General features: G+C 66.6%; 64 protein-coding genes (2 of these 64 running past the window's edge). 29 read left to right on the forward strand and 35 right to left on the reverse strand.

Annotated elements, in window-relative coordinates; all coding sequences use genetic code 11:
- The 6 genes in view from zwf to ACM61V_RS12620 are tightly spaced (at most 44 nt apart) and all read left to right on the forward strand, a layout consistent with a single transcriptional unit that may run on beyond the window.
- Positions 1 to 345, forward strand: partial view of a glucose-6-phosphate dehydrogenase gene (zwf, locus tag ACM61V_RS12595; RefSeq protein ID WP_419714039.1) — the end only. It extends 1,119 nt beyond the left edge of the window; only the last 345 of its 1,464 coding nucleotides appear in the window; its start codon lies off the left edge, out of view; its stop codon occupies positions 343 to 345.
- Between the two features lie 33 nt (positions 346 to 378).
- Entirely contained in the window at positions 379 to 1,086 is a 708-nt protein-coding gene (pgl, locus tag ACM61V_RS12600) for a 6-phosphogluconolactonase (RefSeq protein ID WP_137786628.1), read from the forward strand.
- Positions 1,087 to 1,130: 44 nt separating this feature from the next.
- Positions 1,131 to 2,942, forward strand: a complete 1,812-nt coding sequence (edd, locus tag ACM61V_RS12605; protein ID WP_137786629.1) for a phosphogluconate dehydratase — start codon at positions 1,131 to 1,133, stop codon at positions 2,940 to 2,942.
- 3 nt (positions 2,943 to 2,945) lie between these two features.
- Complete coding sequence (gene glk / locus ACM61V_RS12610; protein WP_137786630.1) at positions 2,946 to 3,911, forward strand: glucokinase; 966 nt, start codon at positions 2,946 to 2,948, stop codon at positions 3,909 to 3,911.
- Entirely contained in the window at positions 3,911 to 4,531 is a 621-nt protein-coding gene (gene eda, locus ACM61V_RS12615) for a bifunctional 4-hydroxy-2-oxoglutarate aldolase/2-dehydro-3-deoxy-phosphogluconate aldolase (RefSeq protein ID WP_419714040.1), read from the forward strand. The genes glk and eda overlap by 1 nt, the downstream gene beginning before the upstream one ends.
- Positions 4,532 to 4,563: 32 nt before the next feature.
- Positions 4,564 to 4,884, forward strand: coding sequence for a YnfA family protein (locus ACM61V_RS12620; protein ID WP_137786632.1), 321 nt, complete (start codon positions 4,564 to 4,566; stop codon positions 4,882 to 4,884).
- 6 nt (positions 4,885 to 4,890) lie between these two features.
- On the opposite strand, the gene ACM61V_RS12625 is transcribed toward ACM61V_RS12620, so the two are convergent.
- The 4 genes from ACM61V_RS12625 to purF form a co-directional block, all read right to left on the reverse strand.
- A complete protein-coding gene (locus ACM61V_RS12625; RefSeq protein WP_137786633.1) occupies positions 4,891 to 5,796 on the reverse strand; it encodes an NAD-dependent epimerase/dehydratase family protein in 906 nt (301 codons plus the stop codon).
- Positions 5,793 to 6,893 carry a glutamate 5-kinase gene (proB, locus tag ACM61V_RS12630; protein ID WP_137786634.1) on the reverse strand — a complete coding sequence of 367 codons (1,101 nt, stop codon included), beginning with the start codon at positions 6,891 to 6,893 and terminating at the stop codon, positions 5,793 to 5,795. Before proB ends, ACM61V_RS12625 begins: the two co-directional genes overlap by 4 nt.
- 62 nt (positions 6,894 to 6,955) lie before the next feature.
- Positions 6,956 to 7,675: an SDR family NAD(P)-dependent oxidoreductase gene (locus tag ACM61V_RS12635; protein WP_137786635.1), complete on the reverse strand. Its 720-nt coding sequence runs from the start codon at positions 7,673 to 7,675 to the stop codon at positions 6,956 to 6,958.
- Between the two features lie 7 nt (positions 7,676 to 7,682).
- Positions 7,683 to 9,140, reverse strand: a complete 1,458-nt coding sequence (gene purF, locus ACM61V_RS12640; protein WP_419714041.1) for an amidophosphoribosyltransferase — start codon at positions 9,138 to 9,140, stop codon at positions 7,683 to 7,685.
- Positions 9,141 to 9,263: 123 nt separating this feature from the next.
- On the opposite strand from purF, the gene ACM61V_RS12645 reads away from it, so the two are divergent.
- A complete protein-coding gene (locus ACM61V_RS12645; RefSeq protein WP_137786637.1) occupies positions 9,264 to 9,515 on the forward strand; it encodes a DUF7218 family protein in 252 nt (83 codons plus the stop codon).
- Between the two features lie 14 nt (positions 9,516 to 9,529).
- Here the strand turns inward: ACM61V_RS12645 and mltG are convergent, their stop codons facing one another.
- The 6 genes from mltG to ACM61V_RS12675 all read right to left on the reverse strand — a co-directional run bounded on the left by mltG (position 9,530) and on the right by ACM61V_RS12675 (position 15,463).
- A complete protein-coding gene (gene mltG, locus ACM61V_RS12650; protein ID WP_137786638.1) occupies positions 9,530 to 10,498 on the reverse strand; it encodes an endolytic transglycosylase MltG in 969 nt (322 codons plus the stop codon).
- 28 nt (positions 10,499 to 10,526) lie between these two features.
- Positions 10,527 to 11,783 carry a beta-ketoacyl-ACP synthase II gene (fabF, locus tag ACM61V_RS12655; protein WP_137786639.1) on the reverse strand — a complete coding sequence of 419 codons (1,257 nt, stop codon included), beginning with the start codon at positions 11,781 to 11,783 and terminating at the stop codon, positions 10,527 to 10,529.
- A gap of 152 nt (positions 11,784 to 11,935) precedes the next feature.
- On the reverse strand, positions 11,936 to 12,172 hold the full coding sequence (locus tag ACM61V_RS12660) for an acyl carrier protein (RefSeq protein WP_019515010.1): 237 nt from the start codon (positions 12,170 to 12,172) through the stop codon (positions 11,936 to 11,938).
- Between the two features lie 117 nt (positions 12,173 to 12,289).
- Complete coding sequence (gene fabG, locus ACM61V_RS12665; RefSeq protein ID WP_137786640.1) at positions 12,290 to 13,030, reverse strand: 3-oxoacyl-[acyl-carrier-protein] reductase; 741 nt, start codon at positions 13,028 to 13,030, stop codon at positions 12,290 to 12,292.
- 16 nt (positions 13,031 to 13,046) lie between these two features.
- The gene (gene fabD / locus ACM61V_RS12670; protein WP_137786641.1) at positions 13,047 to 13,982 is read right to left on the reverse strand and encodes an ACP S-malonyltransferase; all 936 of its coding nucleotides are present in this window, start codon (positions 13,980 to 13,982) and stop codon (positions 13,047 to 13,049) included.
- 50 nt (positions 13,983 to 14,032) lie between these two features.
- Complete coding sequence (locus ACM61V_RS12675; RefSeq protein ID WP_419714042.1) at positions 14,033 to 15,463, reverse strand: glycosyltransferase family 39 protein; 1,431 nt, start codon at positions 15,461 to 15,463, stop codon at positions 14,033 to 14,035.
- A gap of 184 nt (positions 15,464 to 15,647) precedes the next feature.
- On the opposite strand from ACM61V_RS12675, the gene rpsF reads away from it, so the two are divergent.
- Genes rpsF through rplI form a run of 3 tightly spaced genes read left to right on the forward strand, consistent with a single transcriptional unit; the run spans position 15,648 to position 16,887 of the window.
- Positions 15,648 to 16,058 carry a 30S ribosomal protein S6 gene (gene rpsF, locus ACM61V_RS12680; RefSeq protein WP_137788092.1) on the forward strand — a complete coding sequence of 137 codons (411 nt, stop codon included), beginning with the start codon at positions 15,648 to 15,650 and terminating at the stop codon, positions 16,056 to 16,058.
- Positions 16,058 to 16,282, forward strand: a complete 225-nt coding sequence (gene rpsR, locus ACM61V_RS12685; RefSeq protein ID WP_137788093.1) for a 30S ribosomal protein S18 — start codon at positions 16,058 to 16,060, stop codon at positions 16,280 to 16,282. The genes rpsF and rpsR overlap by 1 nt, the downstream gene beginning before the upstream one ends.
- Before the next feature lie 11 nt (positions 16,283 to 16,293).
- Positions 16,294 to 16,887 carry a 50S ribosomal protein L9 gene (gene rplI / locus ACM61V_RS12690; protein ID WP_137788094.1) on the forward strand — a complete coding sequence of 198 codons (594 nt, stop codon included), beginning with the start codon at positions 16,294 to 16,296 and terminating at the stop codon, positions 16,885 to 16,887.
- 98 nt (positions 16,888 to 16,985) lie between these two features.
- Here the strand turns inward: rplI and ACM61V_RS12695 are convergent, their stop codons facing one another.
- The 3 genes from ACM61V_RS12695 to glmU form a co-directional block, all read right to left on the reverse strand.
- Positions 16,986 to 17,330, reverse strand: a complete 345-nt coding sequence (locus ACM61V_RS12695; protein ID WP_419714043.1) for a hypothetical protein — start codon at positions 17,328 to 17,330, stop codon at positions 16,986 to 16,988.
- A gap of 188 nt (positions 17,331 to 17,518) precedes the next feature.
- Positions 17,519 to 19,342 (reverse strand): glutamine--fructose-6-phosphate transaminase (isomerizing), encoded by a 1,824-nt coding sequence (gene glmS, locus ACM61V_RS12700; protein ID WP_419714044.1) that lies wholly within the window; start codon positions 19,340 to 19,342, stop codon positions 17,519 to 17,521.
- Positions 19,343 to 19,390: 48 nt separating this feature from the next.
- A complete protein-coding gene (gene glmU / locus ACM61V_RS12705) occupies positions 19,391 to 20,749 on the reverse strand; it encodes a bifunctional UDP-N-acetylglucosamine diphosphorylase/glucosamine-1-phosphate N-acetyltransferase GlmU (protein WP_137788097.1) in 1,359 nt (452 codons plus the stop codon).
- Positions 20,750 to 20,769: 20 nt separating this feature from the next.
- On the opposite strand from glmU, the gene ACM61V_RS12710 reads away from it, so the two are divergent.
- Both ACM61V_RS12710 and ACM61V_RS12715 read left to right on the forward strand, forming a co-directional pair.
- Positions 20,770 to 21,459, forward strand: a complete 690-nt coding sequence (locus ACM61V_RS12710; protein WP_419714045.1) for an HAD family hydrolase — start codon at positions 20,770 to 20,772, stop codon at positions 21,457 to 21,459.
- Positions 21,456 to 21,824 carry a hypothetical protein gene (locus ACM61V_RS12715; RefSeq protein ID WP_137788098.1) on the forward strand — a complete coding sequence of 123 codons (369 nt, stop codon included), beginning with the start codon at positions 21,456 to 21,458 and terminating at the stop codon, positions 21,822 to 21,824. The genes ACM61V_RS12710 and ACM61V_RS12715 overlap by 4 nt, the downstream gene beginning before the upstream one ends.
- On the opposite strand, the gene ACM61V_RS12720 is transcribed toward ACM61V_RS12715, so the two are convergent.
- From ACM61V_RS12720 to ACM61V_RS12735, 4 genes are read right to left on the reverse strand one after another with little or no spacing between them, the layout of a single operon-like run.
- Positions 21,787 to 22,824 carry a nucleotidyltransferase family protein gene (locus ACM61V_RS12720; protein ID WP_419714266.1) on the reverse strand — a complete coding sequence of 346 codons (1,038 nt, stop codon included), beginning with the start codon at positions 22,822 to 22,824 and terminating at the stop codon, positions 21,787 to 21,789. The genes ACM61V_RS12715 and ACM61V_RS12720 overlap by 38 nt on opposite strands.
- Positions 22,815 to 23,666, reverse strand: coding sequence for an HprK-related kinase A (locus tag ACM61V_RS12725; protein WP_137788099.1), 852 nt, complete (start codon positions 23,664 to 23,666; stop codon positions 22,815 to 22,817). The genes ACM61V_RS12720 and ACM61V_RS12725 overlap by 10 nt, the downstream gene beginning before the upstream one ends.
- A complete protein-coding gene (locus ACM61V_RS12730; protein WP_137788100.1) occupies positions 23,663 to 23,926 on the reverse strand; it encodes an HPr-rel-A system PqqD family peptide chaperone in 264 nt (87 codons plus the stop codon). The genes ACM61V_RS12725 and ACM61V_RS12730 overlap by 4 nt, the downstream gene beginning before the upstream one ends.
- A gap of 7 nt (positions 23,927 to 23,933) precedes the next feature.
- Complete coding sequence (locus ACM61V_RS12735) at positions 23,934 to 24,344, reverse strand: hypothetical protein (RefSeq protein WP_419714046.1); 411 nt, start codon at positions 24,342 to 24,344, stop codon at positions 23,934 to 23,936.
- A 151-nt stretch (positions 24,345 to 24,495) separates the two neighbouring features.
- Between ACM61V_RS12735 and ACM61V_RS12740 the strand changes: the two genes are divergently transcribed.
- From ACM61V_RS12740 to ACM61V_RS12780, 9 genes are all read left to right on the forward strand, one after another.
- Positions 24,496 to 25,722: an ATP-binding protein gene (locus tag ACM61V_RS12740; protein ID WP_249341712.1), complete on the forward strand. Its 1,227-nt coding sequence runs from the start codon at positions 24,496 to 24,498 to the stop codon at positions 25,720 to 25,722.
- 61 nt (positions 25,723 to 25,783) lie between these two features.
- A complete protein-coding gene (locus ACM61V_RS12745) occupies positions 25,784 to 26,833 on the forward strand; it encodes a substrate-binding domain-containing protein (protein WP_419714047.1) in 1,050 nt (349 codons plus the stop codon).
- A 16-nt stretch (positions 26,834 to 26,849) separates the two neighbouring features.
- On the forward strand, positions 26,850 to 28,226 hold the full coding sequence (gene pstC, locus ACM61V_RS12750) for a phosphate ABC transporter permease subunit PstC (RefSeq protein ID WP_137788104.1): 1,377 nt from the start codon (positions 26,850 to 26,852) through the stop codon (positions 28,224 to 28,226).
- Positions 28,219 to 29,478, forward strand: coding sequence for a phosphate ABC transporter permease PstA (pstA, locus tag ACM61V_RS12755; protein ID WP_249341713.1), 1,260 nt, complete (start codon positions 28,219 to 28,221; stop codon positions 29,476 to 29,478). The genes pstC and pstA overlap by 8 nt, the downstream gene beginning before the upstream one ends.
- Positions 29,478 to 30,248 (forward strand): phosphate ABC transporter ATP-binding protein PstB, encoded by a 771-nt coding sequence (gene pstB, locus ACM61V_RS12760; RefSeq protein ID WP_419714267.1) that lies wholly within the window; start codon positions 29,478 to 29,480, stop codon positions 30,246 to 30,248. Before pstA ends, pstB begins: the two co-directional genes overlap by 1 nt.
- Before the next feature lie 11 nt (positions 30,249 to 30,259).
- Positions 30,260 to 30,946: a phosphate signaling complex protein PhoU gene (phoU, locus tag ACM61V_RS12765; protein WP_137788105.1), complete on the forward strand. Its 687-nt coding sequence runs from the start codon at positions 30,260 to 30,262 to the stop codon at positions 30,944 to 30,946.
- Complete coding sequence (gene phoB, locus ACM61V_RS12770; protein WP_137788106.1) at positions 30,946 to 31,638, forward strand: phosphate regulon transcriptional regulator PhoB; 693 nt, start codon at positions 30,946 to 30,948, stop codon at positions 31,636 to 31,638. Before phoU ends, phoB begins: the two co-directional genes overlap by 1 nt.
- A gap of 114 nt (positions 31,639 to 31,752) precedes the next feature.
- Positions 31,753 to 32,205, forward strand: coding sequence for a hypothetical protein (locus tag ACM61V_RS12775; RefSeq protein ID WP_212742229.1), 453 nt, complete (start codon positions 31,753 to 31,755; stop codon positions 32,203 to 32,205).
- 85 nt (positions 32,206 to 32,290) lie between these two features.
- Entirely contained in the window at positions 32,291 to 33,190 is a 900-nt protein-coding gene (locus ACM61V_RS12780; protein ID WP_137788107.1) for an SDR family NAD(P)-dependent oxidoreductase, read from the forward strand.
- 52 nt (positions 33,191 to 33,242) lie between these two features.
- Here the strand turns inward: ACM61V_RS12780 and ACM61V_RS12785 are convergent, their stop codons facing one another.
- Positions 33,243 to 33,593, reverse strand: coding sequence for a DUF2794 domain-containing protein (locus tag ACM61V_RS12785; RefSeq protein ID WP_137788108.1), 351 nt, complete (start codon positions 33,591 to 33,593; stop codon positions 33,243 to 33,245).
- Entirely contained in the window at positions 33,593 to 34,282 is a 690-nt protein-coding gene (epsC, locus tag ACM61V_RS12790; protein WP_137788109.1) for a serine O-acetyltransferase EpsC, read from the reverse strand. The genes ACM61V_RS12785 and epsC overlap by 1 nt, the downstream gene beginning before the upstream one ends.
- A 135-nt stretch (positions 34,283 to 34,417) precedes the next feature.
- On the opposite strand from epsC, the gene ACM61V_RS12795 reads away from it, so the two are divergent.
- Entirely contained in the window at positions 34,418 to 35,191 is a 774-nt protein-coding gene (locus tag ACM61V_RS12795; protein ID WP_137788110.1) for a sulfite exporter TauE/SafE family protein, read from the forward strand.
- Positions 35,192 to 35,225: 34 nt separating this feature from the next.
- On the opposite strand, the gene ACM61V_RS12800 is transcribed toward ACM61V_RS12795, so the two are convergent.
- The gene (locus tag ACM61V_RS12800) at positions 35,226 to 35,747 is read right to left on the reverse strand and encodes a carboxymuconolactone decarboxylase family protein (RefSeq protein WP_419714048.1); all 522 of its coding nucleotides are present in this window, start codon (positions 35,745 to 35,747) and stop codon (positions 35,226 to 35,228) included.
- Positions 35,748 to 35,820: 73 nt separating this feature from the next.
- The gene (locus ACM61V_RS12805; RefSeq protein WP_137788112.1) at positions 35,821 to 36,366 is read right to left on the reverse strand and encodes a peroxiredoxin; all 546 of its coding nucleotides are present in this window, start codon (positions 36,364 to 36,366) and stop codon (positions 35,821 to 35,823) included.
- 160 nt (positions 36,367 to 36,526) lie between these two features.
- Between ACM61V_RS12805 and ACM61V_RS12810 the strand changes: the two genes are divergently transcribed.
- Positions 36,527 to 37,429, forward strand: a complete 903-nt coding sequence (locus tag ACM61V_RS12810) for a hydrogen peroxide-inducible genes activator (RefSeq protein WP_137788113.1) — start codon at positions 36,527 to 36,529, stop codon at positions 37,427 to 37,429.
- Positions 37,430 to 37,446: 17 nt separating this feature from the next.
- Here the strand turns inward: ACM61V_RS12810 and ACM61V_RS12815 are convergent, their stop codons facing one another.
- From ACM61V_RS12815 to pgsA, 3 genes are read right to left on the reverse strand one after another with little or no spacing between them, the layout of a single operon-like run.
- Entirely contained in the window at positions 37,447 to 37,884 is a 438-nt protein-coding gene (locus ACM61V_RS12815) for a molybdenum cofactor biosynthesis protein MoaE (protein ID WP_137788114.1), read from the reverse strand.
- Positions 37,881 to 38,132: a molybdopterin converting factor subunit 1 gene (gene moaD, locus ACM61V_RS12820; protein WP_137788115.1), complete on the reverse strand. Its 252-nt coding sequence runs from the start codon at positions 38,130 to 38,132 to the stop codon at positions 37,881 to 37,883. Before moaD ends, ACM61V_RS12815 begins: the two co-directional genes overlap by 4 nt.
- A complete protein-coding gene (gene pgsA, locus ACM61V_RS12825) occupies positions 38,132 to 38,683 on the reverse strand; it encodes a CDP-diacylglycerol--glycerol-3-phosphate 3-phosphatidyltransferase (RefSeq protein ID WP_137788116.1) in 552 nt (183 codons plus the stop codon). Before pgsA ends, moaD begins: the two co-directional genes overlap by 1 nt.
- A 159-nt stretch (positions 38,684 to 38,842) precedes the next feature.
- On the opposite strand from pgsA, the gene ACM61V_RS12830 reads away from it, so the two are divergent.
- Positions 38,843 to 40,138 carry an MFS transporter gene (locus ACM61V_RS12830; protein ID WP_137788117.1) on the forward strand — a complete coding sequence of 432 codons (1,296 nt, stop codon included), beginning with the start codon at positions 38,843 to 38,845 and terminating at the stop codon, positions 40,136 to 40,138.
- Positions 40,139 to 40,144: 6 nt separating this feature from the next.
- On the opposite strand, the gene xth is transcribed toward ACM61V_RS12830, so the two are convergent.
- The 3 genes from xth to katG form a co-directional block, all read right to left on the reverse strand.
- The gene (gene xth, locus ACM61V_RS12835) at positions 40,145 to 40,915 is read right to left on the reverse strand and encodes an exodeoxyribonuclease III (protein ID WP_137788118.1); all 771 of its coding nucleotides are present in this window, start codon (positions 40,913 to 40,915) and stop codon (positions 40,145 to 40,147) included.
- A 6-nt stretch (positions 40,916 to 40,921) separates the two neighbouring features.
- Positions 40,922 to 41,260 (reverse strand): iron-sulfur cluster insertion protein ErpA, encoded by a 339-nt coding sequence (gene erpA / locus ACM61V_RS12840; protein WP_137788119.1) that lies wholly within the window; start codon positions 41,258 to 41,260, stop codon positions 40,922 to 40,924.
- A 73-nt stretch (positions 41,261 to 41,333) separates the two neighbouring features.
- Positions 41,334 to 43,535 (reverse strand): catalase/peroxidase HPI, encoded by a 2,202-nt coding sequence (gene katG / locus ACM61V_RS12845; protein WP_137788120.1) that lies wholly within the window; start codon positions 43,533 to 43,535, stop codon positions 41,334 to 41,336.
- Positions 43,536 to 43,717: 182 nt separating this feature from the next.
- Between katG and ACM61V_RS12850 the strand changes: the two genes are divergently transcribed.
- Positions 43,718 to 45,220 carry a DUF4403 family protein gene (locus ACM61V_RS12850; RefSeq protein ID WP_137788121.1) on the forward strand — a complete coding sequence of 501 codons (1,503 nt, stop codon included), beginning with the start codon at positions 43,718 to 43,720 and terminating at the stop codon, positions 45,218 to 45,220.
- Here ACM61V_RS12850 and ACM61V_RS12855 read toward each other — a convergent pair.
- The gene (locus ACM61V_RS12855) at positions 45,217 to 45,618 is read right to left on the reverse strand and encodes a DoxX family protein (protein ID WP_419714049.1); all 402 of its coding nucleotides are present in this window, start codon (positions 45,616 to 45,618) and stop codon (positions 45,217 to 45,219) included. The genes ACM61V_RS12850 and ACM61V_RS12855 overlap by 4 nt on opposite strands.
- Positions 45,619 to 45,663: 45 nt before the next feature.
- Positions 45,664 to 45,831: a hypothetical protein gene (locus ACM61V_RS12860; RefSeq protein ID WP_171007668.1), complete on the reverse strand. Its 168-nt coding sequence runs from the start codon at positions 45,829 to 45,831 to the stop codon at positions 45,664 to 45,666.
- A 90-nt stretch (positions 45,832 to 45,921) separates the two neighbouring features.
- Between ACM61V_RS12860 and ACM61V_RS12865 the strand changes: the two genes are divergently transcribed.
- Together ACM61V_RS12865 and ACM61V_RS12870 are read left to right on the forward strand one after the other, a co-directional pair.
- Positions 45,922 to 46,452: a gamma carbonic anhydrase family protein gene (locus tag ACM61V_RS12865; protein WP_137788123.1), complete on the forward strand. Its 531-nt coding sequence runs from the start codon at positions 45,922 to 45,924 to the stop codon at positions 46,450 to 46,452.
- Between the two features lie 51 nt (positions 46,453 to 46,503).
- Complete coding sequence (locus tag ACM61V_RS12870) at positions 46,504 to 47,472, forward strand: NAD(P)H-dependent flavin oxidoreductase (protein ID WP_137788124.1); 969 nt, start codon at positions 46,504 to 46,506, stop codon at positions 47,470 to 47,472.
- A 238-nt stretch (positions 47,473 to 47,710) separates the two neighbouring features.
- Here the strand turns inward: ACM61V_RS12870 and ACM61V_RS12875 are convergent, their stop codons facing one another.
- Together ACM61V_RS12875 and ACM61V_RS12880 are read right to left on the reverse strand one after the other, a co-directional pair.
- Positions 47,711 to 48,172, reverse strand: coding sequence for a DUF1465 family protein (locus tag ACM61V_RS12875; RefSeq protein WP_137788162.1), 462 nt, complete (start codon positions 48,170 to 48,172; stop codon positions 47,711 to 47,713).
- A gap of 88 nt (positions 48,173 to 48,260) precedes the next feature.
- Entirely contained in the window at positions 48,261 to 48,458 is a 198-nt protein-coding gene (locus ACM61V_RS12880; protein WP_137788125.1) for a YdcH family protein, read from the reverse strand.
- A 185-nt stretch (positions 48,459 to 48,643) separates the two neighbouring features.
- Between ACM61V_RS12880 and ACM61V_RS12885 the strand changes: the two genes are divergently transcribed.
- On the forward strand, positions 48,644 to 48,802 hold the full coding sequence (locus ACM61V_RS12885; RefSeq protein ID WP_137788126.1) for a YdcH family protein: 159 nt from the start codon (positions 48,644 to 48,646) through the stop codon (positions 48,800 to 48,802).
- Positions 48,803 to 48,842: 40 nt separating this feature from the next.
- Here ACM61V_RS12885 and ACM61V_RS12890 read toward each other — a convergent pair whose 3' ends face one another.
- The 3 genes from ACM61V_RS12890 to ACM61V_RS12900 are packed head-to-tail and all read right to left on the reverse strand — an operon-like array spanning position 48,843 to position 51,459.
- Positions 48,843 to 50,249 (reverse strand): coniferyl aldehyde dehydrogenase, encoded by a 1,407-nt coding sequence (locus ACM61V_RS12890; protein WP_137788127.1) that lies wholly within the window; start codon positions 50,247 to 50,249, stop codon positions 48,843 to 48,845.
- A 14-nt stretch (positions 50,250 to 50,263) separates the two neighbouring features.
- A complete protein-coding gene (locus ACM61V_RS12895) occupies positions 50,264 to 50,692 on the reverse strand; it encodes a hypothetical protein (protein ID WP_137788128.1) in 429 nt (142 codons plus the stop codon).
- The gene (locus ACM61V_RS12900; protein WP_171007669.1) at positions 50,689 to 51,459 is read right to left on the reverse strand and encodes a prepilin peptidase; all 771 of its coding nucleotides are present in this window, start codon (positions 51,457 to 51,459) and stop codon (positions 50,689 to 50,691) included. The genes ACM61V_RS12895 and ACM61V_RS12900 overlap by 4 nt, the downstream gene beginning before the upstream one ends.
- A 73-nt stretch (positions 51,460 to 51,532) precedes the next feature.
- Between ACM61V_RS12900 and ACM61V_RS12905 the strand changes: the two genes are divergently transcribed.
- Positions 51,533 to 52,720 (forward strand): thiolase family protein, encoded by a 1,188-nt coding sequence (locus ACM61V_RS12905; protein ID WP_137788129.1) that lies wholly within the window; start codon positions 51,533 to 51,535, stop codon positions 52,718 to 52,720.
- Between the two features lie 44 nt (positions 52,721 to 52,764).
- On the opposite strand, the gene ACM61V_RS12910 is transcribed toward ACM61V_RS12905, so the two are convergent.
- Positions 52,765 to 53,232, reverse strand: partial view of a queuosine precursor transporter gene (locus ACM61V_RS12910; RefSeq protein WP_137788130.1) — the 3' portion only. 282 nt of this gene lie beyond the right edge of the window; only the last 468 of its 750 coding nucleotides appear in the window; its start codon lies beyond the right edge, outside the window; its stop codon occupies positions 52,765 to 52,767.

The following is a 53,232-nucleotide window of genomic DNA, read 5'->3' on the forward strand; positions in this document are numbered from 1 at the left end:
CCGGAAGAATATGTCCAGCTGCTCGTCATGGCGAAGGAACCTGGCCTCGATCGTGACGGCATCCGCCTGCGCGAAGTGCCGCTGAACCTCAGCCTTGACGCGGAATTCGCTGGCACGCGCCGTCGCATCGCCTATGAACGGTTGTTGCTGGACCTTATCGAGGGCGATCAGACGCTGTTCGTTCGGCGCGACGAGGTGGAGGCGCAATGGACGTGGATCGATGCGATCCGCGCCGGCTGGGTCGCCAACGACATGAAGCCGAAACATTATCCAGCCGGAACGTGGGGGCCGTCCGCCGCGATCGCGCTGACCGAGCGGGACGGCGTCACCTGGATCGACGATTGATATTTTGCGGCAAATCCCGCGTTTGGAAGGCATATGAGCGAAGAAATCGAATGGTGGGAATATGACGACGCGGCCGAGATGGCCGATGCCGTCGCTGGAGATATCGGCTTCATCATCGAAAGCGCGATCGATGCGCGCGGCGCGGCGGTGATCGCGCTGGCCGGCGGCAAGACGCCGGTGCCGGTGTATGAAAAGCTCGCCGCGACGAAGCTGGACTGGAAGCGCGTAACGATCGTGCCCACCGACGAGCGCATCGTGCCGCTGGGTGATCCGCTCTCGAACGTCACGATGATCGGCAAGACCTTCATTCCAAAGGGGGCGCGGGTTATTCCGATCGTGCCCAAGGCGGTCGACGATTATAAGGCCGCCGGGCGCTCGGCGGATGCGCTCTTGCAGGATCTGCACTGGCCGCTCGACCTTTGCCTGCTGGGTGTGGGCGCGGACGGGCATACCGCGTCGATCTTTCCGGGTGCCGATTATGATGAGGCGCTGAATGGCCCGCGCGAGCGGCGCGCCCTGGGCGTCATGCCCGATCCGCTGCCATCGGACGCGCCGGTCGCACGCGTCAGCATCTCGCGTCAGGGCATCGTCACGGCGCGCGCGCTGATGATTGCCGTGACGGGCGCGGCAAAGAAGAAGGTGATCGAGGATGCCATCGCGGCGGGCGCTGGTTCCCCTTACCCGATCGGCCGGGTGCTTGCGGATGCGGAACTGCCGGTGGATATCCACTGGGCGCCCTGAGCGGCACGCCGCTCTTCGGGCCAGGATCAATCGTGGGAGCCTGAATGAACCCCGTCGTCAGCGCCGTAACCGATCGCATTGTCGAGCGCAGCCGCGATAGCCGCGCCCGCTATCTTGATCTGCTCGATCGCGAGCGGGAGATGTGGATCGGCCGCCCCTCGCTGGGCTGCGCGAATCTGGCGCATGCCTATGCCGGTACGCCGGAGGATCGCGAGGCGATGAAAGCCGGCGCCGGCATGAACATCGGCATCGTCACCGCCTATAACGACATGCTCTCCGCCCATGCGGTATATTATCGCTACCCGGAACTGATGAAGGTCTGGGCGCGCGAAGTGGGCGCGACGGCCCAGGTTGCCGGCGGCGTTCCGGCGATGTGCGACGGGGTGACGCAGGGCTATCCCGGAATGGAGCTGTCGCTGTTCAGCCGCGACACGATCGCGCTCGCGACCGCCATTGCGCTATCGCACGGCACGTTCGAGGGCGCAGTGCTGCTCGGCATCTGCGACAAGATCGTGCCGGGCCTGTTGATGGGGGCGCTGCGCTTCGGGCATCTGCCGATGCTGCTGGTGCCCGGCGGCCCGATGCCCTCCGGCCTCGCCAACAAGGCGAAGGCGGCGGTGCGCGAACGCTACGCCACCGGCGAATGCGGGCGCGAGGAGCTGCTGGAGGCGGAAATCGCCGCCTATCACGATCAGGGCACGTGCACCTTCTTCGGCACCGCCAACACCAATCAGATGATGATGGAGGTGATGGGGCTGCACATCCCCGGCGCCGCCTTCGTCAATCCCGGCACCCGATTGCGGCAGGAACTTACCCGCGCCGCCGTCCACCGTGTTGCCGGCATCGGCTGGCGCGGCGACGATTATCGCCCGCTCGGGCTTTGCGTCGATGAGCGCGCGATCGTCAACGCGGCGGTCGGGCTGCTGGCGACGGGCGGCTCGACCAATCACCTGCTTCACGTTCCTGCGATCGCCCGCGCGGCGGGAATCGTGATCGACTGGGAGGACTTTGACCGGCTTTCCGGCGCGGTGCCGCTGATCGCGCGCGTCTATCCCAATGGCTCCGCCGATGTGAACGCGTTCGAACAGGCTGGCGGCATGGCCTTCGTGATCCGCGAATTGAGTGCGAGCGGGCATCTGCACGATGATATATTGACGGCGGGCGGCGCTTCCCTGGCGGAAGCCGCACGCAAGCCCGCCCTTGAAAACGACACGCTGATATGGCGCGATCCGGGCGTGAGCGGGGACGATACGATCCTGCGCACGCCCGCCGCGCCCTTTTCCCCCGATGGTGGGATGCGGATCCTTCAGGGCAATATCGGCCGTGCGTGCATCAAGGTTTCGGCGGTCGAGCGCGATCGCTGGATCGTCGAGGCCCCGGCCCGCGTGTTCAGCGATCAGGTCGACGTGCTCGACGCGTTCAGGCGCGGCGAGCTGGAGCGCGATGTCGTGGTCGTCGTGCGTTTTCAGGGTCCGCGCGCGAACGGGATGCCCGAATTGCACAAGCTCACCCCGCCGCTCGGCGTGTTGCAGAACAGGGGCTTTCGTGTCGCGCTCGTCACCGATGGCCGCATGTCCGGCGCGAGCGGCAAGGTGCCCTGCGCGATCCACGTGTCGCCCGAGGCGCTGGGCGGCGGCGCGATCGGGCTGATCCGCGACGGCGACCTGATCCGCGTCGATGCGGTGGCGGGCACGATCGACGCGCTGGTCGATCCGGCGGAATGGCTGGTGCGCGATCATGCTGCCGCCCCGGCCGCGGCAGACGGCTTTGGCCGCGAACTGTTCGGCATGTTCCGCGGCCTGGCCGACGAGGCGGAAAAAGGCGCAAGCGCGATGCTGGCCGGTGCGGGGTTGTAAGCGATGGAGGTCGTCGCAGTAGATATCGGCGGCACCCACGCCCGCTTCGCGATCGCCGAAGTCGCGGACGGGCGCGTCCGGCACCTTGCCGAGCCTGTGACGCTGAAAACCGCCGATCATGCGTCGTTACAGACGGCGTGGCAGGCGTTCGCCGCCGCGCAGCCACGCGCCCTGCCCCCGGCCGCGGCGCTGTCGATCGCCTCGCCGATCACGGGCGACATGATCCGATTGACGAACAACCCCTGGGTGATCCGCCCCTCGCTGATCCCGGCACGGCTGGGCGCGGAAACCTATACCGTCATCAACGATTTCGGCGCGGTTGGCCATGCCGTGGCGCAATTGCCGCCCGATCAGTTCGAGCATCTGTGCGGCCCCGACGAGCCGATCGCCGCGAGCGGCGTGACCACGGTCTGCGGGCCCGGCACCGGGCTTGGCGTGGCGCAGGTGCTGCGCACCACCGATCGCTATCACGTGCTGCCGACGGAGGGCGGGCACATCGATTACGCCCCGCTCGACGGGATTGAGGATGCGCTGGTCAAGCGACTTCGGCATATCTTCACCCGCGTGTCCGCCGAGCGCATCTGCGCCGGCCCCGGCATTGTCGCGATTTACGAGACGCTCGCCGCCATGGAGGGCCGGTCCGCCCCTGAACGAGACGACAAGGCGATCTGGCAGGAAGCGCTGGAGGGCACGGATCCGATCGCGCTGGCGGCGCTCGATCGCTTCTGCCTCGCGCTCGGCGCGGTTGCCGGCGATCTTGCGCTGGCGCATGGGGCGAACAGCGTGGTGATCGCCGGCGGGCTGGGCCTGCGCATCAAGGATCGGTTGCTGCATTCCGGCTTCGCGCACCGCTTTATCGCCAAGGGGCGCTTCCAGTCGATGATGGCGGCCATTCCGGTGAAGCTCATCACCCATCCGCAGCCCGGCCTGTTCGGCGCGGCTGCCGCCTTCGCCCAGGAGCATAGTTGATGCCCACCATCACCGCACCGATCGACGCCATCATGCGCACCAGCGCGGTGATCCCCGTTCTCGTTATCGAAGACGCCGAAGCCGCCCGGCCGCTCGCCGAGGCGCTGGTGGCGGGCGGTCTCCGGGTATTGGAGGTGACGCTGCGGACCCCCGCGGCGCTGGATGCGATCCGCGCGATGAAGGAAGTGCCCGGCGCGATCGTCGGCGCGGGCACCGTGGTCTCAACCGATCAGTTCGAGCAGGTTATGGCCGCGGGGGCCGAGTTCATCGTTTCACCCGGGCTGACGGAGCGACTGGCGCGCCCCATCATCGACAGCGGCTTACCCTTTCTGCCCGGTATCGCGACCGCCGCAGACATCATGCGCGGCCTGGATCTCGGGCTCACCCATTTCAAGTTCTTCCCCGCCGAAACCAGCGGCGGATTGAAGGCGCTGAAGGCGCTGGCGGCGCCCTTTTACCAATGCCGCTTCTGCCCCACCGGCGGCATCACCGAAGCCTCCGCTGCCGATTGGCTCGCGTTCGATCCGGTGCTGTGCGTCGGCGGAAGCTGGGTAACGCCTGCTGGCGCGAGCATGGCGGCGGTGGAGGCGAAAGCACGGGCGGCGAGCGGTTTGCGCTGACACGTGCGGCAGGATGCGCGCGAGCAACGGCGATGACCGGGCTGGCCTTTGTCGGCGCTGCCTTCGCGGAAATCGTCGGCTGCTTCGCTTTCTGGGCCTGGCTGCGCTTGGGAAAGTCGGCTTGGTGGGTGGCCCCGGGCGTGTTGTCGCTCTGCCTGTTCGCCTATCTGCTGACTCTGGTCGAAAGCGCGGCGGCGGGGCGCACCTATGCGGCTTACGGCGGCGTCTATATCGTATCGGCGGTTCTGTGGCTGTGGCTGGCCGAGGGGGTACGGCCCGATCGCTGGGATATGGTGGGTGCCGCCATATGCCTGGTCGGCGCGGCCATCATCTTGTGCGGGCCGCGTGGCTGACCGCCCCTAGCGGCCCGGCAAAAGCCCCGCGTCGCGATAGCTTTGCGCGGTTTGCCGAAGGCCGGCCTCGCTCGCTATGCGCGGCGTCCATAGCGAGGCGGCGGGCCGTTTCGCGGGATCGATCGTCCAGTCTGGATGGCAGAAATAGGCCACGCGGTCGGCGGTCAGCTTTGCACGCTTGCCGCGCAACAGGCCGTCGATGCGCGCGCCCAGCCGCAGCAACGCCGGCGGCAGCGCCAGCGGGTGGACGCGGCGCCCGACCGCCGCACCGATCGCGACCGCGAAATCACGCTGCGTCCAGCCGCCCTCGCGCCCATCGTCCACTTCGTAGATGGTGGCGCTCGCCGGCGTTTCCGCAAGCGCCACAAGCAACCTCGCCAGATCATCGACGTGGATCAGCGACAGCACCCCCCGTGGCGGCGTGATCGCGATGCCGCGGCGTGCGAAACGGAACAGATCGAGCATCTCCATATCGCCCGGCCCATAGATCGCCGGCGGTCGCACCATATCCCAGGCGAGGCCGGACGCGGCGACGATCTCTTCTGCCTGGTGCTTCGACCAGCCATAGATCGAAAGCGCCGGCTCGCGCGCCGACAACGAGGATACATGGACGAAGCGCGTGCCCGGCGGCGTCGCGGCGGCCAGCGTGCGCGTGCCCTCGATGTTGCCGGCGACGAAGCCGGCGCGATCAGGTGAATTCACCACGCCTGCGATATGGATCACCGCATCGGCGCCCGCGACCAGCGCGGCAAGCGCCAACGGCTCATCCAGCGCGCCTGTCAGCCATGTCACCCCGGCCCGCTCCGCCTGCGGCCGGCGGGCGAGCGCGCGAACCTGGTGGCCAGCCTCCAGCGCGCGGCGGATGACATGGCCGCCGACGAAGCCGGTGCCGCCCGTCAGCGCCAGGATCACAACAGCGCCATGTGATTGCGATGAACCAGTGCGGTGCGGGGGGCATAGCCCAGAATGGCCTCCTGCTCGTCGCTGCGCCGGCCGAGCAGGCGCCGGACGTCGGCTGCATCATATTCCGAAAGGCCGCGCGCGATCGCACCGTTCGGCCCGTCGATCGTCACCACATCCCCCCGCGCGAATCGTCCCGAAACGCCCGTGGCGCCTGCGGCGAGCAGGCTGCGCCCCGTCGTCAACGCCTGCGCTGCGCCCTCGTCGACGGTGATAACGCCCTTGGCGGTCAGGCGCCCGGCCAGCCACGCCTTGCGCGCCCGCGCCCGCTTCTCCGGGACGAAAATCGTGTGGCGCGCCGCGGTCGACAATGGCCGCTCGATCCGGCCGGACGCGATCGCCAGCGCCACCCCCGCCCCACCGGCGATCCGCGCGGCCTGAATCTTGGACACCATGCCGCCAGATCCCATGCCTGACGCGGAGCCCGTATCCGCCATCGCCGCCACCTTCGCGTCGATCCGCTCGACCCGCGCGATATGCCGCGCGCCGGGGAGTGCCGGATTGCGATCGTACAGCCCGTCGATATCGGACAGCAGCACCACGCCCTGCGCGCCGGCGGCCTGCGCCACGCGCGCTGCCAGCCGGTCATTGTCGCCGAAGCGGATTTCCTCGGTCGCCACGCTGTCATTCTCGTTGATGATCGGAACGACACCGAGATGCAGCAGCCGCCCGAGCGTCGCGGCGGCATTGAGATAGCGCCGCCGGTCTTCCAGATCGTCCAGCGTCACCAGGATCTGCGCGGCTGTCAGCCCTTCACCGCCGAGCACCTCCGCCCACGTATGCCCAAGCGCGATCTGCCCGGTGGCCGCCGCCGCCTGCGCATCCTCCAGGCTGGCGCGGCCCCCTTTGGCGAGGCCCAGGCGCCGCGCGCCCAGCGCAATAGCGCCAGACGAGACGACCGCTACCTGCTGCCCCGCCCGCGTTCGTTCCGCGATGTCGGCGGCGATGCCCTCGAGCCACGCCCGCCGCACCCCGCCCTCGCCATCGACGAGCAGCGCGGACCCGATCTTCACGACGATCCGTGCACAGGTGTCTGGTGGGAACAGCATCGACGCCCGCGTTAGCGCGTGCCGCCCGCGACGCCAATCACTCGCTTGCGTCGCGCGGGCGATCAGCCTTCGACGCGCTCGAAAAGACCGTTGTCGAAGCCCTCTGTGGCAAGTGCGGCGATCCGCTCGGCAACCACGCGCGGCTCCTTCACCGATGCGGGGTCTTCGCCCGGATAGGCGCGGGCACGCATCTTCGTCCGGGTGGCGCCCGGATCGATGATCGCTGTGCGGATGCGGCTTATCTCGGCAACCTCGTCGCCATACGCCGCGACGAGCGTTTCCATCGCCGCCTTGGACGCGCCATACGCGCCCCAGTAAGCGCGCGGCTTGCGCCCCACCGAAGACGTGATCGCGATCAGCTTGCCGGCTTCGGCGCGCTTCAGCATCGGATCGAACGCCTGGATCAGCGCCACCTGGGCCGAAACGTTGAGCGTCAGCACCGCCGCGAGTTCCTTGGCGTCGATCGCCGGGACCGCCGCGAGCGAGCCGAGCGTGCCGGCGTTGAGCACCATCACGTCCAGCGCCTGCCAGCGCTCCCCCACCGCCGCGGCGAGGCGCGCGATCGCATCGGTTTCGGTCAGATCGAGCGGCGCGATCGTGGCGGAACCGCCTGCGCCGAATATCGCCTCCTCCACCGCCTCAAGCTCCTTCGCCGAACGCGCGGTGATGATGACGTGCGCGCCCCTTTCGGCGAGCGCGACGGCGGTAGCGGCCCCGATCCCGCGGGAGGCACCGGTTACGAGCGCGAGCTTCCCCGCGAGCGGCTTGTTCTGGTCGGTCATAGGTGGCTCAGGCGACGCGTTCTTCGAGCAGCGCGAATTGGTCCACTTCGGCCAGTTCGTCGTGATCGGTCAGCGTGGTTGGATAATCGCCGGTGAAGCAGGCGTCGCAATATTGCGGGCCGCGACGCGCGCGGCCTTCCTCGCCGAGCGCCTTGTAGAGGCCGTCGATCGAGACGAAATCGAGCGAATCCGCGCCGATATATTGCGTCATCGCGGCCAGATCGTGCTTGGCCGCGAGCAGCTTGGCGCGCTCGGGCGTATCGACGCCATAGAAGCAGCTATGCTTGGTCGGCGGGCTCGCGATGCGCATGTGCACCTCGGCCGCGCCAGCCTCGCGCATCATCTGCACGATCTTGACGCTGGTGGTGCCGCGCACGATCGAATCGTCGATCAGCACGACGCGCTTGCCCGCGATCAGCGCGCGATTGGCGTTGTGCTTCAGCTTGACGCCCAGATGCCGCACCTTGTCGCCCGGCTGAATGAAGGTGCGCCCGACGTAATGCGAGCGGATGATGCCCAGTTCGAACGGGATGCCGGATTGCTGCGCGTAGCCGATCGCCGCCGGCACGCCGGAATCCGGCACCGGAATGACCAGATCGGCCTCCACCGGCAATTCGATCGCCAGCTGCGCGCCGATCCCCTTGCGCACCGAATAGACCGAATGATCGCCGACGATCGAATCCGGGCGGGAAAAATAGACCCATTCGAAAATGCACGGCCGCGCCGCCAGCGGGGCGAACGGACGGATCGAGCGCATGTCGGCCCCCTGCACGATCACCAGCTCGCCCGGATCGACCTCGCGGACGAACTCGGCCCCGACCACATCGAGCGCCACCGTTTCCGACGCGAAGATGATCGCATCGCCAAGCTTCCCCATCACGAGCGGGCGAATGCCCAGCGGATCGCGGCAGGCGATCATGCCCTCCGGCGTCATCACGATCAGTGAATAAGCGCCCTCAACCTGCTTCAGCGCATCGATGAAGCGGTCGAGCAGCGAGCGATAGCTGGACGTCGCGACGAGATGAATGATCGTTTCGGTGTCGCTGGTGGACTGGAAGATCGAACCGCGCCGCACCAGTTCGCGACGTATCCGCATCGCATTGGAAATATTGCCGTTATGCGCAATCGCGAACCCGCCTGAAGCGAGATCCGCGTAGAGCGGCTGCACATTGCGCAGCGCGGTTTCGCCGGTGGTGGAATAACGCACATGGCCGCAGGCGACGCCGCCGGGCAGCGCGCGGATCACCTCGTCACGGTCGAAATTCCCCGCGACATGCCCCATCGCGCGATGCGTATGGAATTGCGCGCCATCGAACGAGGTGACCCCCGCCGCTTCCTGGCCCCGGTGCTGGAGCGCGTGCAGCCCCAGCGCGACCAGCGCGGACGCGCTCTCCGCACCGGAGACGCCGAAGATGCCGCACTCTTCGTGCAGATGGTCGTCGTCGAAAGGATGTGTGGTCAGCATGTCCGGCAAAGCTCGCGTCGTGCCGTGCCGCATATAGGGGCTGTCCCGGATTTGTCACGGTGCGATACGGGAGCAAAGCCGGCGCCCGGCGGTTTTCCTCTCATCCCCGCACTGGAGGCCGATATGCCGCGCAAGCACGCACCGCAGATCAAGGACGAGGAAATGTACGAGGCCCTGCGCGAACAGGGCAATTCCGCCGGGAAAGCCGCCCGTATCGCGAATGCCCATGCCGCCGGCACGCTGCATCCGCGCGGCGGAAAGCTGGAGGGGCGGACGAAGGATGATCTCTATCGCGAGGCGCAGAGGATCGGGATCGCCGGCCGGTCGTCGATGTCGAAGGGCGAATTGGTGAAGGCGATCCGCGACCACGGCTGAGGTGGCCGCGGCAGTTACATGTCTCCCCGCGCGCGGCGGATCGCGTACCATTTCTTCACGTTGGCATTATGCTGCTCAAGCGTGTTTGCGAACACATGGCCGCCGGTGCCGTCCGCGACGAAATAGAGCGCGGCGGTCTGCGCCGGATCGAGCACCGCGTCGATCGACGCGCGGCCGGGGTTGGCGATCGGGCCGATCGGCAAGCCGGTTTCGGCATAGGTGTTATAGCCGTTCCTGGCGCGCAACTCGGATTGGAGGATGCGGCGGCCGAGCGGTTTTCCCTTGGTGATCGGATAGATCACCGTCGGATCGGCCTGTAGCGGCATGCCGCGCTTCAGCCGGTTGGCATAGACGGCGGCGACTTCGCGTCGCTCGCCGGGTTTGCCCGTTTCCTTCTCGACGATTGAGGCGAGGACGATCGCCTGCTGCGGCGTCGTGACGGCGATCCCGGGCTTGCGACGTTTCCAGGCGACAGCGAGATAGTCCCGCATCGCTTTCTGCATCCGCGCGACGACCGACGCGCGGGTATCGCCCTTCTGATAGGCGTAGCTGTCCGGCAGGATCGAGCCTTCCGCCGGCACCGGCACATCGCCCACCAGCCCGTCGGCCTTCATCAGCGCTTCGTGCACCAGGATCGACGGATAGCCTTCAGGCACGGGAACGAGCCGCTGGCGCACCTTGCCCTGTTGCAACAGCCCCAGCACGTCCGATGCGCTCGCGCCGGCCGGGATCGCATATTCACCCGCCTTGATCGGCTGCCCATCGCCGAACACCCGCGCATAGACGCGGAAGCGCGAGGCAGACCGGATCGCGCCGGCCTTTTGCAGTTCGGTCGCCGCGCGGGCGAGCGAGGCGCCCTCCGGCACGATCACCGCGACCGGCTTAGCCGCCGGCCCGGCGCCGCTCCAGTCGTGCGCCAGCCAGCCGAGCACGGCAATGCCCAGCAGGGCAAGCAGCAAAGCGGAGCAGCCAAGCCTTTTCATGTCGCTATCGCACCCGCGCCGATCGCAATCAGACGGCCTTCATCACCAGCGACGCGTTGGTGCCGCCGAAGCCGAACGAATTGTTCAGCACCGCGCGCACCTGCCGCTTCTTGGCGACATGCGGGACGAGATCGACGCCCACGCAATTCTCGCTCGGATTGTCGAGGTTCAGCGTCGGCGGCACGATCTGGTCGCGCAGCGCGAGGATGCAGAAGATCGATTCGACCGCGCCCGCGCCGCCGAGCAGATGCCCGATCGCGGATTTGGTGGAGGACATCGAAAGCCCCCCGATCGCATCGCCGAACAGGCGGCGGACCGCGCCCAGCTCCAGCTCGTCGCCGAGCGGGGTGGAGGTGCCGTGGGCGTTGATATAATCGATGTCGGCCAGCGCGAGGCCGCTCTTGCGCATCGCCATCTCCATCGAGCGGAATGCGCCAGACCCTTCGGGATGCGGTGCGGTGACGTGATAGGCATCGCCCGAAAGGCCATAGCCGATCACCTCGGCATAGATCTTCGCGCCGCGCGCCTTGGCCCGCTCATATTCCTCCAGCACGACGACGCCGGCGCCCTCGCCCATGACGAAGCCGTCGCGGTCGCGGTCATAGGGGCGGCTGGCCCTTTCCGGCTCGTCGTTGCGCATGGAAAGCGCCTTGGCCTGCGCGAAGCCGGCGATGCCCAGCGGGCAGATCGCGCCTTCCGCGCCGCCCGCGAGCATTACGTCTGCATCGTCCATCGCGATCATCCGCGCGGCGTCGCCGATCGAATGCGCGCCGGTGGAGCAGGCGGTCACCACCGCATGATTCGGCCCCATCAGCCCGTATTTGATCGAAACCTGGCCGGAGATCAGGTTGATGAGCCGGCCGTGCACGAAATGCGGTGAAACGCGGGTCGGCCCCTTGTTCTCGCACACCAGCGATTCGCTGGCGATGCCGGGCAGCCCACCGATGCCTGCGCCGATCGAGCAGCCGGCGCGAAACCGCTCCGCCTCGCTCATCTCGGTGAGGCCGGCGTCTTCCAGCGCCTGGCCGGCGGCGTCGATGCCGTAGATGATGAACGGATCGACCTGCCGCTGGATCTTGTGATCGACGCGCTTCGAGGGATCGAAGCCATATTCGTGATCGGCCGGCTTCACCTCGCAGGCGATGCGGCATTTCTGATCCGACGCGTCGAAACGGGTGATGAGCCCTGCGCCCGAGCGGGCAGCGATGATATTGGCCCAGGCCGTTTCGACATCGGCCCCCAGCGGGGTGACGAGGCCAAGACCGGTGACGACGACACGACGCATTGCAACTCTCCGAAAAATGACAACAGGCCCAGCCCGTGTGGGGCTGAGCCTGTCGAAACCCTGTCCTGCCAATTCTCCGTCGCCGGTGAAGGGCAGCCCTTCGACAAGCTCAGGGCGATCAGGACAGTCGGGTCTGGATAATCAGCCCCGGTTCAGCCCTTGTGCTCGTCGATATAGGTGATCGCGTCCTTGACGGTCGTGATCTTCTCGGCGGCGTCATCGGGGATTTCCACACCGAATTCTTCCTCGAACGCCATCACCAGCTCGACGATGTCGAGACTGTCGGCACCGAGATCGTCGATGAAGCTTGCATCCTCGGTCACCTTGTCGGCTTCGACGCCGAGATGCTCGACGACGATCTTCTTCACGCGGTCGGCGGTCTCGCTCATTCTCGTGCCCTCATATCGTTGGGTGTTATTGATTCCTGAACGCAGCTAGAACGGCTAGCGGTTCGTGGCAAGCGGTGCTTGATGCCGGGCATCGGGATTGGCGGCCCGGCGCCGTAGCTAGATCATGGCCATCCCGCCGTTAACATGCAGCGTCTGGCCGGTCACATAGCCCGCCTCCTTCGACGCCAGATAGACGACGGCGGCGCCAATGTCTTCCCCCGTGCCCAGATCGCCCGCCGGAATTCTTCCGAGCAACGCGGTTTTCTGCGCTTCGGGCAACACATCGGTCATGGCCGATCGGATGAACCCGGGCGCGACACAGTTCACCGTGATGTTGCGGCTCGCCAGTTCCTGCGCGAGCGCCTTGGACATGCCGACGACACCCGCCTTCGACGCGGCATAATTCGCCTGGCCGGGATTGCCGGTCTGCCCCACGACCGACGTGATCGAGATCACGCGCCCGAAACGCTGCTTCATCATCGGCCTGGCGGCAGCGCGAATCAGGCGAAACGCGGCCTCCAGATTGACCGAGATCACCTGCTGCCACTCCTCGTCCTTCATCCGCATCGCGAGATTGTCGCGCGTGATGCCGGCATTGTTGACGAGGATATCGAGCCGCCCGCCCAGCGCCTCCACGGCGGCGGGCACCAGCGCATCGACCGCCGCCGGATCGGAAAGATCGGCCGGCACCGCTACATGGTCGCCGCCCAGGCTTCCACGAAAAGCGTCGAGCTTTTCGGCATTGGAGCCGGAAACGGCGAGCCGCGCGCCCTGCGCCGCCAGCGCCTGCGCGATGGCCGAGCCGATCCCGCCCGAGGCGCCGGTGACCAGCGCGGTCATGCCTGTTAGGTCGAACATCAATATCTCCGTAAAATCACAGCGCCTTGAGCAGCGCTTCGATATCGTCCATCGACAGGACGCTGATCGCATTGGCGTCCGGCGCGATGCGCTTCACCATCGGGCCGAGCACCTTGCCGCCGAATTCGATGAATGTGCCGACACCCGCTTCCTGCATCGCCAGCACCGATTCGCGCCAGCGGACCATGCCGGTCACCTGCCGCACCAGGCCGGTGCGGATCGTCTCGACATCGCTCACCGCGCGGGCATCGACGTTGCAGTAGAGCGGCACCAGCGGGGCGCTCAGCCGCGCCTCGCCAAGCGCCTTTTCCATGGCGTCGGCGGCAGGCTGCATCAGCGGGCAGTGGAACGGCGCGGAGACGGGGAGCAGCAGGGCGCGCTTGGCCCCGTGCTCTTTCGCGATGGCTATGGCCCGATCGATCGCGTCCTTATGGCCGCTGATGACGACCTGCGAGGGATCGTTGTCATTGGCCACGGTGCAAACCTGCCCCTCGGCGGCGGCGGTGGCGATCGCCTGCGCCTTGTCGAGATCGGCGCCGAGCAGCGCGGCCATCGCCCCCTCACCCACCGGAACCGCGGCCTGCATGGCCTGTCCGCGCAGCTTGAGCAGCCGTGCCGTGGTGGCAAGGTCGAACGTGCCGGCCGCGCACAATGCGCTATATTCGCCCAGCGAATGGCCGGCGGCGAAATCCGCCTTGTCGGCCAGCGAGACCCCGCCCTCGCGTTCCAGCACGCGCAGCGTGGCGATGGCGTTGGCCATGATCGCGGGCTGGGCATTCTCGGTCAGCGTCAGTTCGTCGGCGGGCCCTTCGGCCATGAGCCGGAACAGTTTCTGGCCAAGCGCCTCGTCCACTTCCTCGAACACCTCGCGCGCATGGGCGCTGGCATCGGCGAGCGCCTTGCCCATGCCGACTGACTGGCTCCCCTGCCCCGGAAAGATGAACGCGCGCATGCTGCCTCCTTGATCGAAGCGCGCGGCGTAAGCGCGACAGCGCCGCGCGGTCAACCTTGCGTGCGGACGAGCAGCATTTCGGGGCCGGGCGCAAACATCCGCCGCGCGATCGCATGGGGGACGAGCGCCTCCAGCCCCAGCGCCCGCAGCACCATGCCCAGCCGCGTCGGCGGCGAGGGATAGCGCGCCACGATCACGCCGGACGGCCGGGCGCTCGCCGGAACGACGACCAGCCCGCCGGGCGCGGCGGGGGCGTAACGCAGGTTGGCGAGGTGCGCGAATTCCATCGGATAGTGCGCGCGTCGCACTTCATGCGGGGCGCCCGCCACGATCTCGCGCGGATGACGGCGCGCCGCATCGACCAGCACCTCCATTTCCCAGTGCGGGTGGGCGTTGCCGACACTCATCAGCAACAGATTGCCGCCGATGATCGCGGCGAGCAGCCCGGTGCGCCACGATGCGGAGAGCCGGTCCAGCCATATCGCCACCGTCACCGCGGCGGCAACCGCCGCCAGCGTGAAATAGCGCGGGTTGAGCACCAGCTTGGTGTAGAGCACCGCCACCAGCAGGAAGCTTGCGCCCGCCATCGCCGCCAGCACGAGAAGCCGTTGCCGCGCGGGCTCGCCAAGCCCGCGCGTCGCGCCGAGCATCAGCGCGATCCCGGCCAGCCAGAAGAGCAATCCGAAATCGTCGTTGACCAGCAGCACCAGCAGCGGATCGATCGGCGGCCAGAGCAGGAAATTGCCCTCGAGGTTGGCGGCGCGGTCGATATGCTCGTCGTGGTGGAAGGCGATGGCGTAGCGGCGCAACGGATCGCCCGTCAGCGCATATTGAAACAGCGCCTCCGCGCCGAGCACGAGCACGACGCCAAGCCCCGTCGCGATCAGCACACGGCGCGGAATCGGCCGCCCGATCAGCAGCATCGGCACGAAGGCGAGCAGCGGCAGCACGCTTGTTTCGCGACAGAGGATCGCGATCCCGAAGCACACCCCCGCTCCGCCCCCCTGCCACAGGCGCGCGCGATCGTTTCCCGCCCCGCCCAGCAGCAGCGCACCCGCCACCAGCGCGGATGCCTCGATCAGATCGACGCTGACGGTTGTGGCATAGACGATCACCACCGGCAGCGTCGCGATCAGCAGCGCCGCGATCCACCCCGCACGCGCGCCGCCCACCGTGCGCCCGTACAGCGCGGTAACCGTGACCAGCACGATATGGAACAGCACCGCGGTGACGCCGAACGCGGCATATCCGCGCCCGATCACGCTTATCACGCCCGCGAAGGCGAGGATCAGCGGAAAGCGCGTCGACCAGTGATCCGTCCCCGCCGCCGGGGGATGGGTCAGCCACGCCTGCGCGCCCGCGTAATAGAGCGAATCGTCCGACGCGATGAAGCCGACCCAGCCGACCCACAATGCCAGCGCGCCGGTCAGCAAGAGCAGCGCGCACCAGCGCCACGAAGCGGATGGGTTCATCACCGTCATGGGCAGCGCCTAGCGCGCGAGCGGTGGAGATTCGGTTTAAGCGCATCGCGCACCGCCCTTGCCTTTCCGGCGCTTTCCGCTAAGGGACGCCGCTTCCCCGGGCCATGCGGCCTGTGGAACGAGACGACAGCCGGAGGGGCATGGCACGGGGCCATGTCAGCGATCGGCCAACGAAGGAAAGCATATGGCTCTTTACGAGCACGTGTTCCTTGCGCGCCAGGATTTGGCACAGGCGCAGGTGGACGCGCTGGCGGAAGCCGCCACGAAGATCGTCGAGGATCACAACGGCAAGGTCGTGAAGACCGAGACCTGGGGTCTTCGCAGCATCGCCTATCGCATCGCGAAGAATCGCAAGGCGCATTACGTGATGCTCGAAATCGATGCCCCCGGCGATACCGTCGCCGAGCTGGAGCGTCAGAGCCAGATCAACGAAGACATCATCCGCTACATGACCGTCAAGGTCGATGAGCATGAGAACGGCCCGTCCGTGATGATGCGCAAGCAGGAGCGCGATCGTGAGCGTCGCGCAGAGCGTGGTGATCGCGGCGACCGTGGCGATCGGCCGCGTCGCGATCGTGAGGAGGAGCTCGCATAATGGCCCGTCCGTTTTTCCGCCGCCGCAAGAGCTGCCCCTTCTCCGCGAAGGACGCGCCCCGGATCGATTACAAGGATATCCGGCTGCTTCAGGGCTTCGTCTCTGAGCGTGGCAAGATCGTGCCGTCGCGCATCACCAGCGTATCGGCGAAGAAGCAGCGCGAACTCGCTCAGGCGATCAAGCGCGCCCGTCATCTGGGCCTGCTGCCCTACGTCGTTAAGTAAGGAACGCTCACATGGACGTTATTCTGCTTGAGCGCGTCGAGAAGCTCGGCTCGATCGGCGATGTAGTGAAGGTGAAGGACGGCTTCGCCCGTAACTTCCTGCTGCCGAACAAGAAGGCGATGCGCGCCAACGAGGCCAACCGCAAGGTGTTCGAGGCCAACCGCGCCCGCATCGAGGCGGACAACGCGACCCGTCGCACCGACGCCGAGAAGGAAGCCAAGGGCTTCAACGACGTGAAGGTGACGATCATCCGTCAGGCATCGAACACCGGCCAGCTCTACGGCTCGGTCGCGGTGCGTGACATCATCGAGGCGCTGCAGGCCGATGGCCACAAGGTCGCCAAGAGCCAGATCGTGCTCGATCGCCCGATCAAGGCGATCGGCATCTACGAGGTGAAGGTCGCCCTTCATCCGGAAGTGTCGGTGACGGTGAAGGTCAACGTCGCACGCTCGCCCGAAGAGGCCGAGCTGCAGGCGTCGGGCGTCGACGTCGCGGCGCAGATGTTCGAGGAAGGTCGCGACACCGGCGGCTTCACCGAGGACTATGATCCGAATGCCGAGCCGGGCGCCAGCGCCGAGGTTCAGCCGGAGGCGGAGCAGGCGTAACGCCGCTCCCCATCCGCGATACGAAAAGGCCCGCCGGAGCGATCCTCCGGCGGGCCTTTTTCTTTGACAGCGGGCCGCTGTGATCCGGGCGTCGCGGCCTAGTTGGCGCAGGCGTCGTAATATCCCGCGCGGCACGCGGCGACGGCCCTGCGCCAGTCAGCCATCTGCCGTTCATATTGCGCGCGATCGCGGGCGTAGCGATCCATGTCGCGGTCATGATCGCGCGAGGCAGCGTCATATTGCGCCTGATCCGCCGCATAGCCGGCGTCAGCGGTCATGACGCGCTGCCGCACCTCATACCGCAACCCGCGACTCTGGACCTCGGAGCCGGCCTGCACGTTGAGCTGCCGGGTCTGCTCGCTGTCGCGCGCTCTGGCGTCGGCGTTGCGCATCGTCGGATCGCGGGGATCGTCGGCATGTGCCGCCGCGGACAACAACATCATCGCCGTTCCCAGACAGAACAGAACCGTACCCCGCATCGCATCCCCCTCGCGCCGCCGCGACCCAGATCTACCAGCCCAGGCCGGCCGGCCACAAAGCCAATCCGGTGAACTTCCGTCGCCTCATCGCACGCGCAAGGCGGATCATGGCCGGCAAGGCTGGCGATAGTGTCAAGCGTTGTCGTTAATGGTCACTCCACCGTAACGGACTTCGCCAGGTTGCGCGGCTGATCCACGTCCGTCCCCTTCGCTACCGCTACGTGATAGGCGAGCAGCTGCACCGGCACGGCATAGACCAGCGGCGCGATCAGCGGGTGGACCTTGGGCATGGTGATCGTCGCAAGGCATCCCTCGCCCGCCGCCTCGACCCCGTCGTAATCGCTGATCAGCACCACCTTGCCGCCGCGCGCCTGCACCTCCTGCATGTTGCTGACCGTCTTGTCGAACAGCGGGCCACTCGGCGCGATCACGATCACCGGCACATTCTCGTCGATCAGCGCGATCGGGCCGTGCTTCATCTCGCCCGCCGCGTAACCTTCGGCGTGTATGTAGCTGATTTCCTTCAGTTTCAGCGCGCCCTCCAGCGCCAGCGGATAATCCGTTCCGCGCCCCAGATAAAGCACGTCGCGCGCGCCCGCGACCGTCCCCGCCATCGCCTCGATCGCCTCGTCATAGGCGAGCGCGGCGTTCAGCGCGGCGGGCGCTTCGGAGAGGTGCTTGACGATCGCCTTCTCCTCCGCCGGGCTGAGCCGCCCCTTCGCCCGCGCTAGATTGGCGGCAAGCGCGGCCAGCACCGCGAGCTGGCAGGTGAAGGCCTTGGTGGAAGCCACGCCGATCTCCGGCCCGGCGTGGGTCGGCAGCAGCAGGTCGGCCTCGCGCGCCATCGAACTGGTCGGCACGTTGACCACTGCCGCGATCGTCTGCCCCTCCGCGCGCGCATGGCGCAGCGCGGCGAGCGTGTCTGCCGTCTCGCCCGACTGGCTGATGACGATCATCAGCCCGCCCTGCTCCATCACCGGCGTGCGGTAACGGAACTCGGATGCCACATCGAGATCCACCGGCACGCGCGCATATTGCTCGAACCAGTATTTCGCGACCATCCCGGCGTAGAAGCTGGTGCCGCAGGCGACGATAGTGACGCGCTTGATCGTGGACAGATCATAATCCGGGATCGGCAGCGTGACGCGATCCTCCATCCGCTGGAGATAGGAGCGCAGCGTCTGGGCGACGACGATCGGCTGCTCGTAAATCTCCTTCTGCATGAAATGGCGATGGTTGCCCTTGTCGATCAGCGCGCCGGTGACGCCGGAGATGGTGATCGCACGCTCGACAGGATTGTTGTCCCGATCGAACACCTGCGCGCCATCGCGGGTGCACACCACCCAGTCGCCCTCGTCGAGATACGCGATGCGCTGGGTGAGCGGGGCAAGCGCCAGTGCGTCCGAGCCGAGATAGGTCTCGCCTTCGCCATAGCCGACCACCAGCGGCGAGCCCAGCCGCGCGCCGATCAGCAGCTCCGGGTGATCGCGGAACAGGATCGCCAGCGCGAAGGCGCCGTGAAGCCGCGGGAGCACCTCGCGCACCGCGTCGGCCGGTGCCATCCCGGCCTCGACCTTCTCGCTGACGAGATGCGCGACCACCTCCGTATCGGTCTCGCTGGTGAAAACCCTGCCGCGCGCGATAAGTTCTTCGCGCAAGGGCTTGAAATTCTCGATAATTCCGTTGTGGACCACGGCGACATGATCGGTTGCGTGCGGATGCGCGTTATTGGTCGTCGGCCCGCCATGCGTCGCCCAGCGCGTATGCGCGATGCCGACATCGCCGGGTAGCGGATGGGCCGCCAGTTCCCGCGCCAGATTGACGAGCTTGCCCGACGCGCGCCGCCGATCGATCGCGCCATCGTGCACCGTCGCGATGCCGGCGGAGTCGTAGCCGCGATATTCCAGCCGCTTCAGCCCGTCGAGAAGCCGGTCGGCAACGTCCTCGGTGCCCAGAATGCCTACGATGCCGCACATGACTGCCTCGATCCGTTAGAGTGTTCGGTATTGGTAGAAGATTGGCGCCTACTTAGTCGTTTTCTTGCGCGCCGCCATCTGTTCCCGGAAGCGCGCGGCCCAGCCCGTCTTCTCCTCCTGCGGCGGGCGGACGAGCGCCAGCGCGTCGGCGCTCACATCGCGTGTCACCACCGCGCCCGCGCCGACGATCGCGCCCGCACCGATCGTCACCGGCGCGACCAGCGCGGAATTGGAGCCGATGAACGCCCCCGCCCCGATGTTCGTGCGATATTTGAAGAAGCCGTCGTAATTGCATGTAATCGTGCCCGCCCCGATATTCGCGCCCGCCCCCACGTCGGCGTCGCCGAGATAGGTCAGATGATTGGCTTTCGCGCCTTCGCCGAGCACCGCCTTCTTCATCTCCACGAAATTGCCGACGCGCGACTTCGCCTCCATCACCGCGCCCGGGCGCAGCCGGGCGTAGGGGCCGACCGAGCAGCCGGCGCCCACCGTCGCGCCCTCCAGATGGCTGAAGGCGTGGATCGTCGCACCCTGCGCGATGCTCACGCCCGGGCCGAACACCACATTCGGCTCGATCGTCACATCGCGCGCGAGCGCCGTGTCATAAGCGAACCAGACGGTTTCGGGCGCGATCAGCGTCACGCCGTCCGCCATCGCCTGTGCCCGCCGCCGTTCCTGCCAGGCGCGCTCCACCGTGGCCAGTTCGGCGCGGCTGTTCACCCCGGCGACTTCGCCCTCGCCGGTTTCGATCACGGCCGACGCACGGCCATCCGTCGCCGCCAGCATCACGATATCCGGCAGATAGAATTCGCCCGCGGCATTGTTGTTATCCACCCGCGCGAGCAACGCGAACAGGTCTTCTCCGCGAACAGCCATCAGGCCCGAATTGCAGAGGGTTACGGTGCGTTCCTCAGCAGACGCATCCTTGAATTCGACCATCTTCGCGATCCGCCCGTCGCCGTCCGCGATGATCCGGCCATAGGCGCCCGCATCGGCCGGGCGGAACCCCAGCACCACCGTGGCGGGCGCATCGTCGGCGTGGAGCCGTTCGAGCATCCGCCGCATCGTATCGGTCGTGACCAGCGGCACGTCGCCATAGAGGATCAGCACGTCGCCCATGAAGTCGCGCAAAGCGGCTTCCGCCTGATGCACGGCATGGCCGGTGCCGAGTTGCTCCGCCTGATGGACCACCTCCGCGCCGAGCGGCACCACCGCCGCCTCCACCTGCTCGCGCCGCGCCCCGACAACGACGGCGGTGCGCGCCGGCTCCAGCGCCGCGACGCTTGCGAGCAGGTGGAGCAGCATCGGCCGCCCGGCAAGCGGATGCAGCACCTTGTGGAGATCGGATTTCATCCGGGTGCCGTTGCCGGCGGCGAGAATGATGGCAGCGATCGGTCTGTCGTTCATGAAGGGCGCTTTCGCATTGGATGCTTGCCATTTCCAGAGTAGTGCTGTCTGGCGCGTGGCTGATGGATGTTTTTCCGTTCACGATTGTCGGTTTCGATCTCGACGGCACGTTGCTTGATACGAGCGCCGATCTTGCCGCCGGGGTCAATCACGCGCTTGGCTCGGTCGGGCGCGCGCCGCTCACGGTGGAGCAGGTGCGCGCGATGATCGGCGGCGGCGGTCGGCATATGCTGTCGCTGGCGCTTGACGCTAGCGGCGGCGGGGACGCGGCGCTGCTCGACCGGCTCTATCCCGCGATGATCGAATTCTATGCCGCGCATATCGCGGTGCATACCACGCCCTTCCCCGGCGCGCTGACGATGCTGGACGGGCTGGCCGCGCGCGGGGTGGCGATCGGGCTGGCCACGAACAAGGCGGAGCCGCTGGCGCGCGCGCTTCTGGATGCGCTCGGCCTCACATGGCGCTTCGCGGCGATCGTCGGCGACGCGGGGAAGCCTTCGCCCGATGGGATCGAGGCGATGATCGCGCGCTGCGGCGGCGGTCGCGCGGCGTTCGTCGGCGATTCGATCTATGATGTCGGCGCGGCGAAGGCGGCGGGGATACCCGCCGTGGCCTGTGCGTTCGGCTTTCTCGACCAGGTCGAAACGCTCGGCGCAAACGCGGTGATCGGGCATTTCGACCAACTGATCCCGGCACTCGAGACGTTATGACCCATCAGGAACGGCTGACTTTCTGGCGGCTGCTGCTCGCATCCGCAACAGCTTTCGCGATCACGATGGCGCTGCTGCCGCACCCGCCGCAACTCGTCAATGTCAACGACAAATGGCAGCATATGGCGGCGTTCGGCACGCTGACGGTGCTGGCGATCCTCGCTTATCCGAAGGCGCCGTTGTGGCGGGTCGGCGAGCGGCTGTCCTTCCTCGGCGCGCTGATCGAGGTGGCGCAGTCGCTGCCGGTGTTGCACCGCGATTGCGACATCATGGATTGGCTGGCGGATACCACGATCATCGTCGGCGTGATCCTCGTGGTCTATCTGTTCAGGCACCTGCGCGGCGATTATTCCTCCTGGCCTTGACCCACAAATGCCGCGCCAGCAGCGCGGGCGGCATCCGCAGCCAGTGCGAACGGACGTAGAAGGCGGCGCGCGTCGCGGGCCGCGTGCCCCTGCCCCACCCGTCACGCGCGAGCAGGCGGCGGCGGGCGGCGGCGTCGAAGATGCCCTCGGCGCGCCGGTCGGAAACCGGCGTGTCGAACAATCGCCGCGCGAGCCGCAACGATCGCGCCACGGCGCGCCCCGCCTGATGCAGCGCCGCGCGGTCGGCGAGCCTGGCCTCGTACCCGGCATCGCGCGCGCAGAATTCACGCACCAGCCGATCGATATCCCACAGATTGCGCAGCCCGCCGGAAAGGTCGCCATCCGCAAACAGATGGAGCGCGGCGTGGACGACGAGATCCTCCGGCGACGGGATCGACAGGCCGTTGCCGAGCGGCTCCGCCGCCGCGACGAGCGCGCCCGCATCCGGGGTGATGCGCGCAGTCGGCGGCAGAATCGTGTGATGCACGTCGATCATCCGATCGCGCTCGCGGTGGATCAGCGGCGGCAGTTCGTGCATCCAGCGGCGATAGTAATTATCGTCATAGGGATCGGGCTTCACCCATTCCCAGCCGGCGTCGAGCAGCGCCGCCTCCGCATCATCCAGCCTTGCACGCGGCACGAGGATATCGAGGTCGCCGATATGCCGGCCTTGCCCCGCATCCAGCCCCGCCGCGACGAAGGCGGTGCCCTTCAGCAAGATGATCGGGAAGCCGGCCGGGGCGAGCGCGCGCCGCGCCATCTCCGCTTCCCACAAGGCCTGCCGCCGCCCCTCCTCGGCGGACTGAATCGCTGCCGCCAGGATCGCGCCCACCTGCTCCGGCACGGGCAGCCCGCGCAGGCGACAGGCGAGCGAGCCGATCAGCAATTCCGCACGCGCGACCGCGATCACCGCGATCCATTGCGGCGGGTCGAGCGCCAGCGCGGTGTCCGGCGCCGCCAGCAAACGGCAGAGCAGCCGTGCCGCCGCGCTCACGCCCAGGCCTCGATCGCGGCGATCGCACTGTCCGCATCGGGATAATCGAGCGCGACCGCCGGCACGCTGCGCACGAAGCGTGTCAGCGCGTCGAAACCGGATTCGCCAAGCGCCACGTAATTGGTCGAAGCCTGCGTAAGCCGCACGAACGCCTCGCCCGCGCCCACCGGCCGCGTGTCCGCCGCGAAGCCGAAGCGGGGAAACACCAGCCGCGCCGGCCGTGCCGGCCGGTCCATCGCCGCGAGCGCCGCCGGATCGGGCACCAGATGCCGGATATCGCCCTTCGGCGTACCCGCGAGCAATGGCCCGAACCGCGCGGCCGGGATCGCCGCCCGCACCACCGCGATAGCCTCATTCTTCAGGCTGACGAGGCGGGGAAAGGCGTGGATCAGCCCGCTATCCGGGTTCACCAGCGCGAATTCATCGCCCATCAGCCGCCAGCCGCGCCCCGAAAGCAGCGCCGCCAGCGTCGATTTCCCCGCGCCCGATTCGCCCGTCAGCACGATGGCGCGCCCGTCGCGCTCCACCGTCGCGGCATGGAGCAGCAGGAAGCGCCGCTCGCCCAGCGCGAGTTGCAGGTTCATCGCCATTTCGGCGGCGAGCAGCCCGTGCGCCAGCGGCAGAGGCGCGGCGTCCGGCAGCATGTAATCCCCCGCGATCGTGACTGACGGCCGCACGAAGCGCCGCCACGGCCGCGCCGCGGAAAGCCGCACGGTGTAATCGGCAATGCCGTCCTCAGGCTGGGGATAATCGGCATAGAGCGCGCGTAACTGAGCGATCGGCGCGCGCCAGTCCGCGCCGACCCGGAACGAGGCCGGGCCGATCCTGACCGGAAAGACGTGCCTCATGCCGCCTCGACCAGCCCGATGCCGACCAGCTCGTCGAGCCGCTCGATCAGCGCGCCGCGCTCGTCGGCGGCGAGACCGAACGCGTCGGCCAATGCGTCGAGCGTCCGCCACTCGCCCGCCATCGCGTCCAGCAGCTCGGGTACGGGCGCGACGACGATGTGCGTGATGCCGGAAGCGCGGTGATAGATCGCGTTCAGATCGTCCAGCGGCGCGATGCGCAGGCCATCCGCAGCCGGCGCGCGATAGCGCGTCGCGGCCATCCTGTTGCTATTTCCGCAGCATCTGAAGCGAGGCGAAGCAGGTGAACCCGGCCGTCCCGCGCTGCAACCGGCCGACATATTTCAGATAGGCGCGGCTGCGCTCGTAATCGACGCCGGGCAGGTTACCGCCCGTCGCCATCGCCCGGCGCACATCCTCGCCATTCAGCGGGCGCACCGGCGGGGCGAAGGCGTTCTTCGTGCCGGCCGCGACGACATTGCCGTTCGCATCGATGAAGCCGCCCGCGCGCGACGGATCCGGCACGGGTATCTCGCAGTTGAGCACCGATCCCGCCGTCTGCGCCAGTGCGGGGCGGATCGACACCACCGCCGCCGCGCCGGCCGCACCGAGCATCAGCGCGCGGCGGCGCGTGGCGCCCTCGTTGCGCTTTTCCCCGCCGATCTCGTTTTCGTCGCTCATTGCGCTCCTGTCGCTCTTCGCACTTCCACAATCGGGCCGTCGAGACAAGCCGGCGCGACGAAGCGTATCGCACCGGGACGTTTCGATCCCCTTTATGCCGCGCCGTTTTGGGTGGGTGCGTGCATCCCGGCGATCGGCTAAAGCCGCGCCCGTGCTGGAAGGAATCACGCCTCGCGGCTGGCTGGCGGCCGTCATCGTCGCGGTGACGGCGGTCGTCACCTGGTCGCTGTCGGGAGACTGGCAGGTCGGCATGGTCACGCTCGCCGGGGGGCTGGTGGCGTTGCTCGCCTCGTCGCAGATGCGGGAGGAGCGGCAGGCCGAGGCTGCCGCGCTGGCGCGCGACACCGCCGTCCCCGGCCCCGCGATCGAGGTGGCGATCGATGCGATCCTCGAGCCGGTACTGCTGGTGGAAGGCACGCGGGTGATGCTCGCCAATCGCGCCGCGCGCACGCTGCTGGGCGAGCATGTCGCGGGGGAGGACGTGCGCACCGCGATCCGGCATCCCGCCGCCGCCGCGCATCTGGCCCAGTCGCGCGATGACGAGGCGCTCCCGCCGATCGATCTTGTCGGGCTTGGCGCGCTCAACCAGCGCTGGGAATTGCGCGCCAATGCGATCGGGGGCAACCGCCGCCTCGTCCATCTGCTCGATCGCACCGATGCCCATGCCGCCGAGAAGATGCGCGTCGATTTCGTCGCCAATGCCAGCCACGAGCTGCGCACGCCGCTCGCCTCGATCCTCGGCTATGTCGAAACGCTGGCGGACGAGGCGGGCGAGGATCCCGAGATCCGCGCGCGATTCCTGCGCATCGTGCTGGATGAGGCGCGGCGGATGGACCGGCTGGTCGGCGATCTGATGAGCCTGTCGCGGATCGAGGCGGACAAATTCCGCCAGCCTTCGGATTCGATCGAGTTCGGCCAGCTGATCCGCGATGTCGCCGATACGCTGGCGGCGGCGCACGACGGGCGCGGGCGCGATATCTCGCTTCACGTAACGCCAGGGTTGCCGATGGTGACGGGGGATGCGGTCCAGCTTTCGCAGCTTCTCCACAATCTGATCGGCAACGCGATGAAATACGGCCGGGCCGGAACGCCGATCCGCGTGGAAGCGGCGCCGGCCGGGCGCGGAATGATCCGCCTGGTGGTGGCGGACCGCGGCGAGGGCATCCCGCCGGAGCATCTGCCGCGCCTCACCGAACGCTTCTATCGGGTCGATGCGGGGCGCAGCCGCTCGCTCGGCGGCACCGGGCTGGGGCTCGCCATCGTCAAGCATATCGTGGAGCGGCATCGCGGCCGCTTCGACATCGCCAGCACCGTCGGCGAAGGTACGCGCGTCACGGTGATGCTGCGCGCCGCCGACGCCGCTGTCATATTGGCGTAAACTTAATGTCACACGGCGGCGACGGGAAAGAACGCCGCCGTCCGGGGCGGTTGGGGTTTTGATGATTCGGCGCGTCGCACTGCTTGCCGCACTGTCGCTGTCGCTTGTCGCCTGTCACGATCAGGCGGCGGGCGGCGGGGCCGGCGCGCGCGCGCAGATCAAGGCGGTGGGATCATCGACCGTCTATCCCTTCACCACGATCGTCGCGGAACAGTTCCTCGCGAATACGCCTGACGCCAAGCCGCCGGTGATCGAATCCACCGGCACCGGCGCGGGGATGAAGCTGTTCTGCGCCGGGATCGGCGCGGCCCATCCCGATATCGAGGATGCCTCGCGCCGGATGAAGCGCGCGGAATATCAGGGCTGCGCCCGCAACGGCGCCGGCGAACTGATCGAGATACAGATCGGCATCGACGGCATCGCCTTCGCCGAATCGCGGCGCGGCGCGAAAATGGCGCTCACGCCCGCCGATCTGTATCGCGCGATCGCCGCGACACCGGGCGGGCGGCCCAACAGCGCGCGCACCTGGCGCGATGTGAACCCGGCGCTGCCCGACACGCCGATACGGGTTTACGGGCCGCCATCGACCAGCGGCACCCGCGACGCGCTGGCGGAGCTTATCCTGGCGCGCGGCTGCGAGGCGGTCGATCCGCGCGCTGCGTCGCTGCGGGAGAACGACCCCGCCGCGTTCGCCGTCCTGTGCCAGCGAATCCGCGAGGACGGCGCCTATATCGACGCGGGCGAGAACGACAATCTCATCGTCCAGAAGCTGTCCGCAAACCCCGATGCGATCGGCGTTTTCGGCTACAGCTATCTGGAGGAAAACGCCGGCACGGTGGTCGGCGTGCCGATCGCGGGGGTCGCGCCAAGCTACGCCACGATCGCCGACGGCAGTTATCCCGGTGCGCGACCGCTCTACATCTATGTGAAGAAGGCGCATCTCTCCGCGGTGCCGGGGCTCCGGTCGTTTCTGGCGCAATATGCCAGGCTGTGGGGCGCCGGTGGCCCGCTCGTCCGGCGCGGGCTTATCGCATCGCCGGCAGCGGTGCAGGCGCGATCGGCCGCGATCATTCGCACGTTGACACCGCTTGATCCGCGAGAGCTGAAATGATGCGGGGCGCTGCCTTGTGTCGCCGCTAGCGCTGCTGTTCCTGATCGCCGCGCTCGGCGCGGTCGGCTGGTTCACGTCGCGCGCCCGCGCCGTGCGGTTCCGGCTGGCTACGCCCGGGCGGTTCAGTTCGCTGCCGGGCCATCATGCGGCATATGTCGCGCTGTGGACGATCGGGCCGCCGCTGCTGTTCCTGCTCGTCTGGCGCTTCGTGTCGCCCGCCCTGGTGACGGATGCGGTGCTCGCGACCCCGGCGGCAGGCGCGCTACCGCCGCACGGCTTCGAGCGCGCGTCGATCCTGTCCGAAGCACGCGATCTGGCCCGCGGCCAGGCATATGGCGCGTTTCACACCCTCTCCACGACGCTCGCTCCCGCCTATGCCGCCGCCCAGAAACGCTATGATCTGATCGCGGCGGCGGTCGCGCTGCTGCTGGCCATCGGCACCGGCGTTGTCGCCTTCCTGCGCGTCGCGCCGCGCTTTTCGGCGCGGACGCAGCTGGAGCGGCTGGTGATGGGGTTGCTGCTCGCCGCCTCGCTGATCGCGATCCTGACGACGACGGGGATCGTGGCGAGCCTCCTGATCGAGAGCGCGCGCTTCTTCTCGATCGTGCCCCTCACCGATTTCCTGTTCGGCACGCACTGGTCGCCGCAGGTGATCGATCCGCGCGATCCGGGCGCGTCGCTGGGCGCGGTGCCGCTGTTCTGGGGCACGTTCTTCATCGGCGCGGTGATCGCGATGATCGTCGCGATCCCGTTCGGGCTGATGAGCGCGATCTATCTCACGCAATATGCGCGCCCCGGCACGCGGCGCTGGGTGAAGCCGATGCTGGAGATTCTCGCCGGCGTTCCCACGATCGTCTACGGTTATTTCGCCGCGCTCACCGTCGCGCCGGCCGTGCGCAACCTTGGCGTATCGCTGGGGATCGCCTCGGCCTCATCCGAAAGCGCGCTCGCCGCGGGGCTGGTGATGGGCGTGATGATCATCCCGTTCGTATCCTCGCTCGCCGATGATTCGCTGGCCGCCGTCCCCTCGTCGATGCGCGACGCGAGCCTGGCGCTCGGCGCCACGCCATCCGAAACGATCCGCCAGGTGCTGCTGCCTGCCGCGCTTCCGGGTGTCGTCGGCGGCGTGCTGCTCGCGATCAGCCGCGCGATCGGGGAGACGATGATCGTGGTGATGGCCGCGTCCGGCGTCGCCAGCCTCACGCTCGATCCGTTCGCCAGCACCACCACCGTGACCAAGCAGATCGTCGACCTGCTGACCGGGGAGGCCGAATTCGACAGCGCCAAGACGCTGGCCGCCTTCGCGCTCGGGCTGACGTTGTTCATCGTCACACTGCTGTTCAACATCGTCGCGCTGGTGATCGTGAAGCGCTATCGGGAGGCGTATGAGTAAGGCGCCGCCCGCCGCGCCGACCGACTGGTCGGGCGCCCCGATGCAGCGCCGCATCGCCCGCCGCTATCGCGCGGAGCGCCGTTTCCGGCTGCTGGGGCTTGCGGCGATCGGGGTGTCGGCGGCGTTCCTGGTCTTTCTGCTCGGATCGATGCTGACGCGTGGCATCGGCGGGTTCACCGAAACGCGGATCGCCCTGCCGCTCGATCTGCGCTCCGCCAACCTGGCGATCGATCCCGCGCGCCTGCGCGGGCGCGGCGCGGATCTCGCGCTCACCGGCGCGGGCCTCGAAAGCGCGGTGGATGCCGCCGCCAATGCCGCCTGGCCGAAGCTTGGCGGTGCCGAATTGCTCTCGGACGGCGCGTGGCTTCGCGTGCGCGATGCGGTGAAGGCCGATCCGTCGCTGCTCTCGCGCCGGGCGACGCTGGAGGTGCCGGTCGCCAGCGCGATCGACATCGCCTCCAAGGGCAGCGGCACCGCCGCCGCGGAAGCGACCGTCGCCGCGCTGGGCGATCAGCTGTCGCGCGGATTCAACCGCGATTTCCTCACCGCATCCGATTCCACCGATCCCACCCGCGTCGGCATCTGGGGGGCGCTCAAGGGATCGCTGATGACGATGTTCGTCACCATCGTCCTCTCCTTCCCGGTCGGCGTGCTGGCGGCGCTCTATCTGGAGGAATATGCGCCGCGTAACCGCTGGACCGACCTGATCGAGGTTTCGATCAACAATCTCGCGGCGGTTCCCTCGATCATCTTCGGTCTGCTCGGGCTCGCGGTGTTCCTCGGCACGTTCGGGCTGCCCCGTTCCGCCGCGATCGTCGGCGGCCTGACGCTCGCGCTGATGACCATGCCGGTGATCGTCATCGCCGGGCGCAACGCGATCAAGGCGGTGCCGCCGTCGATCCGCGATGCGGCGCTCGGCGTGGGGGCGTCGCCGGTGCAGGTGGTGTTCCACCATGTGCTCCCGCTCGCGCTGCCCGGCATCCTGACCGGCACGATCATCGGCACCGCGCGTGCCTTGGGGGAAACGGCGCCGCTGCTGATGATCGGGATGCGCGCCTTCATCGCCGCACCGCCGGACAAGCTCACCGATCCGGCCACAGTGCTGCCCGTCCAGGTGTTCCTGTGGTCTGACGAGGTGAACCGCGGCTTCGTGGAGAAAACCTCCGCCGCGATCGTCGTCCTGCTCGTGCTGCTGCTCGCCATGAACAGCCTCGCCATCTACCTCCGCAACAGATTCGAGACCCGCTGGTGATGCGCGACGATAAGCCGCCGAAGATGACCGCCCGTCACGTCAACGTGTCCTATGGCGACAATAACGCGATCGACGATGTTTCGATCGACGTGCCGCAGGATGACGTGACAGCGTTCATCGGCCCGTCCGGCTGCGGCAAATCGACCTTTCTGCGCACGCTGAACCGGATGAACGACACGGTCGCGTCCGCGCGCATCACTGGCGAGATCCGGCTGGACGGCGAGGATATCTACGCCCGCGAGATGGACGTGGTGCAGCTTCGTGCGCGCGTCGGCATGGTGTTCCAGAAGCCGAACCCGTTTCCGAGATCGATCTACGAGAACGTCGCTTACGGCCCGCGCATTCACGGATTGAGCAAGGGCCGATCCGATCTGGACCGGATCGTGGAGGAGTCGCTCGTCCGCGCCGGCCTGTGGCATGAGGTCAAGGACCGGCTGGGCGATTCGGGCACGGTGCTCTCCGGCGGCCAGCAGCAGCGCCTGTGCATCGCGCGCGCGATCGCCGTCGAGCCGGAGGTGATCCTGATGGACGAGCCGTGCAGCGCGCTCGATCCGATCGCCACCGCGCGTATCGAGGAACTGATCCACGAGCTGCGCGGGCGCTACGCGATCGTGATCGTCACGCACAACATGCAGCAGGCCGCGCGCGTCAGTCAGAAGACCGCGTTCTTCCACCTCGGCCAGCTTGTCGAATATGGCGACACGTCGGACATCTTCACCAATCCGCGTGAAGAGCGCACCAAAGACTATATCACCGGCCGGTACGGCTGAGGGAAACCGCGATGGCAACCGGACAAGAACATACCGTCAAGGCCTTCGATCAGGATATCGGCCAGCTTCGCGGGCTGATCGGGGAGATGGGCGGCCTGGCGGAACATGCCATCGCGGATGCGATCGCGGCGCTGCAACGCGGCGATCTTGCACTGGCGGGTCAGGTGCGTGAGCGCGACAAGGCGCTGGATGCGCTGGAGGTCGAGGTGGAGCGCACCGCGGTGCGGATCATCGCGCTGCGCGCCCCGATGGCGAACGATCTGCGCGAGGTGGTCGCCGCGCTCAAGATCGCCGGTGTGGTCGAGCGGATCGGCGATTATGCCAAGAACATCGCCAAGCGCATCCCGATGATCGAAAGCGGGAGCCGGATCGAGCCGATCTCCACCCTGCCCGCGATGGCGAAGATGGCCTCCGGCATGGTGCACGACGTGCTCGACGCCTTCGCCGCGCGCGATGCGGAGGCGGCGCTGGAGATCTGCGCGCGCGACGATGCGCTCGACGATTTCTACGACAGCATCTTCCGCACGCTCGTCACCTACATGGTCGAAAATCCCAAGACGATCAGCCAGGTCGCGCATCTGCTGTTCGTCGCCAAGAACCTGGAACGGATCGGCGATCACGCGACCAACGTCGCCGAGATGGTTTATTTTGCCGCCACCGGCACCCGGCTTGCCGATCGAGAGAAGGTGAACAACTGATGGCCCGCGCCCGTATGCTCCTGGTCGAGGATGATGCCAGCCTCGCGGAATTGTTGATCTGGCATTTCAAGCGCGAGGATTTCGACGTCGCGCATACGATCGACGGCGAAGAAGCGCTGTTGATGGCGAAGGAGCAGGTCCCGGATATCGTGCTGCTCGACTGGATGGTCGAGGGCATTTCCGGGATCGAGGTTTGCCGTCGTCTGCGCCGCGCCGCCGAAACCCAGAACGTGCCGATCATCATGCTCACCGCGCGCGGCGAGGAGGAGGATCGCGTCCGCGGGCTGGAAACGGGCGCGGACGATTATGTCACCAAGCCCTTCTCGCCGCGCGAGCTGGTGGCGCGCGTCGGTGCGGTGCTGCGGCGCGTGCGGCCGGGCCTGGCGGGGGAGGCGTTGAGCTATGCCGATCTCGAAATGGATACGGTCGGCCACAAGGTGCGGCGCGGCGGCGAGGTGATCCCGCTCGGGCCGACGGAATTCCGCCTGCTCAAGCATTTCCTCGAGCATCCCGGCCATGTCTTCTCGCGCGAACGGCTGCTCGACAGCGTGTGGGGGCATGACAGCGATATCGAGAGCCGCACGGTCGACGTGCACATCCGCCGGCTGCGCAAGGCGATCAACGAAGGCGGGCGGCAGGATATCATCCGCACGGTGCGGTCGGCGGGCTATGCGCTGGACTCCGGCGGATAAATTTTCCATCCGCTGTCGAACCGCTAGCGAAACGACGGAGCCAAGTTCGCACTCGCGCGTTGGGCGGGTGCGTATCTAAGACGCGAAGTGCGTTTCCTGACAGGAGAATCCCGCATGAAATCAATCCTTCTGGCAGCCGCAGCGCTGCTCGCCACCCCCGCCATCGCGCAGGATCAGTCCACGATGGCGCCGGCCCCCGCCGATTCCACCGCCACCGCACCGGCTCAGACCGACGCCAACGCCCCGGCCCAGACCGGCACGACCGCGCCGGCCCCGATGGGCGGCATGCAGCCCGCCACGCCGGCGATGCAGGGCACGCCCGCACCCGGCTCTAACGTCGTGTTCAAGCCCGCGCCCGATCCCGCGACGGCATTCCCCCCGCCCGCCCCGCAGGAGAGCTACCCGATCTGCAAGAAGGGCCAGTTCGACAAGTGCCAGCAGGCCGGCTCGGGTGACGGCCACGTGAACAAGGGCGGCGCGGCGCACCATGCGAAGAAGAAGCATGCGCGCAAGGCGGCCGCGGTGAAGAAGACGACCACCACGACCACGACCACGACCACAAAGTAAGCGGTCGTCGCGCGCGGGCGGTTGCGCCCGTTTGAATGATGAGTATGGGAAGGCGCTTCATTCGTTTCGAAGGAGCGCCTTTTCCATGACCATCCGTTTCGAAGACAAGGTAGCGATCGTCACCGGCGCCGGCGGCGGCCTCGGCCGCGAATACGCGCTGGAGCTTGCGCGTCGCGGCGCGAAGGTCGTCGTGAACGATCTCGGCGGCGATCGCACCGGAACGGGCGCTTCCGACGCGGCGCAGAAGGTGGTGGAGGAGATCGAGGCGGCCGGCGGCGCCGCGATCGCCAACGGCGCCAGCGTCACCGAATATGAACAGATGACCGAGATGGTGGCCCGCGCGAAGGAAAAGTGGGGCGGCGTCCATATCCTCATCAACAATGCCGGCGTGCTGCGCGACAAGACCTTCACCAAGATGGAGCCGGCGGATTTCGAATTCGTCGTCAAGGTCCACCTGATCGGATCGGCGATGGCCACGAAGGCGTGCTGGGAAACGTTTCGCGAGCAGAATTACGGCCGTGTGCTGATGACCGCCTCCTCGACGGGCCTGTTCGGCAATTTCGGCCAGGCGAATTACGGCGCGGCCAAGCTGGGCCTCGCCGGGCTGACCAAGACGCTCTATCTCGAAGGCGCGAAGAACAACATCAAGGTCAACACGATCGCGCCGGTGGCCGGCACGCGGATGACCGAGGATCTGTTCCCGGAGGAGGCGTTCAAGGCTTTCTCCCCCGACAAGGTGGTGCCGGCGGCGCTGTTCCTCGTCAGCGAGGATGCGCCGACCAACCAGATCGTCGGCGCGGGCGCGGGCGTGTTCCAGGCGAGCTACGTCACGCTGACGCAGGGCAAGTTGCTGACGGGCGACGACCTGTCCGTCGAAGGCGTGCAGAAATACTGGTCCGAGATCACCGACCGCACCGACGAAATCGTGCCGGATTCCGGCGCGGCGCAATCGATGCTGATCGGCAAGAAACTTGCCGGCGGCTGACATCTGACGCCACCCGCCGCGTCGGCTGTGTGCCGGCGCGGCGGGTGCGTTCTCATCCCTCGACCAGTTTCAGCAGGCGCCGCTCGATCGGCGCGAGCACGGGGCCAAGCTCATGCCCGCGCTTCAGCACGGCGCCGGCTTCGTTCACCAATGCCCACATTCCTTGCCGGTTGCGGAGCGCGGGGCGCTTCTCGATGCGATATTCCGGCCGCTCCGCCGCGCGACGGAACGCCGCGAACACCGCCGCATCGCGCCCCAGATCGATGGCATAATCGCGCCAGTGCCCGGCCGCGACCATCCGCCCGTAAAGATCGAGGATGCGGGTCAATTCCTGCCGCTCGAAGCCCACCTGGCTTGGGCGCCCCTGCCCCGGCGCGATCGGAAACGGGGTGACGATCCCCATCAGGCGCGGGTCGCCGCGCGATCGGTGCCGGCCTGCTCGTCCATCAGCGCATCGAGGCGGCGACGCATCGCCTCCAGCTCACAGCGCAGCGATTCGACCTTCTGGGTCGCCGGATCGAACAATTCGCTGCACGGCGTGCCATAGGGCACGAACTTGGGCGCTTCCGCCTGGCCGCCTTCCACCATCGTGGGGCGGGCGGGGATGCCGACCATCACCGCGCCTTCCGACACATCCTTGGTCACCACGGCGTTCGCGCCGACGCGCGCCCGTCGGCCGACGGTGATCGGGCCGAGCACCTGCGCACCCGATCCGATGATCGCCCCGTCGAGGATCGTGGGATGGCGCTTGCCGGCGATGCCGTTGTCCGGGCTGGTGCCGCCCAGCGTGACGCATTGGTAGATCGTCACATCGTCGCCGATCTCCGCCGTTTCGCCGATCACGACGAAGCCGTGATCGATGAAGAAATTGCGCCCGATCTTCGCGCCGGGATGAATGTCGATCGCGGTCATGAAGCGTGACAGGTGATTGACCACGCGCGCGAGGAAGAAAAACCGCGCCTTGTAGAGCCGGTGCGCGATGCGATGCCATGCCAGCGCCCAGACGCCGGGATAGAGCAATATCTCGAACCGCGAATGTGGCGCCGGATCGCGCGCCCGGATCGAATCGAGATATGCCGCCAGTCGGGCCATGCCGTGTCTTCCCCTAGATGGCGGGAATTTAGGCGCTTGTGCGCATGATTTCCAGCGCTGCGCCGCAACCAGGCGTAATCCGCCGGGTTTGCCTTTTACGGGCCAGGCGTTCAGGGTCGCCGTCTCGCGGGAGAAATGGTTTTGGATCTGACACTTGCCGGCGCCGATATGCTGCTGCCGTTCATTCTCGTCGGCTTTGCGGCGCAACTCGTCGATGGCGCGCTCGGCATGGCGTTTGGCATTATCTGCAACACCCTGCTCGTGGCCGTGATCGGCATGCCGCCGGCGCGGGCATCGGCCAATATCCACATCGTCGAGGTGTTCACCACCGCTGTTTCCGGAATCAGCCATTTCCTGCACGGCAATATCGATCGGCGGCTTTTCCTGCGCCTGCTCATCCCCGGGCTGATCGGCGGGGTGAGCGGCGCCTATCTGCTCAGCAATATCGATGCCGGCGTGGTGAAGCCTTTCGTGCTGGGCTATCTCGTGCTTGTCGGGCTGTATCTGCTGTTTCGCGCGGCGAAACTGCGCGAAATCTCGGCCCGGCCGAAGCTGGTGGAGCCGCTCGGGCTGGTCGGCGGCTTTCTGGATGCGGCCGGCGGCGGTGGATGGGGGCCGGTGGTCACGTCGAACCTGCTGGTCCAGGGGATGCAGCCGCGCCGCGTGGTCGGCACGGTGAACGCGGTCGAGTTCTTCCTCACGGCGGCCGTGTCGGCGACGTTCATCTATCACCTCGGCCTGCGCGATTTCGCTGCCGCCACGCTCGGTTTGCTGATTGGCGGGATCGCCGCCGCGCCGCTTGGCGCGGTGATGGCAAAGCGCATCCCCACGCGGGTGATGCTGGTGCTGGTCGGCGTCGTGCTGACCCTGACGAGCAGCTACGGCGTGTGGCACGCGCTGCGCGGCTGACCGGGCGAGAACCGCCTCGCCCGGCCCGCGCCGATCAGGCGGTGACCGCGTGGACGGTCGCCACGGCCTTCATCACGCTCGCGATCCGCGCGGCGGTCTGGATCGCCTCGGCGGTGACGCCCGCCTTCTTCAACACCTGCTCGTGCGCGTCGATGCACATCCCGCAGCCGTTCATCGCGCTGACCGCCAGGCTGAACAGCTCGAAATCGACCTTGTCGATCCCCTTCGCACCGATCACGTTCATGCGGAGCTTGGCGGGCATCCGCGCATATTCGTCGTTACCGGCAAGGTGGGTGAAGCGATAATAGACGTTGTTCATCGCCATCACCGCCGCCGCCGCGCGCGCCGCGTTCGCCGCTTCGGGCGAGAGCTTGTCGGCGACTTCCGCCTCGGTCGCCTCGACCAGCGGCTTGTGGCCCGAGCCGTGCGCGCAGGCGAGCAGCGTGCCGTATTTGCGCTGATCGTTCAGCACCGTCTCATTGAGCAGCGAGCCGACGTTCAGCCGGATGTCCTTGGCGAAATCGGGCAAGCTGCCCGCGAATTCCTTGAGCGCCATGCTCTGTCTCCTGAAGGCATGAGAAAGGGCGCGAAACCGCGACTGGTCCCGCGCCCCTTCGACAGTCCGGCGGTTACGCCGCGATCTTGAGGACGTCGTCGCCCTTGTTCCAGTTGCACGGGCACAGCTCGTCGGTCTGCAGCGCATCGAGGACGCGCAGCGTTTCCGCCGGGTTGCGGCCGACGTTCAGCCCGTTGACCTGCACCGCCTGGATCACATTGTCCGGATCGACGATGAAGGTGGCGCGGAACGCAACATGCTCGTTCCTGTCGAGGATGCCCAGCGCCTCGGCCAGCTTCGCGCCGTTATCCGCCAGCCACGGAAAGTCGGCCGCGGCGAGATCGGCGTCGGACTTGCGCCATGCCAGGTGCACGTGCGCGGTATCGGTGGAGGCGCCGATCAGCACCGCGTCACGATCCGCGAAATCTTCCTTGAGCTGGGCGTAGCCGACGATCTCCGTCGGGCAGACGAAGGTGAAATCCTTCGGCCAGTAGAACAGCACCTTCCACTTGCCCGGATAGGCGGTGGTGAGATCCAGCGTCTCGCCGGCGGGGAGCGCGTCGGTGCCCTGCTGGACGGGAACGGTAAGGGCGGGGAACTTGTCGCCGATGGTCAGCATGTGGTGTTGGCCTCTCTGGTTGGAATCCGGGCCTTCCGCACATCCTCATCCTGATTGTTACGCGGGCGATCCGATCGCCTCTCTCGCAGACACCGATATAGGCCTTCGCCTGATCGATCCAATAGGCTATTCCGCACGCCTCAATCGATAGAGGCGATCAGTGGCCCAGACCTACCTTCCCACGCTGAAGCAGCTTCAGTATCTGATCGCGCTCAAGGATCATGGCCATTTCGGCCGGGCGGCGGAGAGTTGCTTCGTCACGCAATCGACGCTCTCGGCGGGCCTTCGCGAGCTTGAGGCGCTGATCGGGGTGACGCTGGTGGAGCGTACGCGCCGCGTGGTGCGCTTCACGCCGCTTGGCGAGCGGATCGCCACCAAGGCGCGCACGGTGCTGCGCGAGGCGGAGGAACTGGGCGACATGGCGCGCGCTGCTGGACGGCCGCTATCGGGCGAGATGCGGATGAGCGTGATCCCCACGATCGCCCCGTTCCTTTTGCCCCATATCCTGCCCCGGCTGCGCGCGGACTATCCCGATCTCAAGCTGTTCCTGCGGGAGGAGCCGAGCGCCGCCGCGTGCGAATCGCTGCACAACGGGCGGGCGGATTGCGTGCTGCTCGCGCTGCCCTATGCCTGCGGCGACGTGGCGACGCAGGCGCTGTTCGACGATCGGCTGTTCCTCGCCTTCCCCGATGGCGAGTTGCCCGGCCTCGCCACGCCGATCGCCGCCCGCGATATCGACGAGACGCGGCTGCTGCTGCTCGAAGACGGCCACTGCCTGAAGGAACACGCCCTTGCCGCATGCAATCGCCCGGAATTGCGCGCGGAGGCGCAGATGCTGGGCACCTCGCTGCACACGATCGTGCAGATGGTGGACAATAATCTCGGCGTGACGATGCTGCCGGAGATGGCGCTGAAAGCCGGTATCCTCGATCATACCAGCATTCGCGCCCGGCCGCTGGCCGGCGATCATCCGGTGCGGACGATTGCGCTCGCCTGGCGCCGCGCCTCGCCGCGCGAACGCGATTTCCTGCTGCTGGCCGAGGTGCTGGCGGAGCATCGCTGACCGGCGCTGTCAGCCGATCAGGGGCGGCGCCATCTGTCCGCCGCGTTCGTGTCGCCCTCGCGCTGCTCCACCCAGCGGGCGCTTTCCCCGCGCCGCTCGCGCTTCCAGAACGGCGCATCGGTTTTCAGCCGATCGATCAGGAAGGCGCATGCCTCCAGCGCGGCGCCGCGATGCGGCGCGCAGGTGCCGACGAACACGATCCGCTCCCCGGGCCGCATCGGGCCGACGCGGTGGACGATCGACGCCGCGGCGAGGCTCCAGCGCGCGACCGCTTCCTCCGCGAGCCGCGTCAGCGCCGCCTCGGTGGCGCCGGGATAATGTTCGAGCATCAGTTCCTCGACGCCATCATCCGCGCGGACCACCCCGGTGAAGGTCGCGACCGCCCCGCCCTGCTCGACGCGCTCGTGCTCGGCGGCAAGATCGATCGGCACGGGCGAAACGCGGACGTGGATCATCCGCCCGTCACCGGGGGAAACAGCGCGATCTCGCGCGCGCCCGCGATGCCCGCCTCGAACGGCACGAATGCCTGATCGACCGCCGCCCGCAGCTTGCCGCGATCGGAAAAGGCGGCGGCATGCCCGGGGCTGCGATGCGCCAGCCACTCGACCAGCGCGGCAACCGTCTCCACGCCGGCGGGCGGATCGATCAGCTCTTCGCCCACGCCGATCTGCTCGCGGATCCAGGCGAAATACAGGACGCGCATCAATCCATGTGCTTCAGGCCGACGCGCAGGTAATCCCAGCCCGTCACGATCGTCAGCGCCGCCGCGCCCCACAATGCGATGAGGCCGACCAGTTTCACCCATGCTTCGCCGGGAAGCGCCCCGGCAAGGATCAGCGCGCCCAGCGCCACCAGTTGCAGCGCCGTCTTCCATTTCGCCAGCCGCGAGACGGGCACGGAAACCTGAAGCTGCGCCAGAAATTCGCGCAGGCCCGATACGGCGATCTCGCGCAGCAGGATGATGCTGGCGGCGATCACGTGAATGCCGAAGATATCGCGCGTCGCGACCAGCATCACGATCACCGCGGCCACCATGATCTTGTCCGCGATCGGATCGAGGAAGATGCCCAGCCGCGAAACCGCGCCCTGCGCGCGCGCGAGATAGCCGTCGAAATAATCGGTGATGCCCATCAGGCAATAAAGCCCGAAGGCCAGCCAGTAGCCCGCCGTCCACGCCGGCCACCACAGGCACGCGACGAGCAATGGCACCGCGACGATCCGCGAAAGGGTGAGCAGATTCGGCACGGTCAGCATCGCGACGGGATTTAGGCCCGGCGGCGCGGCATCGCAACGGCCAGCGGCGTCACGCGCGCGTCATATCAATCCCACAGGCATGTTTAGCGGTTGGCGTCGGTCCCCACGCTGGGCTATGCCCCGCTCGTAATCCAGCCACAGCGGGGCTTATCAAGCGTTATGATCAATGCCCTCGGGCTTCTGAAGCGTCGACGTTTCCTGCCGCTTTTCTCCACGCAGTTCCTGGGGGCGTTCAACGACAACCTGTTCAAAACGGCGATGGTGTTGTTCGCCACCTATGAGATTTTCGCCGATCCGCGCCAGGAAAGCTTCTTCAATGCGCTCGCCGCCGCGCTGTTCATCATCCCGTTCTTCCTGCTGTCCGCGCTCGCGGGGCAGATCGCCGACACGACGGACAAGGCGCGGATCATCCGTTATGTGAAGGTCGCGGAATTCGGCATCATGGCGGTGGGCAGCGCGGGGCTGCTGCTCGCGCGTGCGGGCATCCCCACGCTGCCGGTGATATTGATGCTCACGGCGGTGACGGGGCTTGGCGTCCATTCCACCTTCTTCGGCCCGATCAAATACGCGATCCTGCCGCAGCATCTTTCGGAGGATGACGTGCTCGGCGGCACCGGCCTTGTCGAGGCGGGCACCTATCTCTCGATCCTGATGGGCACCGTGCTCGCCGGGTTCATCTATCATTCGGTGGTGCTGGTGGCAGTGTTGACCTTCGCGGTCGCGCTGGCTGGGTATCTCACCGCGCGGCAGGTGCCGCCCGCGCCCCGGCTCGGGCCGCCGCTGACGATCGATTACAATCCGTTCCGCGCCTCGTGGCGGCTGATCGGCGGGACAATGCATATCCCGCGCCTGTTCCTGGCGATCTGCGCGATCAGCTTCTTCTGGACGATCGGGTCGGTGCTGGTGGTGATCTTCCCGCCGCTGGTGAAGAACCTGCTGACGTCGAATGCCAGCGTCGCCAGCCTGGTGCTGGGGATCTTCTCGATCGGCGTCGCGATCGGATCGGTCGTCATCAATCTGATGCTGCGCGGCCATATCTCCGCGAAATACTCTCCCGCTTCGGTGATCGCGATGGCGGGCGCGGTGCTCGCTTTCTGGTTCTCGCTGCGCGGCTGGCAGCCGGCGCCCGCGGGCACGCTCTATGGCGTCGCGGATTTCATCCATCATCCGGGCGCGGCGTTCGTGCTATTATCTCTCGTAGGCGTAGCCGTCTTCGGCGGCATGTTCGTCGTGCCGCTATACGCTTTCCTTACCACCACAGTGCCCAAGGATCAGACCGCTCGCACCGTGGCTGCAAATAACGTCGTCAACGCAGGAGCGATGACGATTGGCTCTGTATTAGTCGCGATGCTGACTGCGCTGGGCGTGACCGCGAACGATCTTCTGCTGGCGATCGTGGTTATGTGTTTCATATCGGCATGGCTTGCACAAAAGCTGCACCTAGCCTGTGACTAACGGGCGCTAACTGATCTGCACCCAGGTCGGCGCGTGATCGCTGGCTTTTTCGTAGCCGCGGTAATAGCGGTCGACGCCCGCATCGACCAGCCGATCGGCGACTGCAGGGCTGAGCAGCAGGTGATCGATGCGGAAGCCATGATCCTGCCGCCACGCGCCGGCCTGATAATCCCAGAACGTCCAGATGCCGCCCCTCGGATGACGCGTGCGAACCGCATCCGTCCACCCCTGCGCGAGGAGCGCGCGATAGGCCGAGCGGCTTTCCGGCTGCATCAGCGCATCGCTGGCCATGGCACGCACCGAGAACACGTCGTCGTCATTGGGGATCACGTTGTAATCGCCCGCCAGCACCGCCGGCATCTCCTCCGCCAGCAGCGCCCGCGCGCGCGTCGCCAGCCGCTCCATCCACCGCAGCTTGTAATCGAATTTCGGCCCCGGCCGCGGATTGCCATTGGGGAGATAGATCGACGCGACGACCAGCCCGCCAACCTCACATTCCAGATAGCGGCTGTGCTCGTCCTCCGGCTCACCCGCCAGCCCGCGCTGGCGCTCGACCGGATCGGCGCCGCGCGCAAGCACCGCAACGCCATTGAACCCCTTCTGCCCATGCCAAAGCGCGCCATAGCCGGCCGCGCGGATATCGGCCTCGGGAAAGGTTTCGTCGCTCGATTTCAGTTCCTGAAGGCAGACGACATCGGGCTTCTGCTCGCTGAGATATTCGATCAGGCGCGGCAGGCGCGCCTTGATGCCGTTCACATTATAGGTGACGATCTTCACGCGCGATCAGACCGAGAAGCTGGTGCCGCAACCGCAACCGGAGGCGGCGTTCGGGTTCTCGACCTTGAACGCCGCGCCGCCCAGCGACTCGACATAATCGACCGACGCGCCGCGCACGAGATCGAGGCTGACGTCATCCACCACCAGCCTTACGCCATCGGTTTCCGCGATCGCATCACCATCTTCCGGCGCGTCGGCAAACCCGAAGCGATACTGGAAACCGGAACACCCGCCCCCCTCCACCGAAAGCCGCAGGATCGCAGGCTTTCCCTGTTTAGCCGCGATAGCCGCGACGCGCGCGGCCGCAGACGGAGTGAGCGCGATATCGGATGCGATGCTTGCCATAGCAGCGAGATAGGCCGTGCCGCCCCGCTCGGCAACCGGCGGCAGGCGCGTGAAGCACCTGCCGCCCGGCCGCTCAGGCGATATCGAACCGGTCGAGGTTCATCACCTTCGCCCACGCCTTCACGAACGCATCGACGAACTTCTTGCCCGCATCGTCGGTGGCATAGGCCTCCGCGAGCGCGCGAAGCTGCGCGTTCGAGCCGAAGATCAGATCGACCCGCGTGCCCGCCGCCTTCTTTTCGCCCGACACACGATCACGCCCGACGAACGTGCCATCGCCGGCGGCCTCCCATTTCAAGGTAGTCGCGCCTTTCAGCAGGTTGACGAAGAAATCGTTGGTGAGCGTTTCACGGCGATCGGTGAACACGCCGAGATCGGAATCGCCATGGTTCGCGCCCAGCACGCGCAGGCCGCCGACAAGCACCGTCATTTCGGGCGCGGAAAGCGTGAGCAGATGCGCGCGATCGACCAGCAACTCCTCCGCCGACATGGAGCTTTCCCCGCCCACATAATTACGGAAACCGTCGATCGTCGGCTCCAGTGGCTCGAAGGAATGAGCATCGGTCTGCTCGGCGGTGGCATCGGTGCGGCCCGGGGTGAACGGCACGGTCACGTCATGCCCCGCCTTCTTCGCCGCCGCCTCGACTGCCGCATTGCCGCCCAGCACGATCAGATCGGCAAGCGAAACCTTCTTGCCGCCGGCGTTGAAATCGCGCTGGATCGCCTCAAGCTTCGTAAGCGCGCCGGCAAGTTCGGCCGGCTCGTTGACCGGCCAGTCCTTCTGCGGCGCAAGCCGGATACGCGCGCCATTCGCGCCGCCGCGCTTGTCCGAACCGCGGAACGTGGATGCGGACGCCCATGCCGTCTTGACCAGTCGGGAGATCGACAGCCCGGACGCCAGGATTTTCTCCTTGAGCGCCGCCGCGTCGGCCGCATCGATCAGCGGATGATCGGCCGCCGGCACGGGATCCTGCCAGATGCGCGGCTCCGCCGGAACTTCGGCCCCGAGCAGCAGATTGTGCGGCCCCATGTCGCGATGGGTCAGCTTGTACCAGGCTTCGGCGAACGCTTTCGCGAAGGCATCGGGATTCTCATGAAAATGGCGAGAAATCCGGCCGTATTCGGGATCGAAGCGCAGCGAGAGATCGGTCGTCAACATCGTCGGGCGATGCTTCTTCGATGGATCGTGCGCATCCGGCACGGTTTCGGTCGAATCCTTCGCTACCCATTGGTGCGCGCCGGCGGGGCTTTTCGTCAGCTCCCATTCGTGCTCGAACAGGTTCCTGAAAAAGCCATTGCCCCATTGGGTGGGCGTGTCCGTCCAGGTGACCTCGAGCCCGCTGGTGATCGTATCGCCGGCGTTGCCGGAACCATAGCTGTTGGCCCAGCCCAGCCCCTGCAACTCGATTCCCGCGCCCGCCGGCTCCGGCCCGACATATTGATCGGGCACCGCCGCGCCATGCGTCTTGCCGAAGGTATGGCCGCCCGCGATCAGCGCCACCGTCTCCTCATCGTTCATCGCCATCCGGGCGAAGGTTTCGCGGATGTCGTGCGCCGCCGCGACCGGATCGGGATTGCCGTCCGGGCCTTCCGGATTCACGTAGATCAGGCCCATCTGCACCGCCGCAAGCGGATTGGCGAGGTTGCGTTCGCCCGAATAGCGGCCGTTCGATTTGTCGCTGGTGGCGAGCCATTCGCGCTCCGGGCCCCAGCGTACATCGGCTTCCGGCTCCCAGATATCGACCCGGCCACCGCCGAAGCCGGCAGTCTCGAAACCCATTGATTCGAGCGCGCAATTTCCGGCGAGAATCAGCAGATCGCCCCACGACAGCTTGCGACCGTATTTCTGCTTCACCGGCCACAGCAGCAGCCGCGCCTTATCCAGATTGGCGTTATCCGGCCAGCTGTTGAGCGGGGCGAAGCGCTGCGTGCCATGCCCGCCGCCGCCACGCCCGTCACCGATCCGGTAAGTGCCGGCACTGTGCCAGGCCATGCGAATGAACAGCGGGCCGTAATGACCGAAATCCGCCGGCCACCAATCCTGCGATTCGGTCATCAGCGCAAAGATATCGCGCTTCACCGCCGCCAGATCGAGCGACCTGAACTCCGCAGCATAGTCGAAATCCTCGCCCATCGGATCGCCCGCTGGCGGGTTCTGATGGAGAACGGAAAGATCGAGCATGTTCGGCCACCACAGCCGGTTGGTCATCTCGAACAGGACGGCTTCGCCCTCAAGCTTTCCGCCGTTCATCGGACATTGTGCTTCTGCGTTCATGGCTTTTCCGCTCCTGCGTTTTGATTTCTCAATCTGGCAGCGGATGATTGCGCGCGTCTGACAGACTGTCCAATCGCTAAATTCCCTCATAGTGATCGACTGACGGCCTCATCGGGCGACGCGCGGGAAATTCTCGGCCCGCTATCGACGGCGGACGCTAGTTGCGGCAGGTTCGGCCCCGCATGCATGTTCGTATCGATCGGCGCCTTCCGCTATTGCCGGCCTTGCTGGCCGCAGTCTCGCTTGCCGGCTGTCACCGCAAGGCGCCGGTGCCGCCTCCCCCCCGCCTCGAAACCCCCGTGCAGTTGCCGGAGGCGCCATCCAGCATCGTCGTGCCGATCAGCGCGCAGCTGAGCGATCTCGAGCGTTCGCTGAACCGCGAGGTGCCGCAAACCCTGTGGTCGATCGACCGCGTCGAGGAGCGTTGCGTGCCGGCGCAGCGGCTGAAGGTGCTCGGCAAACGCGTGAAGGTCACGCCCGATCTTGGCTGCCGGATCGTCGGCACGGTGCGGCGCGGGCGCATCACGCTGGGCGGCAGCGGCCAGAACCTGCGGCTGACCCTCCCCGTATCGGCGACGATCAGCGCGGAAAATGTCGGCGGGATCATCCGCCGCGAAACCGCGACCGGCGCCGCCACCGTGCGCGGCAATGTCCGCCTCGACATCCGGCCCGACTGGACGCCGACCGCGAAGGTCTCGATCAATTATGACTGGACGACGCCGCCGGGCGTGAACCTGCTCGGCAAACGCATCACGTTCGTCGACAAGGCCGACGCCAAACTCGCCGAGGTCGTCGCCAAGCTGGAGCGCGATCTGCCAAAGCAGCTCCGCACGCTGAACCTGCGCGACGACGCGGCGCAGGCGTGGCGAAACTCCTTCACGTCGCTGCAGCTGAACCGGGAAAACCCGCCGGTATGGCTGCGCATCGTGCCGACGCGGATCGGCTACAGCGGCTATCAGGTACGCGGGCGGGTATTGGAACTGACCGTCGCCGCGCAGGCGCTGACGCAGACCTTCGTGGGCAATCGCCCGAAGGATCCGACGCCCACGCCGCTCCCCAATCTCGTCCGCCAGGCGAATCCGCCTCACCTGGCGTTCCAGGTGCCGGTGCTTGCGGATTACGCGCAGCTTGAGCCCGTGCTGGCGCGGGCGCTGGCAAAGCTCGCCGCGCGCGGGATCGTCATCCCGAAAGCCGGGCCGGTCGACGCCAAATTCAGCGATATCACGATCTACGCGACCGAGGGAAACCGGCTCGCGGTGGGGATAACGGTGAAGGCGAAGCTGAAAAGCGGCTTCATCGACGCGACGCACGGCCGCGTGTGGCTGACCGGGATGCCCTATAACGCCGCCAACTCCGAAGAAGTCGAAATCCGTGACCTGCGCTTTGCCGCAAATACCGACCGCGATACCGTCAACCTGCTCATACAGCTTTTCGAGACGCCGGCTGTGACGGAGGTGATCCGACAGTCGCTGACACAGAATTTCGCGAAGGATTACGCCAAGGTGCTGCGCTCCGCCCGCACTGCGATCGCCGAGCGCCGGCAGGGCGATTTCATCCTGCGGGCCGACATCGGCGACGTGACGCATGGGCGGGTCTTGCCCACCGGCCCGGGGCTGTTCATGCCGGTGCAGGCCTTTGGCAAGGCGACGATCACCTATCGCCCGCGCGTCAGCGCCATACCCTAGCGGCCGCGCGCGCGAGACATCGCGTCCAGGCTCCAGCTACCCGGACCTGCAAAGACCAGATAGAGGAAAACGAAGCAGAACAGGATCGCCGCATCTCCGCCATTGCCGCCGGGCCAGAACCCCTTCGGCGCATGCGCACCGAAATAGGCGAACGCCATCTGACCGGCGCAGATAAAGGCGGCGAGCCGGGTGAAGAACCCCACAGCGATAAGCACGCCGCCGATGATCTCGATGACGGCGGCGACGATCAGGATCGTGGGCAGCGGGCTCGGCGCACCGGGCTGTGCCAGCGGGAAGGCAAAAAGCTTCATCAACCCGTGTTCCATGAACAGCAGCGCCGCCATGATCCTCAGGATGCTCAACATATATGGTCGCCATGCGGCGAGCGTCTGTTCCATCGCCCCCTCCTGTATCGTCACGCCGGCCTTTCCGGCGCGACGAACCTATAGCAGGAAAGTCCAGAAGCAGATGAAGAAAGCCGTGAAGCTCAGTACGAACAGCTTCAGATCCTGATCGTCGTCGCGCCGCGCGGGCAGCGCGGGCACGGGCGGCAGCGAGCGACGAAATGGGTGTCGCGCGGCTTCGTTGGTGAGGACGAGTTGTCGTTTCATAGCGTGGGGTTAACGCGTCGTTTACGATTTCGGCCATGCGCAAAAAGCGTTAACGCGGCACTGTCCCGGCGTGACACAGGAGGAACGACGATGCCGCTATACGAATTTCGCGGAAAACGGCCCGATTGCCACGCATCAGCCTGGATAGCGCCAAGCGCCGACCTGATCGGGGACGTCACGCTGGGTGAGGAAACGAACGTCTGGTTCGGCGCGGTGATTCGCGCGGACAACACCACGATCGCGGTAGGCGCGCGCAGCAATATCCAGGATGGTGCGATGCTCCATTCCGATCCCGGCGCGCCGTGCACGGTGGGCGAGGATTGCACCGTCGGCCATCACGCGATTCTGCACGGCTGCACCGTTGGGGACCGGGCGCTGATCGGAATGGGCGCGATCGTGCTCAATCATGCCGTGATCCCGGAGGATTGCGTTGTCGGCGCGGGTGCGCTCGTAACCGAGGGCAAGACTTTCGAGCCCGGCAGCCTGATCGTCGGATCACCCGCGAGAGCCGTGCGGGCACTGGATGATAACGCGATCGCCTTCCTCAAGGTGTCCGCGCAAAGCTATGTCGGCAAGGCGCGCGAAGCAGCGAGCGATCTCAAGCGGATCGATGCCGAATAAGTCGCCGCGAGCCAGTAGACAGATGGTAACGGCGTTGACATAACGCAGGTTATGTCAACGCCAGCCATCCTTTCCCGCTTGCGGCTTCCGATCATCGGCTCCCCGCTGTTTATCATTTCCGGCCCCGATCTGGTGATCGCGCAATGCAAGGCGGGAATAGTCGGGTCCTTTCCGGCGCTGAATGCGCGACCGCAGGGATTGCTCGACGAATGGCTGCACCGGATCACCGAGGAACTGGCTGCGCATAACCGCGCTCATCCGGATCGCCCCGCCGCGCCGTTCGCTGTCAATCAGATCGTCCATAAATCGAACGACCGGCTCGAGGCGGATCTGGCTACCTGCGAAAAGTGGCAGGTGCCGATCACGATTACGTCGCTCGGCGCGCGAGAGGAACTCAACCAGGCCGTCCACAACTGGGGCGGCATCGTCTTTCACGACGTGATCGACGATCGTTTCGCCCACAAGGCGATCGAGAAAGGCGCAGACGGGCTGATCCCGGTCGCAGCCGGTGCCGGGGGCCATGCGGGGCGCCTCTCCCCGTTCGCGATCGTCAGCGAGATCCGCCAGTGGTTCGACGGGCCTGTCGCCTTGTCCGGATCGATCGGCACCGGCGACGCGGTGCTCGCGGCACAGGCGATGGGCGCGGACTTCGCCTATATCGGCTCGCCCTTCATCGCGACGGTCGAGGCCAACGCCGATGAGCGATACAAGCATGGCATCGTCGAGGGGCGCGCCAGCGACATCGTTTATTCAAACCTCTTCACCGGCGTGCACGGAAACTACCTGCGTGGCTCGATCGTCGCGGCGGGGCTCGATCCGGACAATCTGCCCGAGGGCGATTATTCAACCATGAACTTCGGGCAGGATAACCAGCCCAAGGCGAAGGCGTGGCGCGACATCTGGGGCTCGGGCCAGGGCATCGGCGCGGTGAGCGAGATCGAGCCAGTCGCCGATCGGATCGACCGGCTGGAACGGGAATATCGCGCCGCCCGCCAACGGCTGGCGCTGTCGCCAGCCTGAGCACCGGCCAAGGGGCGCGCCCGATTCCAGCCGCCCCTTCTTTTTATATTCAGCGTTCGGCTCTGGCTGTCGTCGCCCGGTGCTTCCACGTTCAGGCTGGCGGCGGCGTTTATTATCATCGCCGCTTGCATATTCGCTGTCCGCTCGCGCTAATTTCGCACGCGATAGCACCGGCACCTGGATAGACAGCCCAGCGCGCACGCCCGCCCGCGAACGGACGTGCGCAAATGAAAGCGCGTCAGAACGCCAGGGACAAGCGATCGAGCATGCGGCGGGCGGGGCTTTCGTCCGGCAGGCCAACAAGCTGCGCGGCATCGAGGCGTGAAACGCGGCGATGCAATTCGATGCTCGACGCGATCATCTGCCGCGCCTGTTCCGGCAGGTCGCGCAGCAACCCGGCATCGGTTTCCGGCGCCTGGCCAAGACGCCGCGACGGATCGAGCGCATCGCGCGGCGCAAGCTCGCCCTGCTGCACGGCGCGCTGCGTCAACAGCCAGGCGATGACATGCATCAGCCGCGTCGTAACCTTCAGCGATTCGCAGGAGAAACTGACGCGCATCATCGGCGGCAGGGTCTCGCGCTCGACGCGGCCGCCCTCGTCGAAATAGCTGCGTGCCTCGTCGGCAAGCAGCATCGCTTCGGTGTAAAGACCATCGATCAGCCGGCGGTGAACCGCCGAATCATATTGCCCCGCGAACATAAGAAACCGTGGCAGATTTCGCAGCGCTCCGCCATGTGGCAACGCGTACACCCCTAGCGATCACGTCCCAAAAAAAGACCCCGCCGTTTCAGGCGATGATGTCCGGGATCAATTGATCCTCGAGCGAGGCGATTTCATCGCGCAGCCGCAATTTCCGCTTCTTGAGCCGCGCCATCTGCAACTGATCCACCGTACCGGAACTGCCCAGCGCGACGATCGCAGCGTCGAGATCGCGGTGCTCCATTCGCAACGTGTTCAACCGTGTCGCTATTTCGCTGTCGTCCACCCGAGCGCCCTCCGCAAAGGACCGTAGCAGAACCGGCGCGGCCATGGATGACAATTTATCGTATCGCCCGCGTAATATCCCGGCCTCGCAGTCGTCGGTCGAAACCAGCGATTTCGATGGCGACTTTTCATCGATTCGATGATTTACTTCCAAGTCCCGTTAACCTGACCAAGGAGGTTCCTGTCATGCAGACCGCGCATCTTTCGGCTCTTGAGGCCAAACATGCGGTGCTGGACCGGCGCATTGCCGAGGAAGAGCATCGTCCGATGCCCGACACATTTCTGGTTGCGGATCTCAAGAAACAGAAATTGCGCGTGAAAGAGGAGATATCCCTGGCGCACTGAAGCCCAAGATCGGGCGCCCCCTGCGGGCGCCCTTTTCATGTCAGCCTATCTGCCGCGCCACCGTCTTTCGCGTCGTGGCGCCATATGGGGGTTTAAGCCCCGCGAGCTTCGCCACATCGAGTCGCGCCTGTTTGAACACGCTCTTGCCGTGGCTGAACGTGATGAAGCCATCGCGCCCGTGATAGGCGCCCATCCCTGACGGGCCCACACCGCCGAACGGCAGATCCTCCATCGACACGTGAAACACCACATCATCCAGAGTTACGCCGCCTGAAATCGTGCGATCGAGCACGCGGCGGCGCTCGTCCGCGTTCGGACCGAAATAGTAGAGGCCGAGCGGCCGATCGCGACGGTTCACTTCGCCGATTGCGCTTTCAATCCCGTCATAACGGCGCACCGGCAGGATCGGGCCGAAAATCTCTTCCTGCATGAGCGTCATGTCATCGGTCACGTCGCGGACGATATGCAACGGCATCTTACGCGAATTGGTGCTGGAGAAATCCTCGCCCGCCGGATTTACGACGTCCACGGTCGCGCCCTTCGCCCGTGCGTCGTCGATCCAGGCGTTGAGCCGCTGATAATGCCGGTCGTTGACGATGCTGGTGTAATCCGGGTTGCTCAGCAGCGTTGGATACATCGCACTCGCGGCGCTTTTCAGGCTGTCGACCAGGTCGGCTTCACGTTCTGACGGAACCAGCACGTAATCGGGCGCCAGGCAGATCTGCCCGGCGTTGAGCATCTTGCCCAGCGCCACGCGCTGCCCGACCTGTGCCAGATCGGCGCCCTTTCCCACGATCACAGGCGATTTTCCGCCCAGTTCGAGCGTCACCGGCGTCAGATTGTCTGCTGCCGCATGAAGGATATGCTTTCCGATCCCGGTAGCCCCCGTGAACAGCAGATGATCGAACGGCAGCTCGGCGAACGCCTTTCCCACATCCGGCCCGCCCGAGATGAACGCGAGTTCGGTACGATCAAAATATTCGCCGACGATCTCCTCGAACAGCGCGGCGGTGGCTGGCGTATATTCGCTCGTCTTCACCATCGCGCGATTGCCCGCCGCGAACACGCCCGCGAGCGGCGCCATCACCAGGTTCACCGGGAAATTCCAGGGCGCGATAACGCCGATCACCCCTTTAGGCTGATATTCCACCCAAGCGCGCGCGCCGAGCAGCCCGAGCGGAAATTGCAAAGGGCGGCGATCGCGACGCGCCCAGCGATCGAGATGCTTGATCGCGTGCCTGAGCGGCCCGATCGATCCGGCGATGTCCGTCACCATCGTCTGGTCGGGGCTGCGGTGCCCGAAGTCCTCGGAAAGCGCGTCGCAGAAACGCGCGGCATGATCCCGGATCATGGCGATCGCGCGCTTCAGCCGATCCTTGCGCAACGACAGCGGCTCGGGCAGCGCCGCCATGAAGCTCGCACGTTGCGTCGCAAGTATGTCCTGCATCCTTACCCCTCCTGCTATTTTTTAGCGCAGCCGATCAGGCCGCCCAGCGGCACCACGATACCATCCTTCTCGCTACGGTCGATCCTTAACGTCGCGCCGGTGACGAGCGCGCCATCGGTGAGGTCCGCGCGCTGCGCGATGGTCATCTCGAGTGTCACGCTGACATCGCCCAGCCGATATTCGCTGACCGGCGCGAAGCCGAGCACACTGCCCTCGCCGTGCTGCGCGACCCTCGGATAGTCCATGACCGCGCCGTCAAGCGAGAGCCGGATGCGGCCCGGCTCCGCCGCAGCCATCGCGGCAAGCGCACGCGTCGACCCGCCGGTGAAAAGATAGGCAGCGCATCCCTGCGCCGGCAACGACTGTGGTGGGAGAGCGCCAAGCGGCAGACCGTCGATCGGCGCAGGCGGCGCGGCGAGAAGCGCGAGAGAGAGCGCGATCATGCGCCCAAGCTTATCATCATCAACCACGCTGGATAAGCCGCGATTGCGAGAAACGCGCCGAACGGCACTTTCGTATCGGCGGCGATGACGTGCCCACGCGCGTAATCGAACAGCGCCAGCCCCAGCCCGATCATCGCGGCGAACAGCAAGATCGCGGGCAGAAGCCTCCAGCCGAGCCACAACCCGATCGCGCCGAAAAGCTTGGCATCGCCGCCGCCCAGCCCTTCCCGCTTGCGGATGAGTCGATACGCCCTCGCGATCACCCAGAGGCTGCCGAACCCGACGATCCCGCCGATCACCCGATCCTCCAGCCCGGGCGCGACGCCTGACGCGCCGGCGCAAAGCCCCACTGCCGCCAGCGGGAGCGTCAACGCGTCGGGGAGCCAAAGATTGGCCGCATCCAGTGCGGCAAGCGTCAGCAGCAGCCACCCGAACATCGCGCCCGCGGCCCCGGCCATGCCGGGCGCGACATAGCCGGAAAGCGCACCGATCGCCGCGCAGCCAAGCTCGATCTGCCAATGCCGCGCGTCGATCCTGGCCCCGCAATCATGGCATCTGCCGCCCAGCGCCAACGCGCTTATGAGCGGAACAAGCGCACCTGCTCGAAGCGTTTTCCCGCAGCAATCGCACGCCGACCGCCCCGAAGTGACACGACGCCCCTGCGGCCACCGGATCACGATCGTCGCGAGAAAACTGCCGGCAATCGCGCCAGCCATTCCGAGCCAGATCGGAAACGCCCAGTCAGGCAGCGGGATAAGGGACGACATCGCTACACCCTATAGTTTGAAAAGTGCGCCGTCGCGGCCTAGATCGCGCTCAACTCAACGGAGCACTGCAAAGATGGCCACCGATCCCGTCGTAATCCTTTCCTATGCCCGCACTCCGATGGGCTCGTTCCAGGGCAGTCTTGCCGGCGCGTCCGCGACCGAACTGGGCGCTACCGCGGTGAAGGCAGCGGTCGAGCGCGCTGGCGTATCCGGCGGCGATATAGAACGCATCTACATGGGCTGTGTGCTTCCCGCAGGCCTTGGCCAGGCGCCGGCACGTCAGGCAGCGCTCAAGGCCGGCCTGCCGCAATCGGTGGAGGCCACTACCGTCAACAAGATGTGTGGGTCCGGTATGCAGGCCACGATCATGGGCGCGGAGGCGCTCGCGGCCGGCACTGTCGATATGATCGTGACGGGCGGCATGGAGAGCATGACCAATGCGCCGTATCTGCTCCAGAAGCACCGCTCCGGCGCGCGCTTGGGCCACGATCGCGTGATGGATCACATGTTCCTCGACGGTCTCGAAGACGCCTATGAGCCGGGCAAGGCAATGGGCGTATTTGCGGAGGCCACGGCCGGCGAATATCAGTTCACCCGCGCCGCGCAGGACGATTATGCCGTCGCCTCGCTCACCCGGGCGCAGTCGGCGCAGACGTCGGGCGCGTTCGATCGCGAGATCGTCGCGGTCGAGGTGAAAGGGCGCAAGGGCGTAGAGACGGTCGACAAGGACGAGCAGCCGCTGAAGGGCGATGCCTCGAAGATTCCGAACCTGAAGCCAGCGTTCGCCAAGGACGGCACCATAACCGCGGCCAACGCGTCATCGATCTCGGACGGCGCGGCCGCGCTGGTGCTGACGCGCGAGAGCGTGGCAGCGGACAAGGGACTGAAGCCGGTCGCGCGAATCGTCGCCACCGCCGCGCATGCCCATGAGCCGGCGAAGTTCACCACCGCACCGGTAAACGCGATCAGGAAGGCGCTGAACAAGGCGGGCTGGAACGCCGCCGATGTTGATCTGTTCGAGGTCAACGAAGCGTTCGCCTGCGTCTCGATGATCGCGATGCGGGATTTGGGGCTGGATCATGCCAAGGTGAACGTGAACGGCGGTGCCACGGCGCTGGGCCATCCGATCGGCGCATCCGGCGCGCGCATCATCGCCACGCTGGTCGCCGCGCTTCAGAATCGCGGCGGGACAAAGGGCGTTGCGGCGCTCTGCATTGGTGGCGGAGAAGCAACGGCCGTGGCGCTCGAACTGATCGCCTGAACTGAGCCCGCCTCCGCCATCCACCCGGGGCGGCGGCGGCGGGATCAGACCTTGGCCCGGAACGGCGTGAAATTGGTGTGACGGTCATAGACGTCCACGCCCTCGCGCCGTTTCAGGAAACCGACCACGGCATAGGTGAACGGGGTCAGCAGCACCTCCCATGACACCTTGAGCACGAACTGGCTCAGCATCACCAGCAACATGGCATGTACCGGCCAGTCCGGCGCGCCGAAAAAGGCCAGCGGGTAGAAGATCAGGCTGTCCACCCCCTGCCCCACCACCGTGCTGCCGATAGTGCGCGTCCACAGGTGCCTGCCCTCCGTCCAGATCTTCATCTTGGCGAGAACGAAGCTGTTGGCGAATTCACCCGCCCAGAAGGCGCAGATCGATGCGGCAACGATCCGCGGCACCTGCCCGAAAACGCTTTCGTAGGCGGCCTGGCCGGTCCATCCCGCATCGGGCGGCAGCTTCACCACCACCCACGACATGAACACCATGAACAGCATCGCGCC

Origin of the sequence: Sphingomonas sp. TX0543 (assembly GCF_048565505.1) — a bacterium.
In the GTDB taxonomy this organism is placed as follows: Bacteria; Pseudomonadota; Alphaproteobacteria; order Sphingomonadales; family Sphingomonadaceae; genus Sphingomonas.

Coding starts and splice junctions, on each gene's coding strand:
- ACM61V_RS12715 (WP_137788098.1), top strand. CDS start 21,456: ATGACCCATCAGGAACGGCTGACTTTCTGGCGGCTGCTGCTCGCATCC.
- ACM61V_RS12780 (WP_137788107.1), top strand. CDS start 32,291: ATGACCATCCGTTTCGAAGACAAGGTAGCGATCGTCACCGGCGCCGGC.
- edd (WP_137786629.1), top strand. CDS start 1,131: ATGAACCCCGTCGTCAGCGCCGTAACCGATCGCATTGTCGAGCGCAGC.
- rpsR (WP_137788093.1), top strand. CDS start 16,058: ATGGCCCGTCCGTTTTTCCGCCGCCGCAAGAGCTGCCCCTTCTCCGCG.
- mltG (WP_137786638.1), bottom strand. CDS start 10,498: ATGAAAAGGCTTGGCTGCTCCGCTTTGCTGCTTGCCCTGCTGGGCATT.
- fabF (WP_137786639.1), bottom strand. CDS start 11,783: ATGCGTCGTGTCGTCGTCACCGGTCTTGGCCTCGTCACCCCGCTGGGG.
- ACM61V_RS12725 (WP_137788099.1), bottom strand. CDS start 23,666: ATGAGGCACGTCTTTCCGGTCAGGATCGGCCCGGCCTCGTTCCGGGTC.
- glk (WP_137786630.1), top strand. CDS start 2,946: ATGGAGGTCGTCGCAGTAGATATCGGCGGCACCCACGCCCGCTTCGCG.
- purF (WP_419714041.1), bottom strand. CDS start 9,140: ATGCTGACCACACATCCTTTCGACGACGACCATCTGCACGAAGAGTGC.
- ACM61V_RS12710 (WP_419714045.1), top strand. CDS start 20,770: ATGCTTGCCATTTCCAGAGTAGTGCTGTCTGGCGCGTGGCTGATGGAT.
- ACM61V_RS12850 (WP_137788121.1), top strand. CDS start 43,718: ATGCATGTTCGTATCGATCGGCGCCTTCCGCTATTGCCGGCCTTGCTG.
- ACM61V_RS12635 (WP_137786635.1), bottom strand. CDS start 7,675: ATGACCGACCAGAACAAGCCGCTCGCGGGGAAGCTCGCGCTCGTAACC.
- moaD (WP_137788115.1), bottom strand. CDS start 38,132: ATGCGCGTCCTGTATTTCGCCTGGATCCGCGAGCAGATCGGCGTGGGC.
- ACM61V_RS12890 (WP_137788127.1), bottom strand. CDS start 50,249: ATGCAGGACATACTTGCGACGCAACGTGCGAGCTTCATGGCGGCGCTG.
- ACM61V_RS12800 (WP_419714048.1), bottom strand. CDS start 35,747: ATGGCGCTCAAGGAATTCGCGGGCAGCTTGCCCGATTTCGCCAAGGAC.
- pgsA (WP_137788116.1), bottom strand. CDS start 38,683: ATGCTGACCGTGCCGAATCTGCTCACCCTTTCGCGGATCGTCGCGGTG.
- ACM61V_RS12735 (WP_419714046.1), bottom strand. CDS start 24,344: ATGAGCGACGAAAACGAGATCGGCGGGGAAAAGCGCAACGAGGGCGCC.
- pstB (WP_419714267.1), top strand. CDS start 29,478: ATGCGCGACGATAAGCCGCCGAAGATGACCGCCCGTCACGTCAACGTG.
- pgl (WP_137786628.1), top strand. CDS start 379: ATGAGCGAAGAAATCGAATGGTGGGAATATGACGACGCGGCCGAGATG.
- ACM61V_RS12775 (WP_212742229.1), top strand. CDS start 31,753: ATGAAATCAATCCTTCTGGCAGCCGCAGCGCTGCTCGCCACCCCCGCC.
- ACM61V_RS12815 (WP_137788114.1), bottom strand. CDS start 37,884: ATGATCCACGTCCGCGTTTCGCCCGTGCCGATCGATCTTGCCGCCGAG.
- ACM61V_RS12900 (WP_171007669.1), bottom strand. CDS start 51,459: ATGTCGTCCCTTATCCCGCTGCCTGACTGGGCGTTTCCGATCTGGCTC.
- ACM61V_RS12660 (WP_019515010.1), bottom strand. CDS start 12,172: ATGAGCGAGACCGCCGACCGCGTGAAGAAGATCGTCGTCGAGCATCTC.
- ACM61V_RS12860 (WP_171007668.1), bottom strand. CDS start 45,831: ATGAAACGACAACTCGTCCTCACCAACGAAGCCGCGCGACACCCATTT.
- epsC (WP_137788109.1), bottom strand. CDS start 34,282: ATGGCCCGACTGGCGGCATATCTCGATTCGATCCGGGCGCGCGATCCG.
- ACM61V_RS12730 (WP_137788100.1), bottom strand. CDS start 23,926: ATGGCCGCGACGCGCTATCGCGCGCCGGCTGCGGATGGCCTGCGCATC.
- phoU (WP_137788105.1), top strand. CDS start 30,260: ATGGCAACCGGACAAGAACATACCGTCAAGGCCTTCGATCAGGATATC.
- pstA (WP_249341713.1), top strand. CDS start 28,219: ATGAGTAAGGCGCCGCCCGCCGCGCCGACCGACTGGTCGGGCGCCCCG.
- rplI (WP_137788094.1), top strand. CDS start 16,294: ATGGACGTTATTCTGCTTGAGCGCGTCGAGAAGCTCGGCTCGATCGGC.
- ACM61V_RS12795 (WP_137788110.1), top strand. CDS start 34,418: ATGGTTTTGGATCTGACACTTGCCGGCGCCGATATGCTGCTGCCGTTC.
- ACM61V_RS12675 (WP_419714042.1), bottom strand. CDS start 15,463: ATGACGGTGATGAACCCATCCGCTTCGTGGCGCTGGTGCGCGCTGCTC.
- phoB (WP_137788106.1), top strand. CDS start 30,946: ATGGCCCGCGCCCGTATGCTCCTGGTCGAGGATGATGCCAGCCTCGCG.
- katG (WP_137788120.1), bottom strand. CDS start 43,535: ATGAACGCAGAAGCACAATGTCCGATGAACGGCGGAAAGCTTGAGGGC.
- erpA (WP_137788119.1), bottom strand. CDS start 41,260: ATGGCAAGCATCGCATCCGATATCGCGCTCACTCCGTCTGCGGCCGCG.
- ACM61V_RS12855 (WP_419714049.1), bottom strand. CDS start 45,618: ATGGAACAGACGCTCGCCGCATGGCGACCATATATGTTGAGCATCCTG.
- eda (WP_419714040.1), top strand. CDS start 3,911: ATGCCCACCATCACCGCACCGATCGACGCCATCATGCGCACCAGCGCG.
- glmU (WP_137788097.1), bottom strand. CDS start 20,749: ATGAACGACAGACCGATCGCTGCCATCATTCTCGCCGCCGGCAACGGC.
- ACM61V_RS12695 (WP_419714043.1), bottom strand. CDS start 17,330: ATGATGTTGTTGTCCGCGGCGGCACATGCCGACGATCCCCGCGATCCG.
- glmS (WP_419714044.1), bottom strand. CDS start 19,342: ATGTGCGGCATCGTAGGCATTCTGGGCACCGAGGACGTTGCCGACCGG.
- ACM61V_RS12865 (WP_137788123.1), top strand. CDS start 45,922: ATGCCGCTATACGAATTTCGCGGAAAACGGCCCGATTGCCACGCATCA.
- ACM61V_RS12785 (WP_137788108.1), bottom strand. CDS start 33,593: ATGGGGATCGTCACCCCGTTTCCGATCGCGCCGGGGCAGGGGCGCCCA.
- ACM61V_RS12805 (WP_137788112.1), bottom strand. CDS start 36,366: ATGCTGACCATCGGCGACAAGTTCCCCGCCCTTACCGTTCCCGTCCAG.
- rpsF (WP_137788092.1), top strand. CDS start 15,648: ATGGCTCTTTACGAGCACGTGTTCCTTGCGCGCCAGGATTTGGCACAG.
- ACM61V_RS12620 (WP_137786632.1), top strand. CDS start 4,564: ATGACCGGGCTGGCCTTTGTCGGCGCTGCCTTCGCGGAAATCGTCGGC.
- ACM61V_RS12905 (WP_137788129.1), top strand. CDS start 51,533: ATGGCCACCGATCCCGTCGTAATCCTTTCCTATGCCCGCACTCCGATG.
- ACM61V_RS12645 (WP_137786637.1), top strand. CDS start 9,264: ATGCCGCGCAAGCACGCACCGCAGATCAAGGACGAGGAAATGTACGAG.
- ACM61V_RS12895 (WP_137788128.1), bottom strand. CDS start 50,692: ATGATCGCGCTCTCTCTCGCGCTTCTCGCCGCGCCGCCTGCGCCGATC.
- ACM61V_RS12870 (WP_137788124.1), top strand. CDS start 46,504: ATGTCAACGCCAGCCATCCTTTCCCGCTTGCGGCTTCCGATCATCGGC.
- ACM61V_RS12875 (WP_137788162.1), bottom strand. CDS start 48,172: ATGTTCGCGGGGCAATATGATTCGGCGGTTCACCGCCGGCTGATCGAT.
- fabD (WP_137786641.1), bottom strand. CDS start 13,982: ATGCGCGCGTTCATCTTTCCGGGGCAGGGGAGCCAGTCAGTCGGCATG.
- fabG (WP_137786640.1), bottom strand. CDS start 13,030: ATGTTCGACCTAACAGGCATGACCGCGCTGGTCACCGGCGCCTCGGGC.
- ACM61V_RS12830 (WP_137788117.1), top strand. CDS start 38,843: ATGATCAATGCCCTCGGGCTTCTGAAGCGTCGACGTTTCCTGCCGCTT.
- ACM61V_RS12885 (WP_137788126.1), top strand. CDS start 48,644: ATGCAGACCGCGCATCTTTCGGCTCTTGAGGCCAAACATGCGGTGCTG.
- ACM61V_RS12745 (WP_419714047.1), top strand. CDS start 25,784: ATGATTCGGCGCGTCGCACTGCTTGCCGCACTGTCGCTGTCGCTTGTC.
- proB (WP_137786634.1), bottom strand. CDS start 6,893: ATGCTGTTCCCACCAGACACCTGTGCACGGATCGTCGTGAAGATCGGG.